The organism is Collinsella aerofaciens, from assembly GCF_964243765.1.
In the GTDB taxonomy this organism is placed as follows: domain Bacteria; phylum Actinomycetota; class Coriobacteriia; order Coriobacteriales; family Coriobacteriaceae; genus Collinsella; species Collinsella aerofaciens_BU.
In genome coordinates this window covers 1-57,671 of sequence record NZ_CAXTGI010000014.1, presented here as the reverse complement: position 1 = coordinate 57,671, position 57,671 = coordinate 1, and the positions used below count along the sequence as shown (strand labels likewise).

General features: G+C 60.0%; 47 protein-coding genes and 1 other RNA gene (1 of these 48 running past the window's edge). 39 read left to right on the top strand and 9 right to left on the bottom strand.

The annotated features are described in order from the left end of the window. The 9 genes from feoB to ACESSC_RS09160 all read left to right on the top strand — a co-directional run. A protein-coding gene (gene feoB / locus ACESSC_RS09200) for a ferrous iron transporter B (RefSeq protein WP_373162641.1) crosses the window boundary here: on the top strand, positions 1–923 show its end. The gene continues 1,405 nt to the left of window position 1, outside the view; 923 of the gene's 2,328 nt are visible here — the last part of the coding sequence; its start codon lies beyond the left edge, outside the window; it ends in the stop codon at positions 921–923. Between the two features lie 175 nt (positions 924–1,098). Beyond that, complete coding sequence (locus tag ACESSC_RS09195) at positions 1,099–1,299, top strand: hypothetical protein (protein WP_118258538.1); 201 nt, start codon at positions 1,099–1,101, stop codon at positions 1,297–1,299. Between the two features lie 102 nt (positions 1,300–1,401). After that, positions 1,402–3,351 (top strand): FAD-dependent oxidoreductase, encoded by a 1,950-nt coding sequence (locus ACESSC_RS09190; protein ID WP_373162639.1) that lies wholly within the window; start codon positions 1,402–1,404, stop codon positions 3,349–3,351. 206 nt (positions 3,352–3,557) lie between these two features. After that, complete coding sequence (locus ACESSC_RS09185; RefSeq protein ID WP_373162637.1) at positions 3,558–4,250, top strand: GntR family transcriptional regulator; 693 nt, start codon at positions 3,558–3,560, stop codon at positions 4,248–4,250. Between the two features lie 123 nt (positions 4,251–4,373). Further along, positions 4,374–5,396 carry a LacI family DNA-binding transcriptional regulator gene (locus ACESSC_RS09180; protein WP_373162635.1) on the top strand — a complete coding sequence of 341 codons (1,023 nt, stop codon included), beginning with the start codon at positions 4,374–4,376 and terminating at the stop codon, positions 5,394–5,396. Between the two features lie 42 nt (positions 5,397–5,438). Continuing rightward, entirely contained in the window at positions 5,439–5,933 is a 495-nt protein-coding gene (locus ACESSC_RS09175; protein ID WP_373162633.1) for a type II toxin-antitoxin system RelB/DinJ family antitoxin, read from the top strand. Positions 5,934–6,059: 126 nt separating this feature from the next. Beyond that, positions 6,060–7,397: a glutamine synthetase family protein gene (locus ACESSC_RS09170; RefSeq protein WP_373162631.1), complete on the top strand. Its 1,338-nt coding sequence runs from the start codon at positions 6,060–6,062 to the stop codon at positions 7,395–7,397. Positions 7,398–7,447: 50 nt separating this feature from the next. Continuing rightward, positions 7,448–8,110, top strand: coding sequence for a response regulator transcription factor (locus ACESSC_RS09165; protein ID WP_118256204.1), 663 nt, complete (start codon positions 7,448–7,450; stop codon positions 8,108–8,110). 208 nt (positions 8,111–8,318) lie between these two features. Then, positions 8,319–9,779 carry a S1C family serine protease gene (locus ACESSC_RS09160; protein ID WP_373162629.1) on the top strand — a complete coding sequence of 487 codons (1,461 nt, stop codon included), beginning with the start codon at positions 8,319–8,321 and terminating at the stop codon, positions 9,777–9,779. Between the two features lie 110 nt (positions 9,780–9,889). Here the strand turns inward: ACESSC_RS09160 and ACESSC_RS09155 are convergent, their stop codons facing one another. Genes ACESSC_RS09155 through ACESSC_RS09140 form a run of 4 tightly spaced genes read right to left on the bottom strand, consistent with a single transcriptional unit; the run spans position 9,890 to position 11,544 of the window. Continuing rightward, on the bottom strand, positions 9,890–10,141 hold the full coding sequence (locus ACESSC_RS09155; RefSeq protein WP_148331698.1) for a helix-turn-helix domain-containing protein: 252 nt from the start codon (positions 10,139–10,141) through the stop codon (positions 9,890–9,892). Positions 10,142–10,153: 12 nt separating this feature from the next. Continuing rightward, a complete protein-coding gene (locus ACESSC_RS09150) occupies positions 10,154–10,675 on the bottom strand; it encodes a hypothetical protein (protein WP_373162627.1) in 522 nt (173 codons plus the stop codon). 44 nt (positions 10,676–10,719) lie between these two features. Beyond that, the gene (locus ACESSC_RS09145) at positions 10,720–11,088 is read right to left on the bottom strand and encodes a hypothetical protein (RefSeq protein ID WP_195443935.1); all 369 of its coding nucleotides are present in this window, start codon (positions 11,086–11,088) and stop codon (positions 10,720–10,722) included. 54 nt (positions 11,089–11,142) lie between these two features. Beyond that, a complete protein-coding gene (locus ACESSC_RS09140) occupies positions 11,143–11,544 on the bottom strand; it encodes a hypothetical protein (RefSeq protein ID WP_148331695.1) in 402 nt (133 codons plus the stop codon). A gap of 214 nt (positions 11,545–11,758) precedes the next feature. Between ACESSC_RS09140 and ligA the strand changes: the two genes are divergently transcribed. The 3 genes from ligA to ACESSC_RS09125 all read left to right on the top strand — a co-directional run bounded on the left by ligA (position 11,759) and on the right by ACESSC_RS09125 (position 15,072). Beyond that, complete coding sequence (gene ligA / locus ACESSC_RS09135) at positions 11,759–13,987, top strand: NAD-dependent DNA ligase LigA (protein ID WP_373162625.1); 2,229 nt, start codon at positions 11,759–11,761, stop codon at positions 13,985–13,987. Between the two features lie 273 nt (positions 13,988–14,260). After that, positions 14,261–14,653 (top strand): type II toxin-antitoxin system Phd/YefM family antitoxin, encoded by a 393-nt coding sequence (locus ACESSC_RS09130; RefSeq protein WP_158550998.1) that lies wholly within the window; start codon positions 14,261–14,263, stop codon positions 14,651–14,653. Further along, positions 14,650–15,072, top strand: coding sequence for a PIN domain-containing protein (locus ACESSC_RS09125; protein WP_373162622.1), 423 nt, complete (start codon positions 14,650–14,652; stop codon positions 15,070–15,072). Before ACESSC_RS09130 ends, ACESSC_RS09125 begins: the two co-directional genes overlap by 4 nt. 92 nt (positions 15,073–15,164) lie before the next feature. Here the strand turns inward: ACESSC_RS09125 and ACESSC_RS09120 are convergent, their stop codons facing one another. Further along, positions 15,165–16,511, bottom strand: coding sequence for an MATE family efflux transporter (locus ACESSC_RS09120; RefSeq protein ID WP_373162620.1), 1,347 nt, complete (start codon positions 16,509–16,511; stop codon positions 15,165–15,167). 354 nt (positions 16,512–16,865) lie between these two features. Between ACESSC_RS09120 and ACESSC_RS09115 the strand changes: the two genes are divergently transcribed. From ACESSC_RS09115 to gatB, 13 genes are all read left to right on the top strand, one after another. Then, entirely contained in the window at positions 16,866–17,903 is a 1,038-nt protein-coding gene (locus tag ACESSC_RS09115) for a putative endonuclease domain-containing protein (RefSeq protein ID WP_373162618.1), read from the top strand. A gap of 233 nt (positions 17,904–18,136) precedes the next feature. After that, on the top strand, positions 18,137–19,192 hold the full coding sequence (moaA, locus tag ACESSC_RS09110; protein ID WP_373162616.1) for a GTP 3',8-cyclase MoaA: 1,056 nt from the start codon (positions 18,137–18,139) through the stop codon (positions 19,190–19,192). Positions 19,193–19,196: 4 nt separating this feature from the next. After that, on the top strand, positions 19,197–20,498 hold the full coding sequence (gene mobB / locus ACESSC_RS09105) for a molybdopterin-guanine dinucleotide biosynthesis protein B (RefSeq protein WP_373162614.1): 1,302 nt from the start codon (positions 19,197–19,199) through the stop codon (positions 20,496–20,498). A 392-nt stretch (positions 20,499–20,890) separates the two neighbouring features. Next, on the top strand, positions 20,891–22,171 hold the full coding sequence (locus tag ACESSC_RS09100) for an MFS transporter (RefSeq protein WP_373162612.1): 1,281 nt from the start codon (positions 20,891–20,893) through the stop codon (positions 22,169–22,171). Positions 22,172–22,382: 211 nt separating this feature from the next. Then, the gene (locus tag ACESSC_RS09095; protein ID WP_373162610.1) at positions 22,383–23,204 is read left to right on the top strand and encodes an HAD family hydrolase; all 822 of its coding nucleotides are present in this window, start codon (positions 22,383–22,385) and stop codon (positions 23,202–23,204) included. A 675-nt stretch (positions 23,205–23,879) separates the two neighbouring features. Then, on the top strand, positions 23,880–27,032 hold the full coding sequence (locus ACESSC_RS09090) for a SpaA isopeptide-forming pilin-related protein (RefSeq protein WP_373162608.1): 3,153 nt from the start codon (positions 23,880–23,882) through the stop codon (positions 27,030–27,032). Continuing rightward, positions 27,025–28,680 (top strand): SpaA isopeptide-forming pilin-related protein, encoded by a 1,656-nt coding sequence (locus tag ACESSC_RS09085; RefSeq protein ID WP_373162606.1) that lies wholly within the window; start codon positions 27,025–27,027, stop codon positions 28,678–28,680. The genes ACESSC_RS09090 and ACESSC_RS09085 overlap by 8 nt, the downstream gene beginning before the upstream one ends. Positions 28,681–28,801: 121 nt before the next feature. Beyond that, complete coding sequence (locus ACESSC_RS09080; protein WP_373162604.1) at positions 28,802–30,595, top strand: isopeptide-forming domain-containing fimbrial protein; 1,794 nt, start codon at positions 28,802–28,804, stop codon at positions 30,593–30,595. A gap of 990 nt (positions 30,596–31,585) precedes the next feature. Further along, a complete protein-coding gene (locus tag ACESSC_RS09075) occupies positions 31,586–32,554 on the top strand; it encodes a MarR family transcriptional regulator (protein ID WP_373162602.1) in 969 nt (322 codons plus the stop codon). A gap of 143 nt (positions 32,555–32,697) precedes the next feature. Beyond that, the gene (locus ACESSC_RS09070; protein ID WP_373162600.1) at positions 32,698–33,615 is read left to right on the top strand and encodes a class C sortase; all 918 of its coding nucleotides are present in this window, start codon (positions 32,698–32,700) and stop codon (positions 33,613–33,615) included. A 324-nt stretch (positions 33,616–33,939) separates the two neighbouring features. Continuing rightward, positions 33,940–34,251 carry an Asp-tRNA(Asn)/Glu-tRNA(Gln) amidotransferase subunit GatC gene (gatC, locus tag ACESSC_RS09065; RefSeq protein ID WP_152078421.1) on the top strand — a complete coding sequence of 104 codons (312 nt, stop codon included), beginning with the start codon at positions 33,940–33,942 and terminating at the stop codon, positions 34,249–34,251. Next, positions 34,251–35,765: an Asp-tRNA(Asn)/Glu-tRNA(Gln) amidotransferase subunit GatA gene (gene gatA / locus ACESSC_RS09060; RefSeq protein ID WP_373162598.1), complete on the top strand. Its 1,515-nt coding sequence runs from the start codon at positions 34,251–34,253 to the stop codon at positions 35,763–35,765. Before gatC ends, gatA begins: the two co-directional genes overlap by 1 nt. After that, positions 35,765–37,441: an Asp-tRNA(Asn)/Glu-tRNA(Gln) amidotransferase subunit GatB gene (gatB, locus tag ACESSC_RS09055; protein WP_373162596.1), complete on the top strand. Its 1,677-nt coding sequence runs from the start codon at positions 35,765–35,767 to the stop codon at positions 37,439–37,441. Before gatA ends, gatB begins: the two co-directional genes overlap by 1 nt. A 224-nt stretch (positions 37,442–37,665) precedes the next feature. On the opposite strand, the gene ACESSC_RS09050 is transcribed toward gatB, so the two are convergent. Next, the gene (locus ACESSC_RS09050; RefSeq protein WP_373162646.1) at positions 37,666–38,664 is read right to left on the bottom strand and encodes a helix-turn-helix domain-containing protein; all 999 of its coding nucleotides are present in this window, start codon (positions 38,662–38,664) and stop codon (positions 37,666–37,668) included. A 120-nt stretch (positions 38,665–38,784) separates the two neighbouring features. Here ACESSC_RS09050 and ACESSC_RS09045 point away from each other — a divergent pair, with 120 nt between their 5' ends. From ACESSC_RS09045 to ACESSC_RS09020, 6 genes are all read left to right on the top strand, one after another. Next, a complete protein-coding gene (locus ACESSC_RS09045) occupies positions 38,785–40,608 on the top strand; it encodes an ABC transporter ATP-binding protein (protein ID WP_373162594.1) in 1,824 nt (607 codons plus the stop codon). Further along, positions 40,609–42,366 carry an ABC transporter ATP-binding protein gene (locus tag ACESSC_RS09040; RefSeq protein ID WP_373162592.1) on the top strand — a complete coding sequence of 586 codons (1,758 nt, stop codon included), beginning with the start codon at positions 40,609–40,611 and terminating at the stop codon, positions 42,364–42,366. 196 nt (positions 42,367–42,562) lie between these two features. Continuing rightward, entirely contained in the window at positions 42,563–42,808 is a 246-nt protein-coding gene (locus ACESSC_RS09035) for a DUF6110 family protein (protein WP_055250999.1), read from the top strand. Positions 42,809–42,886: 78 nt separating this feature from the next. Further along, entirely contained in the window at positions 42,887–44,902 is a 2,016-nt protein-coding gene (locus tag ACESSC_RS09030; RefSeq protein WP_373162590.1) for a heavy metal translocating P-type ATPase, read from the top strand. A 143-nt stretch (positions 44,903–45,045) separates the two neighbouring features. Beyond that, positions 45,046–45,399: a hypothetical protein gene (locus ACESSC_RS09025; RefSeq protein ID WP_158549307.1), complete on the top strand. Its 354-nt coding sequence runs from the start codon at positions 45,046–45,048 to the stop codon at positions 45,397–45,399. Further along, positions 45,396–45,911 (top strand): type II toxin-antitoxin system VapC family toxin, encoded by a 516-nt coding sequence (locus ACESSC_RS09020; RefSeq protein ID WP_373162588.1) that lies wholly within the window; start codon positions 45,396–45,398, stop codon positions 45,909–45,911. The genes ACESSC_RS09025 and ACESSC_RS09020 overlap by 4 nt, the downstream gene beginning before the upstream one ends. Positions 45,912–45,969: 58 nt before the next feature. Here the strand turns inward: ACESSC_RS09020 and ACESSC_RS09015 are convergent, their stop codons facing one another. Further along, the gene (locus ACESSC_RS09015; protein WP_373162587.1) at positions 45,970–46,404 is read right to left on the bottom strand and encodes a hypothetical protein; all 435 of its coding nucleotides are present in this window, start codon (positions 46,402–46,404) and stop codon (positions 45,970–45,972) included. A 239-nt stretch (positions 46,405–46,643) separates the two neighbouring features. Here ACESSC_RS09015 and ssrA point away from each other — a divergent pair. From ssrA to ACESSC_RS08975, 8 genes are all read left to right on the top strand, one after another. After that, positions 46,644–47,007, top strand: a transfer-messenger RNA (tmRNA) gene (gene ssrA, locus ACESSC_RS09010). Between the two features lie 585 nt (positions 47,008–47,592). Then, on the top strand, positions 47,593–48,471 hold the full coding sequence (locus ACESSC_RS09005) for a patatin-like phospholipase family protein (RefSeq protein ID WP_373162585.1): 879 nt from the start codon (positions 47,593–47,595) through the stop codon (positions 48,469–48,471). A 194-nt stretch (positions 48,472–48,665) separates the two neighbouring features. Then, positions 48,666–49,109: a 50S ribosomal protein L13 gene (gene rplM, locus ACESSC_RS09000; protein WP_022094635.1), complete on the top strand. Its 444-nt coding sequence runs from the start codon at positions 48,666–48,668 to the stop codon at positions 49,107–49,109. Between the two features lie 2 nt (positions 49,110–49,111). Next, positions 49,112–49,507: a 30S ribosomal protein S9 gene (rpsI, locus tag ACESSC_RS08995; protein ID WP_022094634.1), complete on the top strand. Its 396-nt coding sequence runs from the start codon at positions 49,112–49,114 to the stop codon at positions 49,505–49,507. Positions 49,508–49,630: 123 nt separating this feature from the next. Beyond that, complete coding sequence (gene glmM, locus ACESSC_RS08990; protein WP_373162584.1) at positions 49,631–50,968, top strand: phosphoglucosamine mutase; 1,338 nt, start codon at positions 49,631–49,633, stop codon at positions 50,966–50,968. 71 nt (positions 50,969–51,039) lie between these two features. Beyond that, complete coding sequence (locus ACESSC_RS08985) at positions 51,040–51,537, top strand: PTS sugar transporter subunit IIA (protein ID WP_117628895.1); 498 nt, start codon at positions 51,040–51,042, stop codon at positions 51,535–51,537. A 272-nt stretch (positions 51,538–51,809) separates the two neighbouring features. After that, complete coding sequence (nagB, locus tag ACESSC_RS08980; protein WP_055251013.1) at positions 51,810–52,538, top strand: glucosamine-6-phosphate deaminase; 729 nt, start codon at positions 51,810–51,812, stop codon at positions 52,536–52,538. 448 nt (positions 52,539–52,986) lie between these two features. Next, a complete protein-coding gene (locus tag ACESSC_RS08975; RefSeq protein WP_373162580.1) occupies positions 52,987–55,986 on the top strand; it encodes an AfsR/SARP family transcriptional regulator in 3,000 nt (999 codons plus the stop codon). 69 nt (positions 55,987–56,055) lie between these two features. Here ACESSC_RS08975 and ACESSC_RS08970 read toward each other — a convergent pair whose 3' ends face one another. After that, a complete protein-coding gene (locus ACESSC_RS08970; protein ID WP_006234690.1) occupies positions 56,056–56,355 on the bottom strand; it encodes a YhbY family RNA-binding protein in 300 nt (99 codons plus the stop codon). 158 nt (positions 56,356–56,513) lie between these two features. After that, a complete protein-coding gene (locus tag ACESSC_RS08965; RefSeq protein ID WP_373162645.1) occupies positions 56,514–57,197 on the bottom strand; it encodes a class I SAM-dependent methyltransferase in 684 nt (227 codons plus the stop codon). Positions 57,198–57,671: the final 474 nt, after the last annotated feature.

Here is a 57,671-nt window from a genome sequence, read left to right as displayed (position 1 = left end):
CCACGTTCATTCCCTGTGGCGCTAAGCTGCCGATCATTGCCCTGCTCATGGGTTCCATCATCGGCGATTCTTCTACCACCGCCGCGTGGATTAGCCCGCTCTTCTACTTCCTGGGCGTCTTTGCCGTCATCGCCTCGGGCCTCATGCTCAAGAAGACCAAGCTCTTCGCCGGCCGTCCGACGCCGTTCGTTATGGAGCTTCCTGCCTACCACTTCCCGGCGATCCGCTCTTGGGCGCTGCACGTGTGGGAGCGCTGCTGGGCCTTTATCAAGAAGGCCGGCACGGTCATCTTCGCGTCCACCGTCGTGGTGTGGTTCCTGTCCAACTTTGGCAGCTACAACGGCTCCTTTGGCTTCCTGCCTGCTATGGAGGGCATCCCCGAGGAGTTCATGGACTACTCCGTGCTTGCCATGCTCGGTAATCTGGTCGCTTGGATCTTCGCCCCGCTTGGCTTTAGCACCTGGCAGGCCACCGCGCTCACCGTCTCGGGCCTCGTCGCCAAGGAGAACGTCGTCGCTACCGCCGGCTCGCTGCTGTCCGTTGCCGACGCCGCCGAGACCGACCCGAGCCTGTGGACCGCGTTCGCCGGCATGTTCCCGACTATGGGCGCTTGCGTTGCCTTTGGCGCCTTTAACCTGCTGTGCGCCCCGTGCTTTGCCGCCATGGGCACTATCCGCAACCAGATGGACTCCGGCAAGTGGACCGCGATTGCCATCGGCTACGAGTGCGCCTTTGCCTGGGTGATCGGCCTGTTCATCAACCAGTTCTACAACCTGCTTGTCCTTGGCCAGTTTGGTATTTGGACGGTTGTAGCCATCGTTCTGCTGGTTGCGATGCTCTTCCAGATCTTCCGTCCCATGCCCAAGCACGCTTGGACCGACGAGGATGAGACCAACACCGCTTCCGCCGCAGTTTCCGCTTAAGTCCGAATAAGGATTAGCCCCTTTCCACGAGCCCGGGTGTCCCAGCGACACTCGGGCTTTTTGGTGGGGGAGATGTGGCGTTTCCGCAGATAAAACCGACCAAAATAAACCTGTCCCTTTTTGGTAGGTGGAGAATGGGGTAAAGTAAGTGGTGGTTAACTAGAGGAGGCTTGCTATGGCACCTATCGATATTGTTGTACTGGCTGTTATCGGCATTGCGTTTGTCGCCGTGTGCGTGCGCATTTATCGCAAGGGCACCTGCGCCGACTGCGCTCAAGGTGGCGTTTGCACGGGACATTGCTCCAACAAAAAGACGTGCGCCGCGCTTAAGGGCGTGGACAAAATTGCCGAAGATTTGAGCCGCGGTATTCATTAGCCGACCAGCGTTTGGGAATGCATTACTTCGGATACGGCAGTTGCTGATACGATAAGTACGTTAGCAACTGCCGCCGAGCGGCCCAAACGAAAGGAACCCTGTATGGAGTCCTCCGCCTACCCGATGCTCTTTAGTCCGATCAAGGTCGGTACGACCGAGGTCAAGAACCGCGTCTTTATGCCGCCGGTGTCCACCAACCTGGCCGATCATGGCTATGTGACCGACGACTTGGTCGATCATTACCGTGCCCGTGCCAAGGGCGGCGTGGGCCTCATCATCACCGAGGTCGTGACGGTCGAGCCTACCTATACCTACCTGCCGGGTGACATGTGCTGCTACGACGACACGTTTATCCCTGGCTGGGAAAAGCTCGCCGCGGCCGTCCACGAGTATGGCTGCAAGATTATGCCGCAGCTCTTCCACCCCGCCTACATGGCCTTTAACATTCCGGGCACGCCGCGCCTCGTCGCCCCGTCCTTTGTGGGCCCGTCCTATGCCCGCGAGGCGCCGCGCCCTATCACGGTCGATGAGATCCACGAGCTCACGCATCAGTTTGGCGACGCTGCCGTGCGCATGCAGAAGGCCGGTGTCGACGGCGTCGAGGTCCATGCGGCGCACGCCCACGGCATGCTCGGCGGCTTTTTGACCCCGCTCTATAACAAGCGTACCGACGAGTACGGTGGCTCGCTCGATGCCCGCATGCGCTTCTTGCTCGAGGTCATCGCCGAGATTCGCGAGCGCTGCGGCAAGGACTTCATCATCGACGTCCGTATCTCGGGCGACGAGTACACCGATGGCGGTCTGACCCTCAACGACATGATCTACGTCTCGCGTCGCCTGGAGAAGGCTGGCGTCGACATGATCCACGTGTCGGGCGGCACTACCATCAAGCGCGGCTCCGCGATTCCCGCCGCCGGTACGCAGCAGGCCTCGCACGCCGCCTGCTCGCGCGAGATCAAAAAGCATGTGAACATTCCCGTCGCCACGGTCGGCCGCATCAATGAGGCATGGATTGCCGAGGAGCTGATCGAGGACGGCGCTGCCGACATCTGCATGATGGGCCGCGCCAATCTGTGCGATGCCGAGTTCTGCAACAAGGCCGCTGCCGGCAATGCCGATGATATCCGTCCCTGCATCGGTTGCCTGCGCTGCCTGAACGGCATCATGTTTGGCAAGCGCATCTCCTGCACCGTCAACCCGGACGTGGAACGCGACGAGGCCGGCTACGAGCCTGCCGCCGAGGCAAAGAACGTGCTCGTTGTGGGTGCCGGTCCTGCGGGCATGGAGGCAGCCTACATTGCCGCCAAGCGCGGCCATAACGTGGTGCTCGTGGACAAGCAGGACGAGCCGGGTGGCGAGATGCGCATCGCGGCCGTTCCGCCGGCAAAGCACGAGCTCACCCGCGTGATCAAGTATCAGTACCGTCGCCTGGCCGAGGCAGGCGTCACGTGCGTCTTTGGCACCGAGCTCTCGGCCGAGGACATTCAGCGCGACTACGCGGGTTACGAGGTTGTCCTGGCCTACGGCGCCGAGCCCATCGCTCCGGCATTCATGCAGGGCTTTAAGCAGGTTATGACGGCTGACGACCTGCTGGGTGGCAAGGCTTTCCCGGGTAAGAAGATCGTCATTGTGGGCGGCGGCACCGTTGGCTGCGAGACGGCCGATTACCTGGCCCCGTTGGTCAACGACCTTTCGCCGGCCAATCGCGATGTCACCGTTATCGAGATGACCAAGACGCTTGCCGCCAACGAGGGCGGTGCCGGTCGCGCGGTGCTCATCACGCGCATGCTCTCCAAGGGCGTCCATGTGCTGACCGAGGCCAAGGTGACCGAAATCACCGAGGACGCCATCAGCTACGAAAAGGACGGCGAGGTCCACACCATCGCCGATGCCGATACGCTGGTGCTTGCCATGGGCTATCGTCCCAACACCAAGCTGGCCGACGACCTTACCGCTGCCGGCGTTGCCACCCACGTGCTGGGTGATGCCAACAAGTGCGGCAACATCCGCGATGCCATCGGGGATGGCTACAAGGTTGCCTGCGAACTCTAGTCAACCCCTTGGTGCATGAGGAGGGGCGTCTCTGCGCCATCCGATAGCAAAATAGCGGTGGTGTCCCGGGTTTCGGGATGCCACCGCTTGCTCTTGCGGTGCTGGCGACGTGAGCACTCCCTCTTTCACCGCAATTGAGGGGATGGGGGATGCGATAGTATTACGTGGTGATATTCGACAAACCGTGAGCTTCATTCGAGGGCTTTATGGAACAACACCAGCATTATCAGAGCCTGCAAGATCAGGCATACAACGCATTGCGCTCCAAGATCATCTATGCCGAGCTCAAGCCCGGCACGCGCCTTTCGGCGATTGGTCTGGAAAAGGAGACGGGAATCGGGCGCACGCCCATTCGCGAGTCCTTTGTGCGTCTGCGTGAGCAGGAGCTAGTGGAAACGCGTCCCAAAAGCGGCACCTATGTCTCAAAAATCAGCATGGAGCGCGCCGAGAACGCCTGTTTCTTGCGCGAGAAACTCGAAAGAAGCGTACTCATTAAATGCTGCTCGGCAGCCACGTCCGAGCAGAAGCATCGGCTTGAGCAGATTCTTGCCGAGTCCGAATCGCTCGACCATCGCGAAACGCGTCGCTTTTTCGACTTGGATAACCTGTTTCATGAGACGTGTTTTGTGATTGCCGGCCGTCACATGTTGTGGGATTGGATGAAGAGCATCAATACGCATTTTGAGCGATACAACTGGTTGCGTATGGTGTCGCAGGATCTGGATTGGGAGCCGATTCGTCGACAACATCGTCGGATTCTCGAGGCCATTAAGAGGGGCGATACCGACACGGCGAGCTATCTTGCCGAGACGCACTTGCACCTGATGCCCGAGGAGCAGGGCCCGGTTATCGCCTTGCATCCCGACTATTTCGAGCTTTCCAAAGACTCGTCTATCTAGCCCATCACCGCATCTGCTCGAGACGCAAAAACGATGCTGCTCACCTACAACGTTTTGCAAGCGAGTTTTTTAAAAATGCCTAAAATGGCTCAGACTGCCGACAATTGGGGAACGGGGTGCGCTATGGCGCAGATGAGGATTAAGGACATTGCCGCCGAGGCGGGCGTGAGCCCGGCCACGGTTTCGCGCTATCTCAACAACCGCCCCGGGCAGATGACCGAGGAAACTCGCGCGCGCATCGCGGCGGTTATCGAGCGCACTGGCTATCGCCCACGTGCCGCCGCGCGCAACCTGCGCAGCTCGCGCACCAACCTCATCGGCGTGATCCTGGCCGACATCGCTAACCCGTTCTCCAGCGCCATGCTCGAAGGGCTTTCCGCCAGCGCCGCCGCGCGCGGCTGCTCGCTCATGACCGCCATTAGCGGCAACGAACCCGCCAAGGAGGCAGAGTCGCTCACCAGACTTATCGATGCCGGCGCGGACGGCCTGGTCGTCAACACCTGTGGCGGCAACGACGGGGCCATCGCCGCGGCTGCGGGACGCCTGCCTGTCGTGCTGCTCGACCGCGATGTTGCCGACGGCGGTGTCGATCTGGTGACCTCCAACAACCGTGAGCTGGTCGCCGGCCTGGTAGACGCCTTGGCCTCTGCGGGCAGCGAGCGCCTGTGCCTGCTCGCCGAGGCAAGCGACGACAGCCCCGTGCGTCGCGAACGCGCCGAGGCGTTTGCCGACGAGCTCTCGCGCCGCGGCCTGGCCGGCGAGGTCGTCACCTTGGCGGACGGTGGCGTCGAGGGTGTCAGTCGCCTGGACGAGACCATCCGCGGCTATGCGGGTAAAAAGCTCGGCCTCATTGCCGTCAACGGCCTGGTTTTCCTGCGTCTGACCGAGGCGCTGGCCCAGCTCGGCCCCTCGTTGCCGGCTGGCCTCAAGATCGCGACGTTTGACGATTACCCCTGGAACCACGTGCTTTTTGGCGGTGTGACCACGGCCGCGCAAGACACCCTTACCATTGCCGAGCGCGTAGTCGAGCGCCTGTCCGAGCGCATCGACGTCGTTACCACTACGGTGGGCGATGCCGCAAAGCTCGCCCCCAAGCGCATCGAGGTCCCCGGCCACATCGAACACCGCGCTTCGACCTCGCGCTAGCCTGTGTGATATTATATAGACAATGTCATACAGGAGGTACCCATGGCTGCGTCTGTGCTGAGTGTGCGAGTGGACTCGTCAATTAAAGATTCATTTGCCGAGCTGTGCGAAGAACTTGGCATGACTTCGTCTGTTGCGGTCAATATGTTTATGAGACAGATGCTGCGCGAGCGCTCGCTGCCGTTTGTTCCTTCACTCGGTAAAAGCCCTGCGAGCGAAAGCGCTGCGGCGGGCATTTTGGATACTGCTCAGATTGAGTCAGCCGTCCGTGAGGCGGCCAGCCCGATTCCCGCCATCAAAACCGTGATTCTTTTTGGCTCGTATGCTCGTGGCGAGGCGCGTGCCGATAGTGACATTGACTTGCGTCTCGAAGTCGATCGCGATCAGGGCTTTGGTCTTTTCGCGTTGTCGGCGTTTGGTGAGGCGGTGCGCAAAGAAACCGGGAGGCAGGTCGACCTCGTCTCGAGTGACGATCTTGATGACGATCTTGCCGCGGTAATCGAGCGCGAAGGAGTGATCCTTTATGATCGCGCGTAAGTCAGACGGCCTGCCCACGCACGTTTTTTGAGCGCTTGATACGCTTTAACCCTGCGGAAACATTTTTCTGCGATAGTATCTGCGATATAAACCAGTCGAAACCCGCCCGAAAGAAAGGGGAGCGACATGAATCAGCAGAACATCGATTACGTACTCCGCTCCGTAGAGCAACGTGACATCCGCTTTGTTCGTCTGTGGTTTGTCGACATTCTCGGCCGCCTCAAGAACTTTGCCATTAGCCCCGAGGACCTCGAGGTCGCTTTTGAGGAGGGTATTGGCTTTGACGGCTCCGCCATCGAGGGCTTTGCCACGCCCGAGGAAGCCGACATGCTGGCGTTTCCCGATGCTTCAACCTTCCAGATCCTGCCATGGCGCCCGAGCCACAACGGCGTCGCCCGCGTGTTCTGCGACGTGTGCACTCCCGATTGCAAGCCGTTTGCCGGCGACCCGCGCGATGCGCTGCGCCGCATGTTCCACAAGGCCGAAAAGGCCGGCTACCTGCTCAACGTTGGTGCCGAGCTGGAGTATTACTACTTCCCCGACGAGCGCACGCCCGAGCCGCTCGACAACGTGGGCTACTTCGATCTTTCGGTGAGCGACGCCGCCCGCGACCTGCGCCGCAACACGGTCCTTACGCTCGAGAAGATGTCCGTGCCCGTGGAGTACACCTTCCACGCCGCTGGTCGCTCACAGCACGGCATGAGCCTGCGCCACGCCGAGGCCCTGAGTATGTCCGACGCCATCACCACGGCCAAGCTCATCATTAAGCAGCAGGCTTACGAGAGCGGCTGCCATGCCTCGTTTATGCCCAAGCCGCTGGCGGGTGAGGACGGCAGCGCCATGTTTTTGCATCAGTCGCTGTTCGACCATGACGGCAACAACGTCTTTTGGGGCGAGGACGACGAGAAGTACCACCTCTCCGACGTCGCCAAGCACTACATGGCCGGCATCTTGGCACACGCGCGCGAGATCAGCGCCATCACCAACCCCACGGTCAACTCGTATAAGCGCATCACCACGGGTGGCGACTCCGTGCCGCAGTACGCCACGTGGGGCCTGCGCAACCGCGCGAGCATGGTCCGCATTCCGGTCTACAAGCCCGGCAAGCAGCTGTCCACGCGCATCGAGCTGCGTAGTCCCGATCCCATGGCCAATCCGTACCTGGTCAACGCCGTCACGCTGGCGGCTGGTCTGGACGGCATCGAGCGCAAGCTGGAGCTCCCGCCCGAGGCCACGGCCGAGACGCTCAAGCTTACCGACCGTCAGATGGTCGAGGCCGGCTACACGCCGCTGCCGCGCTCGCTCAAAGAGGCGCTCGACGTGTTTGAGGATTCGCAGTTTATGAAGGATGCCCTCGGCGAGCACATCCACAGCTTCTTCCTCAAAAAGAAGCGCGACGAGTGGCATAAGTTTGAGTCTACGATCACCGAGTGGGAGATCAAGCACTACCTGGCGAACTCCTAATCGCGCTGGTTTGTTCCAGTACGATTGAGCTCATTTCTTTGGAGGCCGATATGTCCGAAAAGAGTGCCCTGTTCATGGCGCGCACGACGCGCTTCCACGAGTTTGCCCGCAGCTTGACGACTACCCTGGGTGTCGAGGTGAGCCTGGCAACCCCCGATTCGCCAACTGCGGCGCACGACTTTGACCTGCTGATTCTCGATTCCGATGGCATCCGCAGCGACCGCATCGATCAGATTGCCAAGTGGCTTGACGATCGCGGCGGTGTCCCCATGCTGGTGATCGTCGACGACGAGGCACTCGGTACCTTGCGCCTGCCCAATCACGCGCATGCCGACTTTGTATGCCCCACGGCGACGCCCAACGAGCTCAAGGCTCGCGCGCAGCGCCTGATGGGCGAGGAGGAGACCGTGGCCGCCGACGATGTGCTCAACATCGATAACCTCGAGATCAACCTGGCTACCTACCAGGTGACACTCGATAACGAGCCCATCGACCTGACGCTAATGGAGTACTCGCTGCTGAGCTTTTTGGCGACGCACCCCAACCGCGCCTACAGCCGCGAGGTGCTGCTGCACCGCGTGTGGGGCTTTGAGTACTGCGGCGGCACGCGCACCGTCGACGTGCACATCCGACGCATCCGCTCCAAAGTGGGCCCGCAGATCGCGGCGCACATCACCACCGTCCGCGGCGTGGGCTATCTGTTTAAGGACTAGATTTCCACCACAAAGGGGACAGGCACCTTTGTGGTGGTTTTGACGCAGGTGCGGGTTCCTCTCAAATCTGCAACAGAACTTAAGCCTTCCTAAAAGATTGCGTTCTCATACACTTGCGCCCGCATATTGGGGTACAACTCAACGTGAACAATGATGGCCCGTCACTTGTTTGGCGGGCCTTTGGTTATTTGACGAAAGGATCGCAGCTATGAGCGAGTACGATTCCCAGTGTCCCCAGGATGCGGGCAACGCCGGCGAGACCCAACAGCAGCCGCGCGTGCAGGTGGAGTCGACGCCTGCCGACAGCAACATTCCCTACGTGCAGGCCTACGACACGCAGACCGGCCAGCCGCTGGGCAGCCAGCAGGTCGTAAACAAGCACACAGTGGTCAAGACCAAGACCAAAAAGCTGCCAATCTTTATTACGGCACTTGCCGGCTGCGCCTGCGGCGCCCTGCTGGTCATTGCGCTCATTATGAGCGGCACGCTCAACATCGGTGGCGGCAAGAATGCCGTGACGGCGGGTGCATCTGGCTCGTCGACGCAAAAGATTACGATTGATTCCGAGGACACCACGCTGGCCGAGGCCGTTTCTGCCAAGGCCCTGCCCTCCGTCGTTTCCATCACCGCCACTTCGAGCGGCGGCCAGAATGGTTCGCTTTCGCAGTCTGCCGACGAGTCGGATAGCTCGGGCAGCGTCGGTTCGGGCGTTGTGCTCGATACCGAGGGCCACATCCTCACCAATAACCACGTGGTCGATGGCTACGACCAGTACGTGGTGACCATGGATGACGGCACCACCTACGAGGCCGAGTTCGTGGGCAACGATGCCTCGAGCGACCTTGCCGTCATCAAGCTCAAGGACGCCGATGCCTCCAAGCTCACCCCGATCGAGATCGGTGACTCCTCCAAGCTTAACGTGGGCGAGTGGGTTATGGCGATCGGCTCGCCGTTTGGCAACGAGCAGTCTGTCTCCACGGGTATCGTTTCGGCGCTGTATCGCTCCACGGCCATGAGCTCTACCAGCGGCAACACCATCTATGCCAACATGATCCAGACCGATGCTGCCATCAATCCGGGCAACTCCGGTGGCGCGCTCGTCAACGACAATGGTGAGCTCGTGGGTATCAACTCGCTCATCGAGAGCTACTCGGGCTCTAGCTCGGGCGTGGGCTTTGCTATTCCCGTTAACTACGCCAAGAACATTGCCGACCAGATTATCGACGGCAAGACGCCGGTGCATCCGTATCTGGGCGCCACGCTTTCGAGCGTCAACGCGCTCAACGCCCGTACCAACAAGCTGAGCACCGATAGCGGTGCCTATGTGGCAAGCGTCGTCGAGGACGGTCCCGCCGCCAAGGCCGGCATCCAGGAGGGCGATGTCATTACCAAGCTGGGCGACGACGAGATTACAAGCGCCGATGGCCTGATCATCGCGCTGCGCAGCCATGAGGTGGGCGAGAAGGTCGAGATTACGCTTATGCGCGGCAAGGAAGAGAAGAAGGTCACCGTCGAGCTGGGCTCCGACGAGGAGCTGCAGAACCAGCAGCAGAACGACAGCGCGACCGACACCGGCAACGGCGGCATTACCGACGAGCAACTGCGCCAGTATCTGGAGGAGCTGCTGGGCCAGCAGGGCCAGGGTCAGGGCCACGGTCAGGGTTTCTAACGAGCTGTATCGTACATACCGATGCCAGAGGGGGGCTGTTCCGTCAACGCGGGACAGCCCCCCCTCTTTTCCTATTGATCCTTTGGGGACGGGGAAACGGATCATTTTGGTTAGTCTTCGTCGCTGGGAAGGCTTCCAAATGCCTCGACGTACTCTTCGTCCGACATCCAGTCGATGATGTCGCCGGGTTTGCAGTGAAGCGCCTCGCACATTGCGGTCAACGTCGAAAAGCGGATGCCCTTGAGCCTCCCCGTTTTAATGCGCGAAACGTTAACGGGCGAGATGCCGATAATGTCGGCAAGTTCTTGAGAGGACATTTTGCGATCCGCCATGACGCGATCGAGTCTCATGACGATTGGCATGCTGCCCTCCTTCTAAATAATGGCGTCAACGTCCGACTGCAAGAGTCGCCCGTACTCAAAGATAGCCGAAAGGGATAGCGCAAACAAAGCGAGAACCAGTGTCCAAGCGTTAAAACCAAAGATGCCAATTGCGGTAATACTGACGTCGTTGGGGAGCTGGATGGCACACAGGTTATCTAGGGTAATCGAGACAATTGAAGAAATGAGCAGCAGAAGTCCAACAACCAGAAGACGCCGGCATTGTTTTCGCGTGAATATCGACTGAGTGCTGACGACGTCAAGGCAGAAGTTCAAGTAGACAATCAGGCATGCGATTGAAAGCGCCAGGGCCAGAACGTCGCGGATGGCAAGCGCGGTAAGGACGGCGCTCGGAATGGACTCACCGTTAATGTAGAGGGGAGTGGGTGCAAAGAGCACCTCCCGCGCCTCGTTGGCAACGCTGAACGCTGAGAAGGCCGCCATGATTGCTGCGACAGACAAAGTGGCGAGCAACATCACACTGCTAAAACGGCATCGTTTATCTGAGCTTTCCATAATTAACCCCAAAAAGGCTGCGGCAATGCCGCAGCCAAAAAATCCTAAGCATAGATGGTTCTTGCTTCAGAATGCCAACTGCCGTTGTAATAGTAAGTAACAGTTACGACGACGCTTCCGTTGCTGAGTCCGTATCTATAAGTCCAGCTGATGTTGCTTACTCGAGAATTGGAGGTCCAGTTCTTTATGGATTTGATGCCTGTTATCGTTCCATAGGTATCGTTAACGGTGTAAGTAACATGGAGCCTGACGCCGTTCGAATAGGCGAGGGTGGTTTCGGCGGTGTAGATTGAACGACTTTCGGCAACTGGCGAAATGATAGAGGAATGGGTTTCTGCTGCGAAGGCGGGCTGCGCGGTCATGCACGATAACCCAACAAGGCAGACGGCGAGTAAATAAGCAACCTTTTTCATCATTGGCTCCTAACTATCTGGTGATTATTTTTTAAACTCCTTTCTGACATCGAGCTATTCCTTTTGCGTAATCGTGATGGCTGTTGGCGTTATGAGGGCGGGCAGCTTTGTGGGATCGGGATCGCTGCTGGTGTTGACGGTGCAGGTTACGTCAACGTAGACGCCTTCTTTGATGGCTCCGACTTCTGCCTTCTTGCCATCCTGATCCTTAATGGGGATGGTTGAATTGATTTTGAAGTTGAGGTGCAGCGGTGCGGATTGGAATTGCTCGCTTGCGATAACGAAGCGACCTTCGCTCGCCCCGCTGGCGGAAGGGTGATACACAGCAACGACTTCGCCCCGCAAGGAAAGGTCCTTCGAAAAGGGAATGTCCTTCCAGAAAAAGCCGAGCAAAGCGGCTGCTATAAGGACAAGGGGGACGAGGATGGTTAGGAAACGTTTGGACTGATTCTTCATTTCAATCACCTCACGTTGATAATACCAAAATATATTGCAAACACAATATAAAATATTAACTACTATGAACTGAGTCGCATAATTTAGCATGTCGAACCCGCTGTCGCTCCAGTTTGACGGCTGCCGATTCGGTGCGGTTTGAGACCGCTAATCGGCCCCATCGTGACCGGTGGTACTCTTGTATCCGTTTGAAATCGAGCGAAGGAGTGCCGCTATGGAGCAATCGAGCCTGTTTGGTGACGGTGTGGATATCGATACCAAAACGCCCACGACCGCGGAAGCCGCCGCACCGACCGATGCCCGTGCCCAGGCGGCAACGCGCGCGGCTGAGCTGCGCCACGAGCTCGATTACCACGCGTACCGCTACTACATGCTCGATGCGCCCGAGATCACGGATGCCGCCTTTGACAAAATGCTCGTTGAGCTGCAGGAAATCGAGGCCACCTACCCCGACCTGGTAACGCCCGACAGCTATACCCAGCGCGTGGGCGGATACGTGAGCGAGCAATTTACTCCGGTCACGCATATGGCGCGCATGTATTCCATGGACGATGCCATGGATCTGGACGAGCTCGACGCATGGCTCCAGCGCACCGAGGATGCGCTCGGTGCCGGCAGCGTCACCTATACCTGCGAGCTTAAGATTGACGGTCTGGGCGTGGCCCTGACCTACCAAAACGGCACCTTTGTGCGCGCCGCCACACGCGGCGACGGCGCCACGGGCGAGGACGTGTCGCTCAACGTGCGCACCATCAAGGATGTGCCCATGCACCTGTCCGAGCCGGCGCTCGCCCACATGGGCGCCGACCGCGAGCGCGCCATCGAGGTGCGCGGCGAGGTCTATATGCCCAAAGGCAGCTTTGTTCGTCTGAATGAAGAGGCCGATGCCGAGGGCCGCGACCCCTTCGCCAACCCGCGCAACGCCGCCGCCGGATCGTTGCGCCAGAAGGATCCCAAGGTCACGGCGCGCCGCGACCTGGCCACCTTTATCTACGCCATCGCCGATACCGATCCGCTGCACGTCCACAGCCAGCGCGAGTTTCTGGACTGGCTGCGCAGCGCCGGTTTTAGCGTCAACCCCAACGTGGCCCGCTGCGCCACGCCGGCCGAGGTCCACGAGTTCTGCGCCCAAGCCCTCGAGCATCGCGGCGACTTGGACTACGACATCGACGGCGTGGTCGTAAAGGTCGACAGCTTCCAGCAGCAGCTCGACCTGGGCTTTACCGCTCGCGCGCCGCGCTGGGCCATTGCCTTTAAGTTCCCGCCCGAGGAAAAGCAGACCATCCTGCGCGAGATTCGCATCCAGGTGGGCCGCACCGGCGTGCTCACGCCGGTCGCCGAGTTCGATCCGGTCACAGTTGCCGGCTCCACCATCGCGCGCGCCACGCTGCACAACATCGACGAGATCCGCCGCAAAAACGTGCGCGAGGGCGACACCATCATCGTGCACAAGGCGGGCGACGTGATCCCCGAGGTCGTGGGTCCCGTGCTCGACAAGCGCCCGGTCGACAGCGTTGATTGGCACATGCCCGAGGTTTGCCCCGTGTGCGGCAGCCCCGTGGTTCACGAGGATGGCGAGGTGGCCTACCGCTGCGTGTCCATCGACTGCCCCGCACAGCTCAAGGAGCGCCTGCTCCACTGGGTGAGCCGCGGCTGTATGGACGTCGATGGCCTGGGCGACGAAATCGTCGACAAGATGATCGCTGCCGGCCTGATCCACGATGTCGCGGACTTCTACCAGCTCACGGTGGACGATATCGCCGGCCTGGACACGGGCCGCGTGTACGCCAGCTCCAATAGCAAAAAGGGCGTCAAGAAGGGCGACCCCATTCCGGTAGGCCTCAAGACGGCCGAGAAAATCATCGCCGAACTCAACAAGTCCAAGAGCCAACCGCTCGGTCGCGTACTATTTGCCCTGGGTATCCGCCATGTAGGCAAGAGCGTGGGCGAGGTCATCGCCGAGCGATTCCTGTCGATCGACAAGCTCATCTTGGCGAGCGAAGAGGACATCGCCGAGTGCGAGGGCATCGGTCCCAAGATTGCGGCGAGCGTCAAGCAGTTCCTGGCCGTGCCCGAGAACCTTGCCGTGCTGGAGCGCCTGCGCCAGGCGGGCCTGTCGCTCGAGGTCGACTTGGGCGCCGCGCACGCGCAAGCCGCGGCCGACGCTGGCGTGGCAGGCGATCTCGCCGACGCACAGCCGCTTGCGGGTCTGACCTTCGTGCTCACCGGCACGCTCGTCAACCGCACGCGCGACGAGGCGGGTGCGGCGCTCAAGGTGCTCGGTGCCAAGGTCTCGGGCAGCGTGTCCAAGAAGACGAGCTATCTGGTCGCCGGTCCCAAAGCGGGCTCCAAGCTCACCAAGGCCGAGCAGTTGGGTGTGCCCGTGCTGGACGAGGACGCGCTCGAGCAGATCTTAGCTACTGGTGAGGTGCCCCAGGCTTAAGGTGCCGATAATCAAATTGGATAACCTCCCGGAAAGTCTGATACTTTCCGGGAGGTTTTTATTTGGGTGCGGTGACGGACACCGTGATCTGCGTCATGTAGGTTGCTGAGGGTGATCCTGCGGATCGGTACCGTCTCGGAGCGATAAGAGATTCATACAAAGCAGAGGTGCCCGTAATGGTTGATTGCCCCCATTATAGTGATTTTTATATACACTAACATTAACATTAACGTGTATACTAAGCAGCGAAGATATATGTTGAGAGGAGCCGCTATGGTTACCGTCGCGTTTTCGGAACTGCGCCAAAACCTTACGCAGGTGGCCGAAAAGGTTGCCAATGAGGGCGAGGAAGTTGTGGTCTTCAAGCGGAGCAAGCCGTTGTTCAAGATCGTGCCGCTCGACTATCAAGGCCCGGTTGCAGTGGAATATGACGCTACCCAGGAGCGCGGGGGTGCAAAGCCGACGCGCGGCTCGGACAAGCCCAAGCGCGACGTGGGTACGATGTGGCATCCCAAGATCACCTGGAAGGAGATTCGCGAAATGCTCGCGGAGGATGAGGACTACCAGGAGTATCTCGATATCGTAGCCAAAATGCCAAAAGGAACGCCGCTCGATACGATGACAGTTGAAGATGAAAAGCGCGTTGCGAGGGAGCGCTACCTATGAGAGCATTTCTCGATACCAATTTTCTGCTCGATTGCGTGCTTCCGGGCCGGCCGGAACATGCGTCGGCGCAAGCGATCAAGGGGCTCGTCGACGTGGGGCTTATCGAGGGCGTTGTTTCGGCTTGTTCTCTCAAGGACGCGTACTACATTCTCACCAAACAGGCCGGCGAGTCGCGCGCCCGCGAGGTGGTGCGCGACTGCCTTAAGAGCTACTCGTTAGAGCCTCTCGACCAAGAAGCTTGTTTTACCTCCGCCTATTCCGATGAGCCGGACTTTGAGGACGGCTGTATCCGTGCGATGGCCGAGCGTGCCGGTGCGGACTTTATCATCACGCGCGATCGAGCCGCTTTTGTGCGCTCGACCATCAAGACCTTCTCGCCCGCAGAGTTCATCCGGGCGTTTCCGATTCCGGAGGAGTAAATCTGCCATATCGGGGATTGTCCTCGACATGGCGGTTCTCCTGGGGTCGTCGCTGATGATGTCGTCGATGAGGGCGATTTCGCGTCGCCCCGCTACGCCATCAGCTTGTCAAAAGTTCCGCGGCGGTTGAGCACGGTAAATGCAATCACGCAGATGGCCGCCGACAGAATCGACCCGCACGGCGAGGCGATGCCCATGGGGAACAGCGTGTCGGAATAGGCGTTCGACAGCAGCCACGCGCCCGGCACGCGAATGAGCGCCACGGCCAGCACGTTGTGCGCAAAGCCGATGTAGCTCTTGCCATACGCGGCGAAAAAGCCACTAAAGCAAATGTGGATGCCGGCAAAGATTGCGTCGAAAATATAGCTGCGCATATAGCCGGCACCCGCCGTGACCACTGCAGCGTCCTTGGCAAAAAAGCCGATAAACACCGGCGCCACCAGCCACATCAGCACCGTGATCAGGCAGCCGTACACCACCGAGATCGTCATGGCATCCTTGAGCACCTGACGCGCGCGGTCGCCCTTGCCCGCGCCGGCGTTTTGCGCCGTGAGCGCGCTGACGGTAGCGCCCATAGAACTCGGCACGATAAACAAAAAGCTGATCATCTTTTCGACCAGGCCCACGGCGGCGGCGTCGACCAGGCCGCGGTGGTTGGCGATGACGGTGATGAACATAAACGCCACCTGGATGCAGCCGTCCTGCACGGCCACGGGCACGCCGATCTTAAGAATGCTGCCGAGCACCTCGGGCTGGGGGCGCAGGTCGCTGCGCTTAACGTGGATGTTTGTGCGACGGCTCTTGAGCCACACGAGCGCGAGGGCCACGCTCGCCGTCTGCGCGGTCACCGTGCCGAGCGCCGCGCCCACGGGGCCGAGCCCCATGTGGCCGATAAACAGAAAATCAAGCGCGATGTTGATGATACATGCCACGCCAATCACGTACATGGGCGAGCGCGAATCGCCCAGCCCGCGAAAGATGGCCGAAAGAATGTTGTATGCGGCGATAAACGGAATGCCCATAAAGCAAATGCGCAGGTAGGCGGCGGTGCCTTCGACCGCCTCGGCCGGCGTGCCAATGAGCGCCACGATCTGCGGGCACAGTGCGAGCAAGATAGCGGCCAGCACCACCGAGACACCCATAAAGAGCGTGATGGTGTTGCCGATGGCGGTCTCGGCTCGGTCAAACCGGCGCGAGCCCACGGCGTGGCCGACGATGACCGTCGTTCCCATGGCCAGGCCCACGAGCGTTACGGTAATGATATAGAGCGTCTGTGCGCCGTTGCCCACGGCGGTGATGCCGGCGGCGCCGCTAAACTGCCCCATCATGTACAGGTCGGCCATGCCGTAGAGCATCTGCAAAAAGTACGAGAGCATATAGGGCAGGGCAAAGACCGCGATGGTCTTGAGGACATTGCCGCGTGTGAGGTCGTGTTCCATGGGCGGGGCTTTCTGGCTGGGTTCGTTTTGCTACCAGTGTAGTGAAAACCCTACAACGATTGTAGAGTCAAGGTTTATGTTGGCAGCGGGGCGAAAAAAGTCACGACCGCGGACATTTCCAAATGAATACGGGGGCGCGCCTTGCCGAATACGATGCTTTGGTCCCTCCATGCCCCTCAACTCGCCTCAAACCATCACAACATTCGACGTTTTTTGACAAAATCGGGAAAAGCATCGAATGTTGTGATGGTTTTTCTGCCACTCGATCGGGTGGAATCGCTTTCTTGCGCACGCAGGTGTGCGGACCCGTGGGCAGGGGAATAAGGTTGGTTATCCGACTCCATTGGAGGGCTCATGGACCTGCCGATTGTCCTGTCCCATAAGACTGCCTGGCTGTACCACAACGTGGCGCGCCCGTCCGAGCCGCTCTCGCGAGCAAGCAGCCTATACGATGAGGACTCGCTTGCTAGCGAGGCGGAGCCGACCGCGGGCCTGCCCAAATTGGGACTCGATGCCAAGGGGCTGAGGGCTTCAACGGCAGTTGGGATCGTTACCGACTATCTGGTTTCGCTTGGTATTCCACGAGAAGAGCTCGATCATATCGATACGCTCGTTAACTTCGATTTTGAGCGCTCGACGCCGGCTGGATTTAGGTGCCACGTGTTTGGGGCGCCGGTACCCCCAGGCCATCTTATCGAGGTGGCGGAGGGCCTTCTAGTGGTTGATGAGGTCATGTGCTTTGTCCAAGCGGGTTCGTGGATGAGCGAGCCCGAGCAGCTGGAATATGGCTACGAAATCTGTGCCCGATACCATTTGAATCATCTGTCGACAGGCGATTATATCGAGATGGGGCAGAGGTATACCGTTGCCGATTTGATTGCTTATTGCAATGAGAACCGATCTCGTCAGGGGGCCATACGTGCGGCCGCCGTGCTCAAACGCGTGCGCGATGGCGCGCGATCGCCCATGGAGACGGCCACCTCAATCATGGTCGTAGCAAAACGTTCCCAGGGAGGGCTGGGATACGCCAAGATCGAGCTCAACCATCGGGTCGATGTTCCCAGCGAGTTCAAGTATCTCGCTAAGGCCGGGTATTTCGAGATCGACGTATATGCGCCTGCGAGCGGTACGGGGATTGAATATAACGGCTCGGACCATCTTGATAAACAGCGCAGCGCGTCGGATGCGGAGCGTATGACCGTGCTGAGCGCGCTGGGCTTTAGGATGATCGTCCTCACCGGGACTCAGTTTGCCCACCAGCTGCAATTGCACCGGGCGATGAACGCCATCGCGCTCGCTATGGGCCTCAAGTGCGACCGAAGCGAAGCATTCCAAAAGCGGCAGAACGACCTGCGAGAATTCGTGATTCGGCACTGGGACGGCGGCCTTTAGGGGCGCTTTGGTCCTTCTACGGGGTGCCGTGGGCAGACAAACCATCACAACATTCGACGTTTTTTGCCAAAAACGGGAAAAGCACCGAATGTTGTGATGGTCTGTGCTGAGGATGGGCTTGGGAAGCCGGTCTTGCTCGCAAAGGTCTTTCGTGTCGTACGCATGTCGACCCATTCTTCCCGTGCGGTACTATATTCCCCGAAGAATAAAGGTCAGCGTGAGGGGAGGGCTGCGTGGACGGGCACGTGCAACATGACGGTTTTGGCCGCGATATCAACTACCTGCGCATTGCCGTTACCGACAAGTGCAATTTTCGCTGCATTTACTGCATGCCGGCAGACGGCGTGACGCCCCGCGCGCACGATGAGCTACTCAGTGCCGAGGAAATCGCCCGCTTTGTGCGCTTGGTGGCGGGGGAGGGCATTCGCCGCGTGCGCCTGACGGGTGGCGAGCCGCTGGTCAGCCGCCGTATCATCCCGCTCATTCGCGACATCCGCGCGATTCCGCAGATCGAGGACATCTCGCTTACCACCAACGGCGCTCTGCTGCCCAAGCTGGCACCGCAGCTCAAAGATGCCGGGCTTAACCGCGTCAACATTTCGCTCGACACACTCGATCCTACGCTCTTTAGAAAGATCACGCGCCTGGGTCGGCTCGAGCAGACCATGGCTGGCATCGACGCGGCGCTGGCTTGGGGCTTTGAGCCCGTTAAGGTCAACTGTGTTGTGGTGCGCCGGCTCAACCAGGATGTGGCGGCCCTCGCGCGGCTCACGCTCGACCGCCCCATCCACCTGCGCTTTATCGAATACATGCCCATTGGCGACGAGCGCACGAGCTCGCATTGCGCCGTGGACCCGCATGCGCCCGCGCTCAATCCCGAGTTGTGGGACGCGAGCGACACCGTGCCGAGCGACGAGCTGCGGACGCGCATCAATGCCGGGGCCGCCGCGGTGGGCCTAGGCGAGCTCGAGCCGCTCGACATCAACGACGCTCCTGCCGGCGCGGGCCCTGCGCGCTACTGGCACTTTCCGGGTGCGGCGGGAACGGTCGGCTTTATCAGCGCCATGTCCAATCATTTTTGCGCGAATTGCAACCGTCTGCGCCTGACGGCCGATGGAAACGTGCGTCCGTGCCTGTTCAGCGATGCCGAGTATTCGGTGCGTGACGCGCTGCGCCGTGGTGATGATATGCAGGTGCTTTCGATTTGGCGCGATGCCGTGGCCCATAAACCGCAGGAACACGCGATAATTGAGGGCACGCAACGATTTATGTCCCAAATCGGAGGATGATCATATGGCCAAGAGCAGGTACGCCGATGCCACCAAGGTCGCTCGCAGGGCCGCGATGTCTGCCCGCAAAGTCACGGCTGCGGCGAACGCTGGCAACGCCGACGCGTCCGCACAGCCGACTTCCAGCGCTGTCGTCGAGCCCGCCCGTGACGCCCGTCGCGACGAGCTGACGCACGTGGACGCCAAGGGCGAGGTATGCATGGTCGACGTGTCCGACAAGGCCGAGACCCATCGCATTGCCATCGCCGAGGGCACCATCCTCATGCACCCCGAGACGCAGGCCATGGTGCTGCAGGACCGCGCCAAAAAGGGCGACGTGCTTGCCTGTGCGCGCGTGGCGGGAATTATGGCCATCAAGCGCACGAGCGACATCATTCCCATGTGCCATCCGCTGCTCATTACCAAGAGCAAGTGCGACATTGCGCCCATCGCTGCGGCGGGGACGCCGGCCGAGGACGTGCCCGAGGGCTGGGCACCGGCGCGCGCGGACGGGCAGGTTGGCTTTCACGTACTGGTTACGGCCGGCGTGACGGGCAAGACAGGTATCGAGATGGAGGCTCTGACCGGCGCGAGTGCCGCGTGTCTGACCATCTACGACATGTGCAAGGCCGTCGATCGCGGCATGGAGATCGTCGACGTGCGCCTGCTGCACAAGGAGGGCGGCCGCTCGGGCGTGTGGGATCGTGCCGAGCGTCAGGCCGCTGCTGTTGAGGCTGTGGCCGCTGACGGTGCCGCGCCCGCAAGCGCGCCTGTCGCCGTCGCGTCCGCAGCTCCGGCCCCGGCCGTCCCCGCGATCGCGTTTATCGGCTACCAGAACTCGGGCAAGACCACGCTCGTCGAGAAGGTTATCGCCGAGCTCACCCGCCGCGGCCTGCGCGTGGGTTCGCTCAAGCATCATGGGCACCACGGCTTTGATATCGATGTGCCCGCTAAGGACACCTGGCGCCATCACCAGGCCGGATCCAAGCACGTGGGCCTCATCTGCGCCACGCGCTGGGCGGAGTACGCCGACACGCGCGAGGAGGACGAGATGCCCGCGCGCGAGTTGCTGTTGCGTTACAACGATGTCGACGTGGTGATCATCGAGGGCTACAAGACCGAGGGCTTCGACAACATCGTCGTCGCGCGTTCCGGTGTCGACCGTCTGCGCGGCAAGAGCTCGCTCGACCTGGTCGACGGCCGCACGCTGGCCCTTGCCTGCAACGAAGCCCTGGCGCGTCAGGCATTCGATGCCGGCTTCGCGACCCGAGCCATCAACATCAACGACGCCCGAGCCATCTGCGATCTCATCCAAGACCATCTTTAAGGCTTGACGCTGCGCCGGCCCCAAGCACCCCATCTCGCCCCTCAAGCCGTCGCTCGCGTACCAAAGTACGCGTCGCTCCTCTTTCGGGGCGACCTGGGGCACTTGGAACCGGCTCGCTGCGCTGCCATAACCTGCCAAAAAGGGACAGGTTTGTTTTGGCGGGTTTTATCTGGGCAAACGTCATTTCCACCACAAAGGGGTCAGGCACCTTTGTGGTGGTTTTTGCTTTGGTAGATTATTGGGACATGCCTTACAATCTACCAAGTAGTTCATGACGGACGGAAAACGGAGAGAAGGGGCTCGATGCGTCTTAATGTTTCATGCGGATTGATTGATTCGATAGACGGTGGCGAATGCCCGCCGTCCGCATTCGTATGAAACAAGGAGTCTCCATGCTCGTCTCTCTTTTCTCAAAGCCTCAATCATCGCTTTCCGTGCAGGCCAAGCGCCTGGTGGCGATGCGCTTTCTCATCTACACCGGTTTTCAGACCAGCTACTTTATCGGCGTCATCGGAACTCTCACCTATGCGGACGGCGCTTCGGTCGTCGCGACATCGCTGGCTGTCCTGTTTATGAATGTATTTGTGATCCTGGGATCCTTTGCGGGTGGAGCGGCGCTTGACGCTTGGGGTCCGTGCCGGCATTTCCGGGCGAGTATCGTCGGCACGTTGGCAACCGGCGCGGCAATCCTCGCCTTTGGCAGCGCGACCGGAACAGTCCTTGCCGGCGCGGTACTCCTGGGCTTTACGATGGGATTCGCTCAGCCCATTGCCACGTCCTATCCGGCCTACCTCACCAACGACCCTGTTGAGCTCAAGGACATCAACTCCGCCATCGCCATGTTCTCAAATGTGAGTATTATCGTCGGGCCCACGCTGGGCGGCTTTGTCGCGGCGGCCGCGTCGTCGCGCACGGTGTTCGTGCTTATGATGCTCTTTACCGTGCTGGCGTTCATCGTCGGTTGGGGCTTTAGGCCGCAGACCGGCCATGTCGCCGGGCATGCGGATGCCGATTCGGCAGAGGAAGGGGAGCGTGCGGGACAAAGCTCCAACCCCAGCACGTCCGCCCGCGCCACCTTCGCAGCCAGCATCAAGACAGTCTTCACCAACAGCGTCCTCGCGCTACTTTTCTGCATCATCTTCCTCTCGAACTTTGGCTATGGAGCCTTCGACCCGCTCGAATCGTTCTTCTACCGCGATGTCCTGCACGTCGGTGTTGAGTGGATGGGCTGGCTCTCGTCGGCCTGCGGTGTCGGCGCGGTGCTGGGTGCCGTGCTCGCGCTCCGCTTGCCGCCGCACTTGGTCAACCTTAAAACGCTGCTCGTGGCGCTTATGTCCGTGGGCCTGGGAAGTTTGCTCTATGTGGGAACACCGTACGTGGGTGTAGCCCTCGTCGGCCAGATTGTCCTGGGCGTGGCGTGGGGTGTCGTCAACCCGCTCCACAACACCATTGTGCAAACGACGGCTCCGCTCGAGCAGCTCGGTCGCGTCAATTCGGTCATGGGCTTTGGCAATATGTTCGCTGGCGTGGCCCCTCTGGCGGTTGCACCGTGGCTGGCGGCAACATTTGGCGTACAACGGACACTCGTGGGGGCGGGCATGGTCGTGACGGCGGTCCCTGCGGCGTTGCTGCTGTTTGGACGCAATCACTTGGAACGTGCCGTAAAGCAGTAAGAAACCATCACAACATTCGGTAAAAAACGCGATTTTGCCGAAAAACATCGAATGTTGTGATGGTTTGGCCCGCAAACGTCACTTCCACCACAAAGGAGCCAGGCACCTTTGTGGTGGTTTTTGCTTTGACGGGCCGCACCTGCGCCTTGGTATACCATGTACGCCGTTCACGAATACACCCCACACCGCCGCACAACCCAGAAAGGCCCCCATGGACGCCACCTTCAGCCACATCAAAGCCGTGTTCTGCGATATCGACGGTACACTGCTCACGAGCCAGCACACGGTGTCCCCGCGCACCGTGGTGGCGATCCGCGCCCTGCGCGAGCGCGGCGTGCTGTTTGGCCTGTGCACCGGGCGCGACGCCCACGCGACCGAGGCCATGTACGAGCTCTGGGGCATCGAAGGCCTGGTGGACGTGCTCGTGGGCTGCGGTGGTGCCGAGGTCATCGACCGCACGCACGACATCAACGAGCTGAGCTATCCGCTGCCGGGCGAGACCATCGCGCGCATCTGCAAACACATGGCGGACCTTCCGGCAACGCCCGTCTGCCCCCGAGACGGCGTGTTCTACGTGCCCGAGAGCAACGCATGCGTCGAGCACCTGTCGCGTGTCGACGGCGTGCCCTACCAGGTGGTCGATTTTGCCGAGTTTTTGCGCGAGCCGCAGCCCAAGGTGATGTTTACCACAGCGCCCGAGGTAATGCCGCGGGTGATTGAGCGGGCGTCAACGTTTGCCGATAACACTGTTAAGGCGGCGGCTCTGCAAACCACGCAGCGGCTCTACGAGTTCATGGACCCGCGCGTGTCCAAGACGCGCGGCCTTGTGCGCGTGGCGGAGCTCAACGGCATGGAGCTGCAGAATATCTGCGTGTTTGGCGATGCCGATAACGACACCTGCATGGTGGCCGACGCCGGCGTGGGCGTTGCCATGGCAAACGGCAGCGACGCCACTCGTGCTGCCGCCGATTTTGTAACCGCGAGCAACGACAAAGACGGCATCGCGATCTTTATCGAGGAACATCTGCTGTAGCGCTGGGGGAGAGCCGCCACAATGGAGACAGGCGCCTTTGCGGTGGCCTCAGGCGATTTGGGCGAATTGATACCTAAAATCTGCGCGCAAATTCAAATATGGTCGTCAGAACATCATGCTTCTAACCACCGATGGGTTAAAGATATTCTCATCAATTTGGTAGGATATTCATCCCGGTTAATGACCTACCACTCACGGTCGATTTTCGACCGTTCACAGGATGCTCGCTCTTGAGCAAAATGTTGTGCAAATAAAACTAATGCCATTAAAAAATAATACGCAACTAAATTACCAGCAGAAACAAAAAATAGATAGCGAATAAACGAAGGTAAATCTGAGCAAATGTCAAGAGAATTGAGAACTCGCTACAAAAATGTCGGTTTTGTTGCTCAGATGTTTAAACAATCGTTATAATTGCATTACTAAACGAGCGCAATTACAGATTGCGCAGATACGTTTGATAGTGAAAGAGCAAGATCGCGGTCTCTTGGGGAGGAGACATCGATGAAAGCGAATTCAGACAAATCTAAGCAGAGTAAAAAAGCGACGCGCCGTGTACTGGCAGGCGTTTTGTGCGGAGCCTCCGTTTTGAGCCTGGTACTGTCGCTCGTTATGCCCCCGATCTCGCAGGCCATCGCCAACGATGCCCAGACAGTTTCTACCGCGGAAACTGTAATGGGGGGGGGTTCCTCAAGTGAGTCCGCTGCTGTAGGTAACACCAGCGAGGATGCCGAAAACCAGAATAGCGACGAGACCGATGGCGGCGAGTCCGGCTCTTCAAATAGTGTTGAGCAGGCTCAGAGTGCGAATGCGGCTTCAGCGGGAGCGACGGCCACCGTGAAGCCGGGAATTTACGTTCCCACGTCTATCGGTATCGGTACGAATATCAATGTCTCAACCCCTGATCCCGGCGTGGCCACCTACGTCGGCCGCGACATGTACATCGGTGGTAAGCCGAGCGATAAGCCGAGCGACGGCACTATCGATCTTGATGCGGACAACGCCCCCACCGGCTCATATGCCGCTGAGGCGGAGGGCCTTACCGTGGTCCGTGGCAAGCTTGCCATGAATCCACTCAAAGAGAGCTGGCCCTATAATAATAGTAGCGGCGCTGGTTTCCGCTTTGGCACCGTTGGTTTTGGTTCCCAGTTCCGTCCTGTCTACGGCAGCACCGTGCTTGCGGTCGCCGGAATCGACAGTGCGATCACCAAAATGAGCGTTGGTTACAACGGCAACTTGCCGGGGGCGACTACCGTTGGCGCTTGGAACAAAGGCGCTTGGGTCGGACAGCAGAGACCTTTTGAGGGCGCGACTCCTTCCGGCTTTGCCTACACCGCGCAAATCGCAGGCCCCATCACATACTGGCGCGATAGCGACTATAAACGCCAGTCTGTGGTGACAATGCAGGGTAATTGGTACGAGGGCTTGTCTGCTCTGGAAAGCACCCTGTTCAATAAAGCTGTTGATTTGACTAATGTCAACGGTAGCGATTATTCGAGCTATAACGGTACAAATGGATACCTCTCGAAGCTATCGAAACAGCTCGACTCGTTTGAAGATACCGGCGAGGTGGATGTCAACGGCTTTGCAGAGCCTAATAGCAACTACGTCATCAACAAGTACAATAACGACGGAACAAGCTATACACTCAAATTCGATGGTAGCGACGATGGTAGCGGCAAGTCTGTTTCCGGTGCGCTCGATACCGGAATCCCGAGCAATAAGATTCGCAACACCGAGCGACTCATCACCTTTACCGGCGATGGAACTTCTATGCAACAGGTCTTCACCATCGCCGGTTCCGAGCTCTCCAACTGGAAGGATGGCGTCTACTACCGCGGCGTCGACTTTAAGTTCACCAATATCCCCGAAGGCGCATCCATTGTCGTGAACGTTACAGGTACTAATCCTGTCGAGTTCCACAACGGCTGGCGCTTCTGGTGGGGAGATACAGAAATATCTCGCGGTTACGAGAGTCAGTACGCCAAGAAAGACCTTGACGCGAAATACTCGCTGGCCTCCCAGTCCATCATGTGGAACTTCGTCGATACCACCAGCCTTACCATTCGAGGCGGCATCGCGGGAGAGGACCGCGCGGACTGGGGATACAGTGGCACAGTCAGCGGTGCTAAGTGGACTGACGACGATCCTGCGGCGGCTATGATCGGATCGATTCTCGTTCCCAACGGAAGTTTCGACGACCATGTGACTACCAACGGTCGCGTTTATGTGGGCGTCGATTTCTCAATGAACAGCCCGAAGGTTGCCGCAGCATTTGGTGAGGGTAACTCGGCTTCCGTCATCGATATGGATCAGGAGCGTCACAACTTCCCGTGGTCCGGGTCGTATACACCGGACGGCTCTGCCATTGCGTGGAGCAAGGTCGACGCTGCGGACGGCACTACGCTGCTCCCCGGTTCCTCGTGGGCTATCTATGGTTCTGTCGAGGATGCTGTCGCGGGCAATAGCAATAACGCTATCGTGACGGTGACTGACGGCGATGCCAACGATTACGATTCGGATGATGGCGAGCTTCAGTTCAACTATTTGAATCAGAAGGCCAAAATTGGCGATCCCAACGATAAAGACTACTTCACGTACTACATTCGCGAGGTCAAGGCGCCGGCTGGTTATCAGAAGTCGGACACCATCTACTACGCAACCATGAACAATACCGGCGAGCAGGTGAACTATGTTCAGGGTTATGTGGATACGACGAACAACAACTTGCTGGTTCCGTTCAAGAATAACTCCACGGGTGCCATTCCCAACGCCAGGATCACCGGTACGGTGTCTTGGACCAAGGTGGCGGAGGACGACACAAAACACACTCCTTTGCCTGGTTCTGAGTGGAAGCTCACCAAGAAAAAGGACGCCGATGGTACGGCCGACCAGTCCTGGACCGTGATCGACCGGGAGAGCGACCAGTCGACTTCGAGCGATACCACGTGGGCAGACACCGACACCGCGCCTGGCAAGTTCACGCTCGAGGGTCTGCTGCCGGGTACGTACACGCTTGTTGAGACCCAGGCTCCGTTTGGCTACAACTTGAACACCGCGGTTTATGAGTTCACGGTGTCCAACGAGGACGGTTCCGTCACGTGGACCGAGGGAAAGAGCCCGACGATTGACGGGAACAACGTCTACATTTCCGACGCCCTTACCACTACGTCCGTGAAGATCCCGGTGACCAAATCTGTTCGCAATACGGACTGGCCGAAGGGCGATAAAGACAAATATGTGCCGTTCGAGTTCAGCATCGAGGCTACGGGGGCAAATAAGGATAGCGCACCTAAGCTTGATCCGACGACTATTTCCGTCGCTCCCGCAGCGGGCTCCACCAAGGTCAACGACATCGTGGCATCCTTTGGCGGTATCTCGTTCTCCAAAAAGTACCTCGCCAAGATCGACGATTCGAACCCGACTGGCGCCAAGACCTACACCTACACGGTGAAGGAGGTCGCGCCTACCACCGGTGCCATCGACAAGCTTCGCTACTCCAAGGCCGAGTACCAGGTGGCCGTCACGGTGAAGGCCGTCATGGATGAGACCACTGGCAAGTACTCCGGCCTCACCACCTCCACCACGGTCACGCAGGTGAAGGACGACATGGGCAACACCGTGAGTAACACCATCGGCAAGGACGCCGCGCCCAACGCCATTCCCGCCTCCACCTTCACCAACACCTACTCCACCTCTTTGCCCCTTTCTGGTATGTCGGGCGTCACTCTGACGTACCTTGCCGGCGCGGTGGTGCTTTGCGCTGCTGCGGCCTGGATGCACATTCGTCGCAAGGCGAATGCGAAGGGAGGTAAGCGTCGTGAATAAGAAAGTTTGCTCCTTCCCGATCTTGTTTGCGCTGCTTACCCTCCTGATCGGCACCTGCGCGGTTGTGTTCCCCGCATCCGCGCAGGCCGCGCCGACCTCGACCGGTTCCATCACGGTGAGCGGCACCGTGGCGCGCAGCTACGACGCCTACCAGATCTTTAGCGCCAACGTCGTCGACGGCGACAGCGACGCCAAGATCGCCACCGACCTCGCCTGGGCAAGCGACGCCGTGCGCGACGCCGCGCTGCCTGTGCTGCACAGCGCCGGCATGCCCAATTCCCAGACCACCGCGCAGGAAGCTGCCGAGTGGCTCAACACCGATTCCCACCTTACGAGCGCGCTGAGCGCGCAGCTCGCTCGTTCCCTCCAGAGCTCTGGCGCCGAGCTCGCGGCCCTCAACGCGGGCACGGCGGCCGAGCTGCCCTGCGGCTACTGGCTCATCGTCGCCGACGACGACGCCATCGCCCAGGGCGAGGCCGGCACCGCGCCGATCATGGCCCTGGTGGGCGGCAGCGCCGTCACCGTCAAGCCCAAGGCCGCGACCCCCAAGGTGGCCAAGCACGTGCTGGAGGACAGCACCGCCGCATGGCAGAAGGCCGCCGACGCCACGGTCGCCGACGACCTGTACTGGCGCCTCTCTGCCACGGTCCCGGCGGGGCTCACGGCCTACGACACCTATGCGGTGCGGTTCGTCGACACCATGAGCGCGGGGCTCGACCCCTCCAAGGTGGCCGCGAGCATGCGCGTGTACGTGGCGGCGGGCGCGGACGGTGGCTTCGACGCCGTCCAGACCGGCAAGGACGGCCGAGCCGACACCGAGCCCGCGAAGGGCTGGACCGACATCACGGCCCAGTGCGCCACCAAGGTAGCGGTTGACGGAACCTTCACCGTGCGTACCGGCGACCTCATCGCCGCGCTCGGCGGGGCCGACGCCTTCACCGCGGGCGCCCGCGTGGTCGCCGTGTACAACGCGCCGCTCAACGGCGCGTGCAACCACGGCATCGCGAAGGGCAACCCCAACGAGGTGTACCTGCGCTACCCGCGCTCTCCCTTTGCCGACCAGTCCGGCGACGCCGGCTTTACCCGCACGCCGAGCGATGACGCGTGCGCCTACACCTGGGATCTCGCACTCACCAAGCGCGGCAGCGACGGCGACAAGCCGCTGCCCGGGGCGGTCCTGAGCATCGCCGACGACCGCGGCCGCACACTGGCGGCCGACGGCACGTGGGATGCGGAGGGCAAGGCCACCGTCACCACGGGCGAGGACGGCCACGTGACCGTCTCGGGCGTGGACTCTGGCAAGCTGGAGATCCGCGAGCTCAAGGCGCCCAAGGGCTACACCGCCTTTGAGGGCACGCGCTCCGTGACGGTCAAGGCCGAGGGCCTGGACGTCGACCAGGTGGCCGCCGCCAAGCCTAAGGTGACCGTATCGGCCGAAAGCCCTCTGCGAGTTGATGCCGCCGATGCCGGGAAGGGTTTAGTCGAGTTGTCGGTGCTTAACACCCCAAGTAACAAAGCGAGTCGGGGCTTTATACCCTCGACGGGAGATAGAACGTTGGCGTTGGTGACGGCTTTGGCCGTCATCGGAGTAGTGGCTATTGTCGTCGCGCTCGTCATCAAGCGGGGAGGAGGTCGCCATGATAAATAATTGTCCCCCCCCCTTGCTCAGTGGCGTACTGCCTCCGTAGCGATTAGAGCGCAGGGAAATGAGCCTGCTGACTTTTGGTGATGACGAGAATTAAAGCAACCTCCAAGAAAGAGGTCCCAACATGAAAACAACCAAGAATATCGCCCGTTTGGCAGTAACCGCCGGCCTCACCGCAGCCCTGAGCTTCGGCGGCGTGATGGCGCCGGTGACCATGGCGTTCGCCGAGGGAACGGGGTCGACCGTCACGTTCGAGGACGCCGATTACGCTGCGTCCACGACCTATAAGGGTATCCAGATCTTCGAGGCAAAGGTCACGACGACCGGTGGGAATACGACGGTGAGTAGCATCGAATGGGCCAGCTCCGAAGCCCAAACTGCTGTCGTAAAAGCCATCAAGACAAAGGATGCATCCTACGATAGCGAGAACGCACAGGATGCTGCCGATTGGCTTAGCACCAAATCTGAAGTTACCGGGACCGATTCGAAGGTTGCTAGCGACAACGTTCTCAGTCTAATCGCCGATGGCCTGAAGAGCAGCACCGCCTGGAGGGTGACGAGCGAGGACAGTGCATCCCTTTCCGGACTCGGCGCCGGCTACTGGCTCTTCCTCACCGCTACTCCCGGTAAGCCTGCTGACAAGTCGACCGATGTGTTCACCTCTCCCGTCTACGCCGTGATCGACGGCGTGAACGCGACGACCGTTACGCCAAAGAAGGGCGTGCCCACTGTCGAGAAGAAGGTCCTCGACGATGCCGACGCCGCCGATGCCACCGACATCAAGGGCTCCAACAAATGGAATGATGTCGCCGATTCCCAGATCGGCCAGGAAGTTAACTACAAGCTTACCGGCACGATCGCCAGCAACTACGCTACCTTTGGCACGTATGCTTACAAGTTCACCGACGGGCTCTCCAATGGCCTTGACTATGTCAAAGGCTCGGTTAAGGTGTACGCGCTGAACGGCGAGACTTACAGCGAGATTGAGTCGAGCAATTATACCGTGACGGATGCTGATGCTAGCAACAACAACACGCTGACGGTCGAGTTCAAGACCGGAGACGGTAAGAAGGGCCTCAAGGACGTCAGTGACGTGAACGCCGACACCAAGATCGTTGTCCTTTACAAGGCCAAGCTCAACGGCAACGCCGTGATCGGCAACGCAACCGACGGCAACAAGGGCGGTAACCCCAACACCGTCAAGCTCGAGTACTCCAACAACCCGTATGCCGAGGGCACGGGCGAGACGATCGAGGATACCGTCGCCGACTTCGCGTTCAAGCTCAACCTCAACAAGGTCGACCAGGGCACCGAGAGGGGCCTTGCGGGCGCCGTCTTCACCATCCAGTCCGATGATGCGAACACTCAAGACCAGTATATCGCCTCGAAGGACGACCCCACTGCGGGCGTCGTCGCGGGCCAGCTCGTGACCGTTGCCGGCACCACCAGCCTTCCCGGTTACGTGAAGTTCACGTCTGGCGATAATGGCCAGATTGCCGTGAAAGGTCTCGATGAAGGCTCCTACAAGGTGACCGAGGTCCAGGCTCCCAATGAGAAGTACACCAAGGCCAACCCCTTCACTTTCACCATCACCGCGACGTATGATGACGCGAGCATGAAGGTGACGGGCCTCACGGCGGCGGTTTCCAAGGACGACGAGGGCCGCACCGACATCGCCTTCGGTAAGCTCGACGGCAATGACGGAGACAATAAGCTGACCGGTACGGATGGCACCGGCACCAACGCCGCTGCCGGTGAGGTCACCATCAACGTCGGCAACACCAAGTCCGTGGGCCTCCCCCTCACCGGCCTTAATGGCGTGACCTTCACTTGGATCGCTGGTGGCGCGGTGCTGTGCATCGGCGTGGCTCATCTCATCCGTAGCCGTAAGCAGGCTGAGGAGTCCGAGCAGGAGTAACGCTCGCTCACCCATCCCTCTGGCAGGCGAGATGTGATGGCCATGAGACTTGCGGACACTTTTCTCGTCTATTTACGTTCTTGCTTTGCCATTATCTTTACGGGGCAGACTCCGCACTGGAGTCTGCCCCGTTTTTTTGGGATAACACAGCCAGCCTTCATCGTCCGATGCAGCTCGTTCGTCATCGCGTTTCTTGACTCGTATGAGGTTCGGTTTAAGGTCCGTAGGCGCACGCGCAGTGCGGACGGTAGAAGGCATTTGCGTCGCAACAAGCGCAAATAAGAATGCCCGGGGTTAGAGGCCCGAGCATTTAACAACGTCGGAAACTGGTCGCCCGCGCTCCTAAGTACTTACGCGGGGTGCGTCGTTTCCTATTGACATTGTATCCCGATTCGTCCAGCCGATTCGGGACATTTTGAAAACGCAAACACGTCGGGCAAACCCGGACAATGCGGCCAGGCTCCGCTGGACGAGGAACCGTGCGTGTAACTATCGAACAAATGTTTGTCAAAATCGCGTTTACCAGGCGTGGGTGCATACACTCGCAGTAAAATATCCTTGCGACGCATCCCGTGCGCGGGCGGCCGACGACTCGATCGGAGGTCCCCAATTGCTGAAATTCCTTAACGTGCTCGCCGCCCTCGCTGCGGTGGGCACGTTCGTCATCGCGTTTCTTGACTCGTATGAAGTTCGGTTTAAGGTCCGTAGGCGCACGCGCGGTGCGGACGGTGGACGGCATTTGCGCCGAAAGCGCAAATAAGAATGCCCGGGGGTCGGATCCCGGGCATTTAACAAAAACTGAAAACTAGGCCGCCCGCGCTCTCGTACACTTACGCGGGGTGCGTCGTTTTCTATTGACATTGTATCCCGAATCGCCCCGCCGATTCGGGACATTTTGAAAACGCAAATATGGGCTTAGGCACGAACGGTATCTCATTAATTCCGAAAATTATGTATAATTCCAATACAAACTGGAATCGAACGAAAACAATGGAAATGAACGAAGCGCTAATCTACTTACAAGAAGCACTAGGCCTTTCCGCCAAGACCAAAACTTGGCCTGGATCCGCACACTTGCCGCTGCATCTGCGGACGATTGAGGTCCGCGCTGTTGACGCAAACGGTTTTTCGTTTTTGCTTGCAAGTTTGCCTACTGGCGTCGGGCTTCCCGAGGCTAAGAGAGTCTATAGTCAGCTAGCCTTGCGCGCGGAGACTCCTGTTGTCGTTTCGTTTCCTGATGCCGATGCACGTCAGCGCAAAGCATTGATCGCACAAGGGATTCCCTTTGTCTGCCCCGGCAGACAGGCTTTTCTTCCATTTATGGGCACAGCCTGCACGGAGAGGGGCGGTGCCCGGTTTCGCAACCACGCGACCAAGATGTCACCCAACGCGCAGGCTGCCGCAATCTGGGGAGCAGCCCAGGAGCCATATCGTCCCCATGACCTTTGTCGTGCGCTTGGGATTTCGGCAAGCCGCGCGAGTGAGGCCATAACCGAGCTTGTTGACAGGGGGCTCGCGAGACGCGAGCGTCGCGAGCGACGTGTCTTCGTGTTCCCTGTTGCCGTTGATCTTCTGCTCAGCGAGCACATGGCAGAGCTCTCCTCGCCTGTCTCGAAGGTCTTTTTTGCAAGGAAGACGCAGCAGATCGACTATCTTGTTGACGCCGGGGAGACGGCGCTCGCTGCGCGTTCGATGCTCGCTGCGCCGGGCATGGAACAAAAGGCCGTCTTAAAAAGTGCATGGCGTCAACTGAGCGACCTCGAAGTCGCAGACGGGGAGTTGCCGGATAACGAAACGGCGATGATCCAAGTGTGGCGCTATGCACCCGTGTTTGCCGGCTCCTCCCGTGTCGACGACATTTCGCTTGCGCTATCTTTGGCGGCAATCGACGATGAGCGAATTCAGCTCGAAGTCGATCGCATTTTTGGAAAGGAATATCCATGGCAAGAAGCGCTGTAGAAGGTCTCCAAGAATTCGAATCGTCGGCGGTGCTTCGGTCCTAGCTGCGTTGTCCGGCGCATGGGCTCGCTAATCGGCTATTATTTGTTTAGACAACTTGAGTTGTAGAGGAGTGACCGGCGATGGTGCAGGGCGCCAAACATATGAAGAGCAATAACGCCGTGGACAACGGCGGCTCAAGCCCTCAGCCCAAACCTCAACCAAAGCCCAAGCGCCGCCGCAAGCGGCTGCCTCGCTGGGCCGACCGGCTCATCACCATCGTCATCATCCTTATTGGCGTGGGCCTTATGACCTGGCCGTGGATCTTGGACCGGCTCGAGGCCTCGGGCGTGTTCAACCAGATCAGCACGGTGTCCAGCACCGTGGACGCGCTGTCTGCCGAGGAGCGCGAGCGCATCTTGCTGCAGGCGCGCTCCTATAACGAGCAGCTGGCGGGCGAGGCCACCGAGCTTCCCGCCGACCAGATCGAGCCCTACGCCCAGCAGCTCATCTTTGACCGCGACCCCATGATGAGCTGGGTCGAGATCCCCTCCATCGACGTGAGCATGCCCATCTACCACGGCACGAGTGAAGAAGTCCTTATGGCGGGCGTCGGCCACCTGGAGGGCACGAGCCTGCCGGTGGGCGGCACCTCGACGCATTGCGTGCTCACCGCGCACTCGGGCATGCGCAACCTGAGCATGTTCGACGACATCCATTCGCTGGAGCCCGGCGACCTGGTGCTGCTGCACACCATGAACAAGACGCTCGCCTACAAGATGGTGGATTCCGAGGTGGTGCTGCCCGAGGAGATGGAGTCGCTAACCATCGAGCCCGGCGCCGACAAGGTGACGCTCGTCACCTGCACGCCCTACGGCGTGAACGACCATCGCCTGCTGGTGCATTGCGTGCGCACCAAGTACAACAAGAAGGAAGTCGACAAGCAAAAGTCGCTGGCCGGCCGCCACTGGGGCAAGCGCGAGTTTGCCGTGCTCATCGTGGTCGTGGCCATTGTGCTGTTGCTGCTGGACATCGTGATCCACGCGGTCCGCAAGCGCCGCAAGGCCAAGGCCTCGGCATAAGACATTCTCCAGAACCACCACAATGAGGACAGGCACCTTTGTGGTGGCCGGGACTTCCAAACCGTCACAACATTCGATGAAAATCTCGATTTTGGCGAAAAGCGTCGAATGTTGTGACGGTTTTCGTTGTGGGCGGGATGGTTTTCGTTGTGGGCGAGACGGTTTTCGCTATGGACGGCGCGGTTTCGCTGCAGAACCGCCAGCCCGCCGCCTGCTAACCGCCGCCCTCGTTACGTTTTCGCTGCATTTGGGTAAAGCACCTGCTCCAAGCGGCGTTGCCTTGTATACTAGAGCGGTTTATCTGTTATGCGGAAGGGAGCGCCTATGGCACTCAGCGAGAAAGATGTGCGCGGCATCGCCGAGTACGCAAAGATCGCACTGACCGATGACGAGCTCGCCCAGATGACGTCCTACATGAACGATGCCGTCCAGATGCTCGAGCCCGTCTTGCAATATGACTTGCCCGACGTGGAGCCTACGTTCCATCCCATCGGAAGCCTGTCCAACGTGATGGGCGATGACCTGCGCGAGCCCGAGCGCGACCTGCCGCTCGACGTTGCGCTGGAAAACGCTGGCAGCGTGCGCGACCGCTACTTCCGCGTGCCGTCCATTTTGGGAGAGGGGGAGAGCGAGTAATGGCGCTAAGCTTCGATTCCCTTACCGCCGCTCAGATTGCCGCGGGCGTTGCCGCCGGCGACTTTACCGCTACCGAGGTGGCCCAGGCCTCCCTTGCCGCCATCGAGGCGCGCGAGGACGGGGTCCAGGCATTCCTGCAGGTGGCGCCCGAGCTTGCGCTCGAGGCCGCTGCGCGCGTGGATGCCGACCGTGCCGCCGGCAAGCCGCTGCCCCCGCTTGCGGGCGTGCCGCTGGCCATTAAGGACAACATGAACCTCGTGGGCACGCGCACCACCTGCGCTTCCCGCATGCTCGAGAACTACCAGAGTGTCTACACCGCCACCTGCGTCCAGCGCATGCTCGACGCCGGCTGCCTGCCCATGGGCAAGGCCAACATGGACGAGTTTGCCTTTGGCAGCTCCACCGAGAGTTCGGCGTTCCACCGCACCAACAACCCCTGGGATACCGAGCGCGTGCCCGGCGGCTCCTCGGGCGGCTCCGCTGCCGCCGTCGCCGCGGGCGAGGTCGCGCTCTCGCTGGGCTCGGATACCGGCGGCTCCATTCGTCAGCCGGCGTCGCTGTGCGGCGTGGTGGGCTTTAAGCCCACGTACGGCGCCGTGAGCCGTTACGGCGTGGTTGCCTTTGGCTCGTCGCTCGACCAGGTGGGTCCCTTCGGTCGCACGGTCGAGGATGTCGCGCTGGCCATGAACGCGCTTACCGGTGCGGGTCACGATCCGTATGACTGCACCAGCCAGGATTGCGCCGTCGACTTTACCGAGCATCTTAACGACAGCATCGAGGGCAAGCGCGTGGGCATCATCCCCGCGTTTATGGAGGCCGAGGGTCTGACGCCCGAGGTCAAGGCCGCTGTTCAGCGCGCCGCCCAGGAGCTGCAGAACCAGGGCGCCGAGCTGGTCGAGGTTGACCTGCCGCACCTGGACGCCGCCATCGCCGCCTACTATGTCATCGGCCCGGCTGAGGCGTTCTCCAACCTGGCCCGCTTCGACGGCATTCGCTATGGCTATCAGGAGGAGGGCTGCGCCAACCTGTCCGACCAGAGCTCGCTCTCGCGCGCCCACGGCTTTGGCGCCGAGGCCAAGCGCCGTCAGATGCTCGGCGCCTACCTGCTGAGCTCGGGCGTGTACGACAAGTACTACTACGCCGCGCAAAAGGCTCGCACGCTCATCACGCGGGACTACGACGCCGCATATGCCAAGGTGGACACCATTCTCATGCCCGCCTCGCCGCGCACGGCCTTTAAGTTTGGCGAGATCAGCGACCCCACGCAGATGTACCTCTCCGACCTGTACACCATCTCGCTCAACATTTGCGGCAACGGTGGCATCTCGGTGCCGCTGGGCTTGGGCGAGGATACTCAGCTGCCCGTTTCTGCCCAGCTGGTGGGACCTGCCTTTAAGGACCGTCAGTTGCTCACGTTTGCCCGCGCCCTGGAGCGCGGCTTTGCCGATGCCGCCACGGGTGCGCCCGCGCTTTCCGTCGCGCCCGATTTTGCCGGGAAGGGAGGCGAGCTGTAATGAAGGAACTTTCCGAGGTCCTGCAGGATTGGGAGGCCGTGATCGGCCTGGAGATCCATACCGAGCTCACCGCGCTCGATACCAAGATGTTCTGCAACTGCAAGCTCAGCCACGATGACGAGCCTAACGCCAACGTGTGCCCGGTGTGCCTGGGCCTGCCCGGCGCCCTGCCGGTGCCCAACAAGCGCGCCATCGAGAGCATCGTCAAGGCCGGTCTCGCCACCAACTGCGAGATTCAGCGCCACTCGATGTTCTACCGCAAGCACTACTTCTATCCCGATATGGCCAAGAACTTCCAGACTACGCAGGGTCCGGTCGCTTTTGCCATGTACGGTCACCTGGACCTGGACGTGACCGGTCGCGGTGCCGCCGAGCGCCCCGACTGCGCGTTTGGCGAGGCCGAGGCCCAGAGCCTGGCGAGCGCCTCGGCCAACGCCGAGGGCCTGTCCACGTCCATGACGTCGACCATGCGCGAGGGCAATCAGCGCTCCGGTCATCTGGCCAGCTATGATGCGTCCAACCTGCAGATGCCCGAGCGCCGCGAGGACGGTTCCTACACGGTGCCCATTCGCATCCTGCGCATCCACATGGAGGAGGACGCCGCCAAGATGGTCCACGTGGGCGGTGCCGAGGGCCGCATTACCGCCGCTGCCGAGTCGCTCGTCGACTACAACCGCTGCGGCACGCCTTTGATTGAGCTCGTCACCGAGCCTGATCTGCGCACGCCCGAGGAGGCCCGCCTGTTTATGGAGAAGCTCCGTCGCATTTTTGTGACGCTGGGCATTTCGGACTGCTCCATGGAGAAGGGTTCTATGCGCTGCGACGGCAACGTGTCGCTGCGCCGCCGCGGCGAGACCAAGCTGGGCACTAAGACCGAGCTCAAGAACCTCAACTCGTTTAAGAGCCTGCATGACGGCCTTGCCTACGAGATCTGCCGTCAGGCCGAGGTGCTCGAGGAGGGCGGCATCATCTATCAGGAGACCCGCCACTGGGAGCCCAGCCGTAAGCGCACCGTGGTTATGCGCGTCAAGGAGACGGCCGACGACTATCGTCTGTTCCCCGACCCCGATCTGGCGCCGTTCGATTTGGACGACGAGTTCATCGACCGCTGCCGTGGCGAGATCCCCGAGCTGCCCGATGCCAAGCGCGTCCGTTTTGAGGCCGACTTTGGCATTAAGACGGCCGATGCCGAGCAGATTGCCGGCGATCCCGAGTTTGCCGACTTCTTTGAGGCCGCCGCTGCCGGTATGGCTGGCAAAGAGGCCCAGACGGTCGCAAACCTGCTGGTCAACGAGATGATCGCCTACCTTAAGGGCGCGGGCGTCTCGCTGGCCGAGTCCGGTATTGCACCGGCTCAGGTGGCAGCCCTTGCCAAGCTGCTGGCGACCGATGCCATCAGCTCCAACCAGGCGCACGAGGTCTTTGAGGCCATGGCCCAGACCGGTGACGATCCCAACAAGATCGTCGACGAGCGTGGTATGCGTCAGGTGAGCGATGCCGGCGCGCTGCAGCCGATCGTGGACGAGGTGCTGGCTAACTGTGCCGATCAGGCGCAGCAGTATCGTGACGGCAACCAGAAGGTTATCGGCTTTTTGGTGGGCCAGTGCATGAAGGCGAGCCGCGGTAAGGGCAACCCCAAGCTCTTCAACGAGTTGCTGAGAACGTCGCTCTCGTAGCTGCGAGGCCGGGGAAGCCCCGAGTCGCCGGGGTATTTCCTCCAAATTTCAAACAGTCCTATGCAAGACGAAGGCCACATTTAGTGGCCTTCTTTGCATGCGGAACTCATTTGGAGCAAACACCCCGGCGACTCGGGGCTTCCCCGGCCAGACGACTCGGCCGTTTGGGTCAGGCGGGCTGGATTGAATTTGGTGAATGAGGGCGCTGTTGGCGCCTTCATTCTTTATATATGTTGGGAGCGCCAGGTGGTGGGGGTGGTGCCGGTGTGTTGCTTGAAGGCTTGGGCGAAGGCGGCCTGCTGAGGGTAGCCTAGACGCTCTGCCACCTGCGCTATCGTGAGCGCGCTATCGGCCAAAAGGTCCTGTGCTCGCTCCATACGGCGTCTGCGAATGTAGGCGCCCAGGGACTCGTCAGTTTGGGCCTTAAAGGTGGCGCATAGCTTGGAGCGGCTTGTGTAGAGCCTCTCGGCCACCTCGTTGATACCCACACGCCTGCCTTTGTCGAGCGCGCGCTCAATCATTGCCGTTGCTTCTTCGGCAATGGTCACGCTGGCGCGTGTGTCTGCCGCCTGCCGCGCCTGCTTGTGGGCCGCGCGCGAACAGGCGAGCTCCGCGACCATGGTCTCCACGATGCCCTGCATATAGACGTGTCCGCCTGCGGTGCGGGCGCGGTCCTCGTTAATCCTGCGCAACGTGTGGCAGATGGCAGACGTCGCCTCCTCGTGCCATGGCTCGGCAAACGCCTCAAAGACCCCCGCGAACTCGGTAGGATAGCAATGCTCCAGCTCGTCAAAATACCCGGGCAAAAAGAGCACCGAGCGTGAGTGATAGAGTTGCCCTGCAAACAGCGGGCTTAGCTCCTCGCCGCAGCTATCTTGGATAAAGCTGCAGACTGCGCTGTTCGGCCACGGCCCGCGCAGCGGCTTGAGGTTCGCAGGCGTTATGCCGGCTTCGGGCATACACATGAGCGTGGGCGCGCTGACCTCGCTCACGCACGCGTACGGTTCGGGCGTGTATTCGGCTAGGTGCATGTTGTGCATCGGGGTAATGAAATGCTCCATGACGATGCAGGTGGGGGAGAGGGGCATGATCCATGCGCGTCCGTGCGCCCGATCGTTTGCCACCTCACCGGTAAAGACGGCGCCCTTGCCGGAGAACTCCAAGCCAAACTGCTCAAACTGCGGTGCGTAGAGCTCGGTTATATCGGTTGTCGCCCGCCGCATTTTCAAAAGCGTCCCCTTCATTTGCGAAAACGTCCACGCCTGGCCCAATTGTGTGCCTTGGCTAACACGCCCATGATAAGTTTCTTACGGTTAACTCTCAAGCCGTTAGAAAGGAATCTCATGGCAAAGGGATCAAAAAAGGAAGGTGGCGGCATCGGCGAGCTGCTTGCATATGCCGGTGAACGTAAATTCCTAACGTATTTGGGCATGGCCCTCTCGGCGCTCTCGCAGCTGCTGAGCTTTGGCCCGTACGCGTGCATCTGGCTTGTTGCGCGAGATCTTATCGCCGTGGCGCCCAACTGGAGCAAGGCCGCCAATATCGCGATGTATGGTTGGTGGGCTGTGGGCTTTGCCCTGGCGAGCATTGTGGTCTATTTTGTGGGACTCATGTGCACGCACCTGTCCGCGTTTCGCTGCGCATCCAATATCCGCAAGACCACGAGTGAGCATCTGCTCAAGTTGCCGCTCGGCTACTTTGACACGCACGCCACCGGTGAGCTGCGCCGTATCGTAGACGGATGCGCTGCCTCCACCGAGACGCTGCTCGCACACATGCTGCCCGATATCGCCGGCGCCACCGCCATGGTCGTGGGCCTGCTCGTGCTGCTTTTCGCCCTCGATTGGCGTTTGGGTGCGGCATGCCTAATCTCGGTCGTCGTTTCGTTTTGCGCCATGGCCACCATGATGAGCGGCAAGGGCGCCGAGTTTATGAAGGCTTACATGGGCGCGCTGGTCAAGATGAACAAGACCGGCACCGAATACGTACGCGGCATCCCCGTGGTCAAGGTCTTCCAGCAGACGGTCTACTCCTTTAAGGCGTTTCACGATGCGATCGCCGAATACGCCGACATGGCGCAAAGCTATGCGGGCACGTTCTGCCGAGGCCCGCAGGTGCTCAACCTTACCGCGCTCAATGGCCTCGTGGCATTTCTTTTGCCCGTGGCGTTGCTGTTGGCGCCGGGCGAGACGGACTTCGCGCACTTTATGGTCAACTTCACGTTTTACGCGATCTTTTCGGCCGTGGTGCCGACGGCCATGACCAAGCTCATGTTTGTGGGCGAGGCGTCTCAGATGAGTGCCGATTCGCTGGCGCGCATCCGAAGCGTTATGGATTCCAAGCAGCTCTCCGTGCCTGCCCAGCCCAAGCACCCTATCGGCAGCGATGTGCGCTTTGAGGATGTAAGCTTTACCTACGAGGGTGCCGAAGCGCCTGCCGTCGATCATGTGAGCTTTAGCGTTTCCGCGGGTAGCACCCTCGCCCTGGTGGGTCCCTCGGGCGGCGGTAAGTCAACCTGCGCCAGCCTGATCCCGCGTTTTTGGGATGTTTCTTCGGGTCGAGTGCTCGTAGGCGGTGTGGACGTTCGCGACATGGACCCGCACGAGCTTATGGACCAGGTTGCCTTCGTGTTCCAGACCAACCAGCTGTTCCGGCAAACACTTGCCGATAACGTGCGTGCCTCCAAGCCCACGGCCACTGACGACGAAGTGCGTGCGGCCCTCTCCGCAGCTCAGTGCGACGACATTGTGGCCAAGCTCCCGCAGGGTATTAACACCATGCTCGGTGCTGGAGGGGCATATCTTTCGGGCGGCGAGGTGCAGCGCGTAGCACTCGCCCGCGCGATCCTTAAAGACGCGCCTATCGTGGTGCTCGATGAGGCCACGGCGTTTGCCGACCCCGAGAACGAGGCGCTCATCCAGCGTGCCTTTAGCAAGCTGGCGGCGGGTCGCACAGTCATTATGATCGCGCACCGGCTTTCGACCGTGGTGGGGGCCGACAAGATCGTGGTGCTCAACCAAGGTAGCGTGCAGGAGACTGGCACCCATGCCGAGCTGCTGTCCCAAAACGGTCTATACGCCAAGATGTGGGCCGAATACGAACAGGCCGCGAGCTGGAAGATCACTGCTGCCGCGGATGCCGCCGTCACGAAGGGAGGCGAGGCCTAAATGTTCGCCTCATTCCAAAAGAAGTACTTCCTATCCGATAAAGGCGTCGCCGGCGTAAAACGCGGCATTTTCTGGACCGCGCTCACCAATCTCATTACCATGGCCGGCATGGGCTTATTGTTCCTGGTCATGGCCGGTTTTGTCGAACATCTCGCCACCGGTGCCGACCTGCCGGATGTCCTGCCGATTGTGGGCGGCCTCCTGGTCTTTTTCGTGTTGCTCTTTGCCTCTAACTGGCAGCAGTATTACTACACCTACTGCATCTTTTACGAGGAGTGCGGCAAGCAGCGTATGGAGATTGCCGAGCGCTTGCGCAAACTGCCGCTGTCGTTTTTTGGTCGTCGTGATCTGGCCGATTTAACCGAGACCATCATGGGCGACGTCCAGGCCATGGAGCACGCCTACAGCCACGTGCTGGGAGAGCTTTGGGGTGCCATCATCGCAAGCGTCATTGTGTTCGTGGCGTCGCTGTTCTTTTGCTGGCAGCTGGCGATTGCGGCGTTTTGGAGCGTTCCCGTGGCCTTTGCCGTGCTGTATCTGACGCGCGGCCCCATGATCCCGGTGTTCGACCATGTGCGTGCCGAGAAGGTCAAGGTTACCGAGGCGATCCAGGAGACGCTCGACTGCGTGCGCGAGATCCGCGCCACCAACCAGGAGGCTCATTATCTTGAGGGGCTCAACGCCGTGATCGATGCCGAGGAGCGCGAGACCACCAAAGGCGAGCTCGCCAATGGGCTTTTGGTCAACTCCGCCTTTGCCATCCTGCGCCTGGGGATTGCCACCACGTTGGTCACGGGCGCTGCGATGGTCGCCTCCGGCCAGGTCGACTTTTTGGTGATGTTTGCCTTCCTGCTTATGGTGAGCCGTATCTATGCACCCTTTGACCAGGCGTTAATGTTAATGTCCGAGCTGTTTGCCGCCGAGTCGTCTGCCAAGCGCATGCGTTCCATCATGGAAGAGCCTGTGGCGCGGGGTAGCGAGAAATTTGAGCCCGTGGGCCACGATGTGGTGTTCGATCACGTGGCATTTGGCTATGGTGCGGGCGAGGACGGCCGCGCCGGCGAGAAAGTTCTTACCGATGTGAGCTTTACCGCCAAGGAAGGCGAAGTTACGGCGCTGGTCGGTCCTTCGGGTTCCGGTAAGTCCACGGTGAGCCGCCTTGCCGCGCGCTTTTGGGATGCCACCGCGGGCAAGGTTACCGTGGGCGGTGTGGATGTTGCAAGCGTCGATCCCGAGGTACTGCTGCGTGGTTACGCCATTGTGTTCCAAGACGTGCTGCTCTTTGACGACACGGTGATGGGAAACATCCGCCTCGGGCGTCGTGATGCCACCGATGAGGAAGTGCTTGCTGCCGCGCGTGCCGCCAACTGCGACGAGTTTGTGAGCCGCATGCCGCAGGGCTATGGCACGATGATTGGCGAGAACGGCTCCAAGCTGTCCGGCGGAGAGCGCCAGCGCATTTCCATCGCCCGCGCGCTGCTCAAAGACGCGCCTATCGTGCTGTTGGACGAGGCGACGGCGAGTTTGGATGTGGAGAACGAGACCGTGGTACAGCAGGCACTCTCCCGTCTGCTTACAGGTAAGACGGTTATCGTTATTGCCCACCGTATGCGTACGGTAGAAAATGCCGACAAAATCGTTGTACTCAAGGATGGTGTGGTTGCCGAGCAGGGCACTCCGGCGCAGCTCAAGGCGGCAGGTGGAGAATTCGCCCGCATGGTGGCGCTGCAAAAGGAAGCAGCTACCTGGCAGCTGTAAGAATGTGACAAAGGGATAGTCCCTTTGTCACATTGACAATCGGTTACTCCGCATCGTTAATTTTCAAAAGGTTAGCCATGGCTGACCTAGATAGTTAGATAGAATTAAGGTATTTCAAAAGCGTGCTCGAGCAAACTTGTTTACTCGGGTGCTGAGGCACCGTGCCGCGTCCAATGCGGCAAAAGGGAGAAGCAACATGAAGAAGTCGACGTTCAATACCCTGCTTGTCGGTGGCGGTTTTCTGCTTGGCACGGCCGGCATCAAGCTGCTTACCAGCGCTCCGGTCAAGAATGCCTGCGTGCAGGGTATTGCGTGCGGTATGCGCATCAAGAACGGCTACCAGGACATGGTCGAGCAGGCCAAGGCTAATGTCGACGACATGGTTGCCGAGGCGGCCTACATCACCCAGAGCGAGGCCGCTGCTGACGAGGCAGCCGAGTAACGCTCCCAGGCACAAACTATGAGATTCTCGATTATCAGCGAGATCCCCGGCAGGACCCGTCTTCAATTGGCGGGTCCTGTGCCAGAGAGCGATCTCGATGCACTTCTTAAGCTCAGCGGCGATATCGACGGCGTGCACAAGGTGCGCGTATATGGCCGTATTGGCCAGATGGCGCTCGAATACGACGAGCCACGTCGCGCGAGCGTGCTCGACGCCTTGGGCGCACTCGATGCTCAAGCTATCGCCGATGCCAAGTCGGGCTATGTGATGCAGCTTGAGCCGCGCAAGCACAAACTCGTTATGGACCTGGCGACACTCGTCGGCGTCCACTACGCGCGCCGCTGGTTCTTGCCGACGCCTCTGCGTGCGGTGTTTGTCGTGGCCGGTTACATGGCATTTTTGCGCGCTGCCCTTCATGAGCTGGCGCAGCCGCGCCTGACCGTTCCCGTGCTCGACGCTTCGGCCATCGGCATTTCGTTCGTCAAGCGTGATGTCGACACCGCGGGCCAGACAATGTTCCTGCTCAACGTGGGCGAGCTGCTCGAGGACTACACCCGCGCCATGAGCGAAAACGAGCTCATCAACTCGCTGCTCGATGTACCCGACAAGGCGCAAAAGGTCGTCGGCGATACCGAGGTAAGCGTTGCTGCGACCGAGCTCGAGCCCGGCGATCTGGTCGCCGTGCGCACTGGCATGTCCATTTGCATCGACGGTGTCGTCGAGCAGGGGAGCGCTATGGTCAACCAGGCGACCCTGACCGGTGAGCCGCTGGCCGTTGAGCGCAGCGTGGGCGACGACGTGTTCGCCGGTACCGTCGTGGAAGACGGCAGCATCTTGGTGCGCGTGCGCGCCAACACGGCGCAGACCAAACTGCGCTCGATCGTCTCGCTCGTGCAGACGGCCGACTCGCTCAAATCCGAGGGCCAGTCGCATATGGAGGACCTCGCCAACAAGATCGTCCCGTGGAACTTCCTGCTCGCGGGCCTGGTTGCGCTCACCACGCGCAGCCTTATCAAGACCTCGGCGGCGCTGATGGTCGACTACTCGTGCGCACTCAAGCTCACGGGTTCCGTCGCCGTCATGACCGCCATGAGCGATGCCGCCAAGATGGGCGTCATGGTCAAGGGCGCGAAGTACTTTGAGTCGTTTGCCAAGGCTGACACCATCGTGTTTGATAAGACCGGCACGCTTACCGAGGCGCAGCCGCGCCTGGCTTGCGTGCTGACGACAGATGGCTGGAGCAAGGACGAGGTCCTGCGCCTTTCCGCTTGCTTGGAGGAGCATTTTCCGCATCCGGTGGCGCGTGCCGTGGTCAACGCCGCCCTCGAGCGCGGGCTCGAGCACCGCGAGCGCCATGCCGCGGTCGAGTACATCGTGGCGCACGGCATCGCTTCGTCCATCGAGGGGCGTCGCGTCATTATCGGTTCGGCGCACTTTGTATTTGAGGACGAGGGTGCGCAGCTCGAGTCCGACATCAAGGAGCAAATCGAGCTCCAGATGCAAGGCCTGTCGCCGCTGTATCTGGCGGTCGACGGCAAGGTCGTCGGCGTGCTCGGCATCGAGGATCCGCTCAAGCCCGGCGTCCGTGAGGCCATCGCCGACCTGCATGCGCTGGGCGTCAAGCATGTCGTTATGCTCACGGGCGATTCCGAGCGCACGGCCGAGCGCATTGCGCGCGAGGCGGGTGTCGACGAGTTTAAGGCCGAACTGCTGCCCGAGGACAAGTACGCCTATGTGGAACGCATTAAGAGCGAGGGGCGCCATGTTGCCATGGTGGGCGACGGCGTCAACGATTCGCCGGCGCTCGGTTTGGCCGACGTGGGCCTGGCCATGGGTGGCGGAAGCGACATCGCCAAGGAAGTCGCCGATATCATCCTGACCGATACGGATCTGGCCGCGATCGTGCGCCTGCGCCGCATGAGTCAGGGTCTCATCGACCGTCTGACGAGTTCGTATTCCAAGGTGATGCTCACCAACTCGGCGCTGTTGGCATTGGGTATTACCGGCATGATCACTCCGCAGACGTCGTCACTGCTGCACAACGGCTCAACGATCGCCTACAGCCTGGGCAACGCAAAGGCGTACCTGCGTTAGCAGACGTGTTCGCCCACGTTATCTGGCCTGCGCCCAGACGGCATCGGTGTCGTCCGGGCGCAGGCCTTTTGCGTTTGAACATTTGCTAGCTTCTCTATATAGTGTTGCTAGCAAGGCTAGCAATTGAAGGGAGCGAGATCGACATGGGTGCTGTTAGCGGCATGGCGCAGGTGAACGTTCGCGTGGATCGCCAGGTCAAGGACCATGCGGAGGAAGCGTTGCGGCTTTCGGGCGGGTCACTGCCCGAGCTCATCAAAAAGGTGGTGGCCAAGGTCGCGCAGGGTGGCGGGCAGTGCGAGGAAGTGCTTGCGGCCGTCGACGACCGGCAGCAGACCGTCGCGCCCGATACTCCGTTCGCCGCATCATGGGCGGCGGCGGATCAGCTTTACGCGGACCTGGGCATCGCTACGTCGCCCGTATCCGACGATCGCGATTGGGACACAATTTATTCCGAGGCCATGGACGATCGCTATCGCCAAAAGGGGATGATCCTGTGAGCGGAGCCCCTCTTAAGATCATGGTGGATGCCAACGTTTGGGTCGATTCGTTTTGCGCCGACCATGCCGAGTCGCTCGCTGCTCGTGCCTTTATTGGGCAGGCGGCGGAGACGGGGGCGTTGCTGTTCTTCCCGGTGCATATCGCTAAGGACGTGCTGTACGTTGTCCAACACGAGCTAAAGCGTAGCGTTCTTGCCAGCGGGGGAGCGCTTGACGAGGCATCTGCCCGTGCAATTGGCGATGCGGCGTTGGCGTTTGTTCGGAACATGACCGAAAACGCCACGGCCGTGGGTGCAGATTCGTCGGACCTTTGGTTGGCCGACAAATACTTATCGCTCCATCGCGATTACGAGGACAACTTGGTGCTCGCCGCGTGCAAGCGCGCACAGGTCGATTACTTGGTGACCAACGATCGCAAGCTGCTCGAACATGCCGATCTTGCAGCAAAGACCCCGCGCCAAATGATGCCGATTCTTGCTTTGGCCAAACGCGGCAGCGCGGTTATCGGTTGACGCGAACTGTTTGCGGGCCCCTTGGACGACGATGCGCCAAGGGGCCCGCGTCTGCTATTTACAAAAGCTCGGCCTTGATGGCGGGACTTTCTGCGAGCTGCTCGGCTGCCTTTTCGTCGGAGCTGTCGAGTGCTGCCAGACTGCGGTAGACCCACTCGTTGACCTGGGTGTTCTTGATGCCTGCGGTCTGCATAAGGGCGCCTACCTCGCGGATTGCTGCGAGCAGATCGGCTTTGGGACCCGCGAGCTCGACCTCGATGCCGTGGTAGGCGGCCACGCCGCGGTTCTCACTCACGTGGTCGATAAAGCCCTCGACGGTCTCAAGCTGCTGGGCGAGTGCTGCATCATCGTCAGCGTCCAGCGCAACAAGGGCGTTCGAAACCGTGAGGGCGGGATGTCCGCAGGGGACAAAGCCTTCGATGACATCCATAGCTTCGGTAATGGTTGAGCCCAGGCCTGCGAGGGCATTGACGAGTTGCTGCTTGGTATCCATAACGGTCCTTTCGACGGGTCAATTTTGCTTGGCGAAAATATACGTGACGCGATCGGTAACAAAAGTGCGAAGTATGGTGCACATTAGGGTCTTCACAGCTCGTGCATAGAACAGCTGTCCGCTTTCAGAACGTGGTAAGATAACACTCCACAAGCGGGGCTTGCCCTGCATGTTCCTTGAAAAGTCGACGGTTATCGGGTGTTTGCAGGCCCGATACCATCCAGACTTTCCCAACATTCGGGGGCGACTGGTTTCGACACGATAGCTCTGAGAGAGGAAGCAAGCCGAGGTCTCCTCGCCTCGTTAAACAGGGGTACCGTCAAATTGAATTGACAACAACTCTTCTTTTGAGCCTATGGCTCTCGCTGCTTAGTTTATAGCGGCGCGTCAACCCGGTGATTTCCCCGACACCGGCGCGACGTCATTTTAGGGGAATGCTCCTGCGCACGTAATCGGTATGGCGCGGGCTAAGACCGAACCGGTTAGGACGCCGCGAGCGTGTCGCTGCGCGCAAAGCGTCCGAGACAAAACCAGCGACTGAGCTTGGAGATGCCAATCAGGGGGCTTTCGTGGACCGGAGTTCGATTCTCCGCGCCTCCACCAATAGTTACAGGCAGGTAGAGAAGTGTCTCTACCTGCTTTTTTATTACTTACAGATACCGCGGAGAATCGAACTCTATGCAGGGCGCGAGCGTTAAGCAAACGCGAAGCGTTTGTAGCGAGCGGGCGAGGACGCCAGCAGGCGGCCGAAGCCGGTGCGTATTTGCGAAGCAAATACGCGGATTCTCCGCGCAAAGCTTCAACCCTATGCAGATGCGATGCCGATCGGACTGCAGCCTGCCATGCCCCGCATCAACGTCGCCCAAGGCGGAAAATCCATCCCAGAATTCCGGCTCAGACTGGGATGCGGTTTCCGGATGACGTTTCAAGCGGAAACTGCATCCCGGAATCGACGTTCGGAATGGGATTCATTTTCCGGAAGACGCCTCAAGCGGATAGTTCATCCTGGAATTCGCGCTCAGAACGGGTCGCGCTTTCCCAACGGCGGTCCAAGCGGAAAGCGCATCCCGTAATCCCGCCTCAAACTGGGACGCACTTTCCGCTTCACCTGCCGCCTCAAAAAACCTGCGCGCCCTCCATCCCAAAACTGGGTAGAAGAAAGTCAAAACGCAATCGCAGGAGGTCAATATGACTGCAGAAGATAAGGCAAAGAACGCTGGCAAGGTCGCGCTCGTCTTGGAGGGTGGCAGTTTTCGTGGGCAGTTTACCGCCGGCGTGCTCGACGTTCTCATGGAGGCCGGTGTCGAAATTCCGGCGGTGTACGGCGTCTCGGCCGGTGCGCTCAATGGCGTCAACTACAAGTCGCACCAGATCGGTCGCACCAACCGAGTCAATTTGACCTTCTGCAACGACAGCCGCTACATGGGCGCCGCGTCGTTTGCGTCCACGGGTTCCATCGTGGGTTACGACTTTATCTTCAACGACGTCCAGGACCGCCTGGATCCTTTTGATAACGAGACGTTCGACGCCAGCCCTATCGAGATGTACGCCGTCGCGACGGACATGCTGTTTGGAACCGCTGCCTACCTGCCGGTCAAAAGCGCCGTGCTCGACCTCGACGCCGTGCGCGCCTCGACGTCGCTGCCGCTGGTGACGCCGCCGGTCGAGATCGACGGGCACAAATACGTCGACGGCGGCGTAGCCGATTCGGTTCCTATCGAGCATGTGCTGGAGGAGGCCGGCTTCGAGCGCGCGGTTGTCATCGTCACCCAGGACCGCTCGTATGAGAAAAAGCCCTACGAGTTTTTGCCGGCGGCGCGTGCGCGCTATGCCGACTACCCCTATCTGCTCGAGGCTATCGAGACGCGCCACGACCGTTACAACATACAGCGCATGCACCTATGGAAGTATGAGCGCGAGGGCCGTGCGTTGGTCGTCGCTCCGCAAAAGCCGGTCGAGGTCGGCCATGTCGAGCACGATCCGGCAAAGCTTTTGGACCTGTATATCCAGGGCCGTCAGGAGGCAAAGCGCCTGCTCGCGGAAATCCAAGAGTTCGTTGAGCGCTAGCGACGGCGAACCCTCAAAAAATGACAACAGCTAAAGAGTTGGAAAAATCACGGCTCGTGGATGACATGTGCAGAAACTCTGGTCGGAGCCAAAATACCTGTTGACTCGTACGGCGAGCGGGGTAATATGGACGGGTTACTTGCAGAGCCCCGTGAATCTCTGTAACAACACGTACTGTACATGGAGGAGTCTAAGTGATTTCGAAATCGACTCACTACGCCAAGCAGGGCGAGGTCCAGCGCAACTGGGTTCTCGTCGACGCCGATGGTGCTGTCCTGGGCCGTCTTGCCACCCAGATCGCAATGATCCTGCGCGGTAAGAACAAGCCCCAGTTCACGCCCAACAGCGACTGCGGCGACTTCGTTGTCGTCATCAACGCCGATAAGGTCCAGCTTACCGGTAACAAGGCCGACACGAAGACCTATTATCGCCACAGCGGCTACAACGGCGGCCTCAAGGCTGAGAGCTTCCGCCAGGCTATGGAGAAGCACCCGGAGAAGGTCATCGAGCGCGCCGTTCGCGGTATGCTGCCCAAGACCACCCTCGGCCGTGCCCAGATGACCAAACTTAAGGTCTACGCTGGTGCCGAGCATCCGCACGCTGCCCAGAACCCCACGAAGATTGAGCTGGAGGCTTAAAGATGGCTGAGAACACCGTTGTCTACCAGGGTACCGGCCGTCGTAAGAACGCCGTCGCCCGCGTCCGTCTCGTCCCCGGCACCGGCAAGGTGACCATCAACAAGCGTGACGCCGAGCAGTATTTCGGCCGTCATCAGCTCGTTGAGAACGCCCTTGCTCCCTTCAAGGTGACCGACACCGCCGGTCAGTTCGACGTTATCGCTCTGTGCGATGGCGGCGGCATCTCCGGTCAGTCCGGCGCTCTGCGCCTGGGCATCGCTCGCGCTCTTCTGAACGCTGGCGATTACCGTGCTGACCTCAAGAAGGCCGGTTTCCTTACGCGCGATGCTCGCGTGGTCGAGCGCAAGAAGTACGGCCTCAAGAAGGCCCGCCGCGCTCCCCAGTTCTCCAAGCGCTAAGGTTTTATCTCCTTTCGAGATACAATGTACAAGCGGGGCCTGCCGATTCCTCGGCGGGTCCCGCTTTTCTTTTTCGACTAGGGTGGGCGGTTGCATATCGCCTGCTAGGGAAGGAGCGATCCTATGCCCCAGAACATCTTCGGTACCGACGGCGTCCGTGGCGTCGCCAATGCCGACCTCTCGTGCGACCTCGCGTTTCGCCTGGGCCGCGCGGCGACCAAGTTCCTTGGTCCGGATATCTGCGTCGGCCGCGACACGCGTCTTTCGGGTACCATGCTCGAGAGCGCTCTGACCGCCGGCATCATGGCCGAGGGCGGCCGTCCGCATTGCTGCGGCGTCATCCCCACGCCCGCCGTGGCGCTGCTCACCGTCCAGAATGATCTCGACGGCGGCATCGTCATCTCTGCTTCGCATAATCCGCCGGAGTTCAACGGCATCAAGTTCTTTAGCCGCAAGGGCATGAAGCTTCCCGATGCGGTCGAGGAAGAGATCAGCGCCTGGGTCATGTCCGAGGAAGCCATGGCTGCCGACACGCTGCCGACCGGTGCCGGCGTGGGCCACATCATCAAGATGAAGGACGCTCGCAAGGCATACGTCGACCACGCCATCGATACGCTTGATGGCCTGAGGCTCGATGGCCTGGTCGTTGCCGTCGACTGCGGTCACGGTGCTTCCTGCCAGACTACGCCCGCCGCGCTGCAGCGCCTGGGTGCCACGGTCCATGCCATCAACACCGATTACTGCGGCACCGACATCAATGTCGAGTGCGGCTCTACGCACCTCGAGCCCCTGCGCGAGCTCGTGCTGCGCACCCATGCTGACATCGGTCTGGCCCACGACGGCGACGCCGACCGCGTGCTGTTCGTGGACAGTGAGGGCAATGAGATCGACGGTGACTACATCCTGGCTATCTGCGGTTCTGACCTCGCCGCCCGCGGCAAGCTCGCCAACTCCGAGATCGTCTCGACCGTCATGTGCAACCTTGGCTTCTCCATCGCTATGAAGGAGCAGGGCTTCGAAATGGTTCAGACCGCCGTGGGCGATCGCTACGTTCTTGAGCGTATGCTCGCGGATGGCGCCGTCATCGGCGGCGAACAGTCCGGCCACATCATCTTCCTGGAGCACAACACCACCGGTGACGGCCTGGTGACGGCTCTGCAGCTGCTGGCCGTGCTCAAGCGCACCGGTCGTACCCTCACCGATCTTGCCGGCATCATGAAGAAGTACCCGCAGGTACTCGTCAACGTGCATTCCGACAACAAGGCCGGCCTGGACGATTGCCAGCCCATTTGGGACGCCGTCGCTGCCGCCGAGAAGGAGCTTGACGGCCGCGGCCGCATTCTGGTGCGCCCGAGCGGTACCGAGCCGCTGGTCCGTGTTATGGCCGAGGCGGAGACGCACGAGCTCACTCAGCGTGTTGTCGACGACATCGTCGAGGTTGTCAAGCGCGAACTTCCCTAATGGTCAAAAACGGGTGCCAAGTGGTAAACTGTTAAAGCTATTTTGATTGATTGGTATGTCCGAGGGGGAGCATGTTCACTAAAGTCCTAAGGTCTTTTGGTATGCGTGGACGAGTTCTTACGCTGGATGCTCCCATCTCGGGCGACGTCATTCCGTTGTCCGAGGTCAATGACCAGACATTTGCCACCGGCCTTTTGGGCCAGGGCGTGGCGATTCAGCCTACCGGCACGCGTGTGATTGCGCCGGCAGACGCCAAGGTCGAGGCTATTTTTCCCACGGGTCACGCCGTTGCGCTCAACACGGTCGATGGCCTAGACGTGCTCATCCACGTTGGTTTGGACACTGTTCAGCTTGAGGGCAAGCATTTTAGCGTGCATGCACAGGTGGGCGATGTCGTCCATAAGGGCGATGTGCTCATTGAGTTCGATCGCGAGGCAATTGCTGCCGAGGGCTACGATGTGACGGTTCCCATCTTGGTGTGCAACTCTGTTGAGTTCTCGAGCATCAAGGGCTCCGTTGGCGTGCATGTCGAAGAGATGGACCAGCTCATCGTTGCTCGCGAGCGCTAGCAAGTGCACGTGGCCATTAGCCTACAATTCAAACACGTTTACGGAGGGCGCCCTTGAAAGAGGACGCCCTCCGTGGCAAGATGGGATTTGTCCGAAGCTAAAAGGCTTCGGGTCACCGTGGACGGGCAGGGGCCTCGACGCGGCTAGACACGAGACACATACATTACGCGACCTCGCCCTGGTGGCCGCACACGTTGGTTGCGGCCGACGCGGGCCGCGGGCAAGTGCTTGTAAGGGGAGCCTTGCCTCTCTTGTACGAGAAAGGACGCGTAATGAAGATCATTAAAGCTAAAGACTACGAGGATATGAGCCGCAAGGCCGCCAATATCATCTCGGCGCAGGTTATCCTCAAGCCCGACTGTGTGCTGGGCCTTGCCACCGGCTCCACCCCGATCGGTGCCTACAAGCAGCTCGCTGCTTGGTACGAGAAGGGCGACGTCGACTTTGCCGAGGTCAGCACATACAACCTGGACGAGTATCGTGGCCTTTCGCACGACGATCCCCAGAGCTATCACTACTTTATGCGTGAGAACTTCTTCGATCACATCAACATCGACCTGAACAACACGCATGTGCCCGACGGTTCCAACCCCGATGCCGCCGCTGCCTGCTCTGAGTACGACAAGATCGTCGCCGCCGCCGGTTACCCGGATCTGCAGCTGCTCGGCATTGGCAACAACGGCCACATCGGTTTCAACGAGCCCGATGACCACTTCTCCAAGGGCACGCACTGCGTCGACCTCACCGAGAGCACCATTCAGGCCAACAGCCGCCTGTTCGACAGCATCGACGATGTTCCCCGTCAGGCCTACACCATGGGTACCCAGACCATCATGTATGCCCGCATGATCCTAGTCGTCGCCAACGGCGAGGCCAAGGCTCAGGCCGTGCATGACATGTGCTATGGCCCGGTTACGCCCGCGTGCCCGGCTTCGATCCTGCAGCTGCACACCAACTGCGTTGTCGTTGCCGACGAGGCCGCCCTTTCGCTCTGCGAGTAGCGCGAATCCTGCACCTCGACATAGCCTTGCCTAAGGCCTCCGCTTTGCGGGGGCCTTTTTGCTATCCCTTTCCGCTCACTTGACCAAAATCTTGCCGCAAGCTTGACGAATGCCGGATGCCCAACAGTTTGATTCATTCCATACCAGATTCTATGCAAAAATGCCACTAAAAGGTCGTAGACGGTAGCGGGTGCTAGGCGAGTTGAATGACATAGCTGAACCTTGTTCATCTGCGTTACACTGCCGCTTAGATGGGACAAGCTGACAAGCTCATTTACCTGCTTAAAGACCGATTAGTCGGGGGATTAATAACAATCGGCCCTCGCTGTACAAAAACTTGCCGCTTGCGTACCAAAAGACAACCTAGAACACAAGGTCGCTCTATTCATAGCGCGGCTTGTATGGTCTTGCGGTTACAGTGTCCATACGGTCGAGTTGAGGAGCGGGCATGGTAAACGATTTGAGCAGTATAGACGACCTCGAGCTGATGCCGCTGGGCGGAGGCTATATGGTGCGACGCGAACGCTTGATGAATGAGCTTATCGCCAAGGGCCGAAAGGCCGGCATCGTGGTTCTCTATGCGCCCGACGGGTTTGGGAAGACCTCGGTGCTGCTGCAGTACACCCATGAGGTTAAATGCGACCCGACGCGAGGTCCCGTGCGGATTATCGAGGCCGATCGCGCCACTGGGCGCGAGGTGTTTATGCAGCTCGAGGTGGTTACCGAAGAACTCAAAGACAAACCGCACTCCCTGATTGCGATTGATAATGTGCCAAACCTCGATCAGCACGATACCGAAGACTTCATCGACAGGATTCGCGGCCTGCGCGCCATGGGGGTAGGGGTCTTTATCTCCTGCCGTCCTTCAAATCGTCAACTGATTCATGGGCTGGGCGATTCGGTTAAGATCAATGCGCAGATGCTCAAGGTGCATGCCTATGAGTATTCGGCGTGGGCATCGGCGTTTTCGATCAGCACATCGCTCGACTTTTATCAGCTCACGCAGGGCGTGCCCGAGCTCGTCTCGGCATTGCAGACGGGTCTGTATGGCCAAGGCGACGTAGCCGGTCTGCTCGAAAACGAGATTGTCAACGTATATGGCGCGGCACTTGTCGATCTGGCTTCGCTCGACAATAATGCACTGTTTTGCGTGGCATGTCTCATGATTTTGATGGGCGAGGGCAATATCGCAGAACTCGAGGCTTGTGGGGTGAGGCTGTCGATGGTCGACCAGTCCTACTTTGTACGCGACTACCCGATCTTTGGCTTGGACCCCGCCGAGCGGAGTTTTACGTGTCTGGGCACGGAGGATAACGGACGCTTGCGCTTGCGCAAGTTGGTGGCCGAGGTTCGCCCCGAACTTGTTCCGAGGGCGGCCCGGATTTTGCTTAAGGCGGGTAGATGCGATGTGGCGATGGGCCTGGCGGACGCCTTTTTGGACCGTGATGCGGTCCTTGAACTTGCTGGGCAGTATGGGGTCGATCTGGCTCTGACGGGGCACGGGGCCGATATCTGCCGAGCAGCGCTGGGCACGATCGATGCCGAGGATCCGGCTCCAGAGCCAACGCCTGCCGAGGCGCTTGGCGTATATCTGGCAGCGGTCAGCGTGTCCAATACAAAGCTCGCTCGCTATATGGCATCGGTTATCGAGCGCGGGGGCGAACGGGCGGCCTGCGAAATAGACCCTGTTTCATGGAGGGTGGCCCAGACACTGACGGCTGTTTGCTATGGGGACAACGGGCTTGGGCTTCCTACGAACCTGGCCGTGCCAGAAATCGAGACATCCCATACCGCACTCGATATGTTGTCTGCGCATATCGAGGTCAAGCGCTGCCTGACCGAGCGGGGAGATGACGGCGGCGTTCTACAGCAACTCAAAACGAGCAAGGCCTACGACTGCGAGCTCGACATCGCGGGGATTGTTATGCGGGCCGATAGCATGCTGGTGGAGCTCTTTGACGGGTCGTTTGCGGGAACCGACGAGCGCGACGACGAGATGACGGTGGTGCGGGAGGCGCTCGACGTACGTGGGCTTAAGGCGATGGCTATCTGGGTGCGCATGGTGTTGGCGGCACGGCGGCTCCTTTCCGGCCTGCCGGTAACCGACGACGCGGCGTTCAACGAGCTCGATCGTTTTGCCGTGCGCATGCGCGACAACCAGATTCAGCTGTTTGGCCTGTTGCTAGAAGGCTGGCAGTCGCTGGCAGAGGGACGGCCGGTTAATGCAAAGTTCCGTGCGGTCCAAGTGCTCAAACTTACCGAGGAGTCGATTGCGTACATGCGCGATAATGCGTTACTGCTGGAGCGCGCGGCATATCTGCGTAACACCTCGATGGTTTCGGTACGCGAGGAAGCGGAGTTGCTCGATATAAGCCAGACGCAGGTTGGTGGCGCAGAAGCCTGGATGGTGGCGCTGCATTTGGCCTGTGCGGGCCGAGACAGCGACCTTGCAGCCTGGATGTCCATGAATCGCGCGGGGATTCTAGAGCCATCGTATCGGCTCTTTGCGCGCCTTGCCATGCATTGTCTGGGCGAGCCGGCGACCAGGATTCGCAAGAAGCTTCCCGTGCGCGAGCTGTCGCGGTACTCGCTGCGCGACGATTTGGAAGGGGAAGGCGAGCGCCTGTTCCAGGCCGGTGAGGTTGAAGCCGTTGATACCATTGACCATATCGAGATTCGCATGTTTGGGGCGTTTCGCGCCGAGCGCGACGGGTTTCCCATCACGGACAAAATGTGGCGCCGCAAGAAGGCGGCGACACTTGCCGAGCGGCTTGCGCTGGGCATGGATGCGCTCGTCGATCGTGAGACGCTGGCCATGGAGCTGTGGCCCCATGCCGAGTTCAATAGCGCCCGCAACAACCTGTACTCGACGATATCGCGCTTGCGGTCGGCTTTGGGACCGACGCCGGATGGCAAATCGTGTGTGCTCATCCAAAATGAATGCATCGGACTCAACGGCGACTACGTCAAGACCGATGTACGGCTGTTTGACCAGATAAGCCGCGAGGTTTTGGGAAATCGCACGGGTGCGCGCGGGCCCCATTTAGTTGAGCTGTGCCTTAAGATTGAGCAGCTTTATGCCGGCCCGTTGTATGTTCCCAATGGCTGTAACCCCACCTACTTTTTGCGTATGCGACGCATTATGCAGTCAAAGTACATCGATTGCATGATTAAGGGAGCAAATGCCGCTCTAGAAGAAAACGACCTGCAGTCGGCGATTTGGCTGGCGGAGTCGGGGCTTCGGCAGGAAACAGCGCGTGAGGATATGGTGCGCTGCGCCATGCGCGTCTACAGTGCGGCGGGGCGGCGGCGCGATATCGTCGAGCTATACAGCGGTCATATGCACCACCTGAGGGAGCAGGTCAATGGCGTTCCCGAGCCCGAGACGCGGCGTCTATACGAGCGCTTGGTGGAGGGGCGGCTCAATCGCGTGCTGGTCGAGCGATAAAAAACGGGTGCCCGAAGTACTCGGGCACCCGTAAGCTTGCTATATGTTGGCTCGCCGGATCATTGGCTCTTAGACGAGCTTGATCTTCTCGATATCCTTGCGCGAGGACTCGCGATACAGCGAGAACTTGCGGCCGATGACCTGGACGACCTCGGCGTGGCAACGCTCAGCGAGCTCTTCGGCGGCCTCGCGGGCGGAAAGACTGGAGCCATCGAGCACGGAGCACTTAACGAGTTCGTGCTTCTCCAGGTAGGCGACCGTCTGCTCGACGGTGCCCTCGTTGACATCGGACTTACCGATGATGATGGCGGGGTTGAGGTGATGGGCCATGCTGCGAAGCTGCTTGACCTGGGCTCCTGTCAGTGCCATGGGTTCTCGCTTTCTATGTATGGGGCGCCCCGCGACGGGGCCTTAATCTACGTGAGCTGTCCCACGATAGCGCAGGAATGGCGCGGTGTGGAGCGCGTTTGCCCAGTTCAAAAAGAATGCGGATGCCGAGTGAGTGGGCGGTGCGGGCTGCGAACAGGCTATGAGCTGGGCGCAGAGACCGGCTCCCATGCAATAAACGCCCAACGAACCTTGCGGACATGATCGAGCATATAGCGCCCCTGCGGCACGCCCTTGGAGCCCGGCTCGCCGGCATGGGGGTTTTCGATCATGTGCTGAGCGATATAGTCGCGCAGGCGGTCGATCTTATCCTCGTTGCCATGCTCGAGCATACGGGAAAAATCCGCCACGCCTGCCTCAAGGCTATCGAAGGTATCGCGACGAGGCGATTCAAAGTATGTAACCTGCGGCAACGCACCCATCTGAATGAGGATGTTGAAGGCGTACACAAAGCCATTGCTGCAGGTAACCGAGGCGCCGATAGCGTTCATCAAGTGCAGATCATAGCGCGGGCTGGAGTTGGCGACCATCGTGACAGCACAACGCCGACGAGCCGTGCGGTCGAGCTTGGCAAGCGCGCCTTTTAGGTTGGTCGTGGTGACAGAGCGACTGGCAAAGGCAACATCAACAGCCTTGGCAACCGGCCCAACCAGATCCCAATCATCGTCCCAGGCAAGCTCAAGCGGCGTAATGCGATCCTCGAGCCCATAGTACTCAATGCCAGCATCGAGCGTGCCCAACATAGCAGGGGAAAAGTCAGCGGCAATCACAGGATGTCCAGCCTGGGCAAGCGGAATAGCAATCGACCCAGCCCCACACCCCATATCGAGCATCGATTCACCAGGCTCAATCGCCAACAGTTTTATAAAATCCCGAGCATAAGGGGCAGTCTCCAGCGGCCGAAAATGCCGAGCCCGCTTATCCCATTCAAAAGAATCATCAACCCGCCGCCGACCAGCCTGCAAGCGCATCCATTCGCCATTCCAATCAGCAGAAAGCAGCTCAGAACGATTCTCCCCATCAACCACGGGCCAACCTCCTAGCAACAAAAAAGCGACTCCTCCCAAAAGAAGAGCCGCAACCAGCATATATCAGAAAAAGAACCGTCCAACGCCAAACCGCCGCACCAGCCAAGGCGGGCAGAAGCGAAGCGACTGCCACTGAGCCAGAACCCAGCCAAGGTTGAGATGTGCGGGAGCCCCGCCGCCGGGCGGCAGACATATAAGGTCGATCGCGAGTTCCGCACGAGCCGGAGAGCACTTAATGTGCTCTCCGTGCGAGTCAGGACTGTCCGAGCA

Excerpts from the sequence above, each read along its gene's own strand:
- ACESSC_RS09025 (WP_158549307.1), top strand. The coding sequence starts at position 45,046 with ATGGGTGCTGTTAGCGGCATGGCGCAGGTGAACGTTCGCGTGGATCGC.
- rpsI (WP_022094634.1), top strand. The coding sequence starts at position 49,112 with ATGGCTGAGAACACCGTTGTCTACCAGGGTACCGGCCGTCGTAAGAAC.
- ACESSC_RS09100 (WP_373162612.1), top strand. The coding sequence starts at position 20,891 with ATGCTCGTCTCTCTTTTCTCAAAGCCTCAATCATCGCTTTCCGTGCAG.
- ACESSC_RS09005 (WP_373162585.1), top strand. The coding sequence starts at position 47,593 with ATGACTGCAGAAGATAAGGCAAAGAACGCTGGCAAGGTCGCGCTCGTC.
- ACESSC_RS09155 (WP_148331698.1), bottom strand. The coding sequence starts at position 10,141 with ATGCCAATCGTCATGAGACTCGATCGCGTCATGGCGGATCGCAAAATG.
- ACESSC_RS09180 (WP_373162635.1), top strand. The coding sequence starts at position 4,374 with ATGGCGCAGATGAGGATTAAGGACATTGCCGCCGAGGCGGGCGTGAGC.
- ACESSC_RS08985 (WP_117628895.1), top strand. The coding sequence starts at position 51,040 with ATGTTCACTAAAGTCCTAAGGTCTTTTGGTATGCGTGGACGAGTTCTT.
- ACESSC_RS08965 (WP_373162645.1), bottom strand. The coding sequence starts at position 57,197 with ATGGGGTGTGGGGCTGGGTCGATTGCTATTCCGCTTGCCCAGGCTGGA.
- gatB (WP_373162596.1), top strand. The coding sequence starts at position 35,765 with ATGAAGGAACTTTCCGAGGTCCTGCAGGATTGGGAGGCCGTGATCGGC.
- gatC (WP_152078421.1), top strand. The coding sequence starts at position 33,940 with ATGGCACTCAGCGAGAAAGATGTGCGCGGCATCGCCGAGTACGCAAAG.
- ACESSC_RS09035 (WP_055250999.1), top strand. The coding sequence starts at position 42,563 with ATGAAGAAGTCGACGTTCAATACCCTGCTTGTCGGTGGCGGTTTTCTG.
- mobB (WP_373162614.1), top strand. The coding sequence starts at position 19,197 with ATGGCCAAGAGCAGGTACGCCGATGCCACCAAGGTCGCTCGCAGGGCC.
- ACESSC_RS09185 (WP_373162637.1), top strand. The coding sequence starts at position 3,558 with ATGGAACAACACCAGCATTATCAGAGCCTGCAAGATCAGGCATACAAC.
- nagB (WP_055251013.1), top strand. The coding sequence starts at position 51,810 with ATGAAGATCATTAAAGCTAAAGACTACGAGGATATGAGCCGCAAGGCC.
- ACESSC_RS09125 (WP_373162622.1), top strand. The coding sequence starts at position 14,650 with ATGAGAGCATTTCTCGATACCAATTTTCTGCTCGATTGCGTGCTTCCG.
- ACESSC_RS09195 (WP_118258538.1), top strand. The coding sequence starts at position 1,099 with ATGGCACCTATCGATATTGTTGTACTGGCTGTTATCGGCATTGCGTTT.
- ACESSC_RS09120 (WP_373162620.1), bottom strand. The coding sequence starts at position 16,511 with ATGGAACACGACCTCACACGCGGCAATGTCCTCAAGACCATCGCGGTC.
- ACESSC_RS09045 (WP_373162594.1), top strand. The coding sequence starts at position 38,785 with ATGGCAAAGGGATCAAAAAAGGAAGGTGGCGGCATCGGCGAGCTGCTT.
- ACESSC_RS09080 (WP_373162604.1), top strand. The coding sequence starts at position 28,802 with ATGAAAACAACCAAGAATATCGCCCGTTTGGCAGTAACCGCCGGCCTC.
- ACESSC_RS09145 (WP_195443935.1), bottom strand. The coding sequence starts at position 11,088 with ATGAAAAAGGTTGCTTATTTACTCGCCGTCTGCCTTGTTGGGTTATCG.
- ACESSC_RS09170 (WP_373162631.1), top strand. The coding sequence starts at position 6,060 with ATGAATCAGCAGAACATCGATTACGTACTCCGCTCCGTAGAGCAACGT.
- ACESSC_RS08975 (WP_373162580.1), top strand. The coding sequence starts at position 52,987 with ATGGTAAACGATTTGAGCAGTATAGACGACCTCGAGCTGATGCCGCTG.
- ACESSC_RS09160 (WP_373162629.1), top strand. The coding sequence starts at position 8,319 with ATGAGCGAGTACGATTCCCAGTGTCCCCAGGATGCGGGCAACGCCGGC.
- ACESSC_RS09130 (WP_158550998.1), top strand. The coding sequence starts at position 14,261 with ATGGTTACCGTCGCGTTTTCGGAACTGCGCCAAAACCTTACGCAGGTG.
- ACESSC_RS09095 (WP_373162610.1), top strand. The coding sequence starts at position 22,383 with ATGGACGCCACCTTCAGCCACATCAAAGCCGTGTTCTGCGATATCGAC.
- ACESSC_RS09115 (WP_373162618.1), top strand. The coding sequence starts at position 16,866 with ATGGACCTGCCGATTGTCCTGTCCCATAAGACTGCCTGGCTGTACCAC.
- ACESSC_RS08970 (WP_006234690.1), bottom strand. The coding sequence starts at position 56,355 with ATGGCACTGACAGGAGCCCAGGTCAAGCAGCTTCGCAGCATGGCCCAT.
- ACESSC_RS09070 (WP_373162600.1), top strand. The coding sequence starts at position 32,698 with ATGAAGAGCAATAACGCCGTGGACAACGGCGGCTCAAGCCCTCAGCCC.
- ACESSC_RS09050 (WP_373162646.1), bottom strand. The coding sequence starts at position 38,664 with ATGCGGCGGGCGACAACCGATATAACCGAGCTCTACGCACCGCAGTTT.
- ACESSC_RS09165 (WP_118256204.1), top strand. The coding sequence starts at position 7,448 with ATGTCCGAAAAGAGTGCCCTGTTCATGGCGCGCACGACGCGCTTCCAC.
- ACESSC_RS09175 (WP_373162633.1), top strand. The coding sequence starts at position 5,439 with ATGGCTGCGTCTGTGCTGAGTGTGCGAGTGGACTCGTCAATTAAAGAT.
- glmM (WP_373162584.1), top strand. The coding sequence starts at position 49,631 with ATGCCCCAGAACATCTTCGGTACCGACGGCGTCCGTGGCGTCGCCAAT.
- ACESSC_RS09015 (WP_373162587.1), bottom strand. The coding sequence starts at position 46,404 with ATGGATACCAAGCAGCAACTCGTCAATGCCCTCGCAGGCCTGGGCTCA.
- ACESSC_RS09190 (WP_373162639.1), top strand. The coding sequence starts at position 1,402 with ATGGAGTCCTCCGCCTACCCGATGCTCTTTAGTCCGATCAAGGTCGGT.
- ACESSC_RS09140 (WP_148331695.1), bottom strand. The coding sequence starts at position 11,544 with ATGAAGAATCAGTCCAAACGTTTCCTAACCATCCTCGTCCCCCTTGTC.
- ACESSC_RS09040 (WP_373162592.1), top strand. The coding sequence starts at position 40,609 with ATGTTCGCCTCATTCCAAAAGAAGTACTTCCTATCCGATAAAGGCGTC.
- gatA (WP_373162598.1), top strand. The coding sequence starts at position 34,251 with ATGGCGCTAAGCTTCGATTCCCTTACCGCCGCTCAGATTGCCGCGGGC.
- ACESSC_RS09090 (WP_373162608.1), top strand. The coding sequence starts at position 23,880 with ATGGGGGGGGGTTCCTCAAGTGAGTCCGCTGCTGTAGGTAACACCAGC.
- ACESSC_RS09150 (WP_373162627.1), bottom strand. The coding sequence starts at position 10,675 with ATGGAAAGCTCAGATAAACGATGCCGTTTTAGCAGTGTGATGTTGCTC.
- ligA (WP_373162625.1), top strand. The coding sequence starts at position 11,759 with ATGGAGCAATCGAGCCTGTTTGGTGACGGTGTGGATATCGATACCAAA.
- ACESSC_RS09075 (WP_373162602.1), top strand. The coding sequence starts at position 31,586 with ATGGAAATGAACGAAGCGCTAATCTACTTACAAGAAGCACTAGGCCTT.